Raw genomic sequence first — 57,671 nt, 5'->3', positions numbered from 1 at the left:
TTGCTCATGTTGACGATGCCGATACCTTTCTTGCCGACTATGCAAGGCTCGGCGCGCAGCGGAATGCGAAAATCGTGGGCATCTTCGTGCGCCTCTCGCGTCGTGACGGGAAGGACCGCTATCTCGACCTGATCCCGCGTGTCTGGAAAGCGATGGAGCGTGATCTGGCGCATCCGGCGCTTGGACCCATCGCACGCTGGATGGATGCCAATATTCCCGGCGAACTGCGCGCCGCGCGCGGGCAGACCGGCGCATGAGCGAACGGGCCAGACTGGGGCAGGAACCGCTCGCCTCCGACGTGGCGATGGTCATGGCCGCAGGGCTGGGCAAGCGGATGCGTCCGCTGACCGTCAGCCGCCCTAAACCGATGGTGAAAGTCGCCGGAAAGCCTCTGCTCGACCATGCGCTCGACAGGCTGGCCTCGGCAGGCGTCGGACGCGCTATCGTTAATGTCCACTACCTCGCCGACGCGATCGAGGCGCACATGAAGCTGCGCAGCGAGCCCAAGGTCACGATTTCGGACGAGCGGGAGCAGTTGCTGGAAACCGGCGGCGGTCTGGTGAAGGCGCAGGACCTGCTTGGCGACACGTTCTTCTGCCTCAATTCCGATGCCATGTGGCTTGATGGCCCGCGCGATGTTTTCCGCCAGCTTTCGGTAAGTTGGGACCCGGAAAAGATGGACGCGCTGCTGCTGCTTGTCCCGCATCAGCGCGCGCACAACTATCGTGGGAAGGGCGACTTCCACCTCGACGCGATGGGCCGCGTGACGCGCCGCAAGTCGGGCCGCGTTGCGCCTTTCGTGTTCAGCGGCATCCAGCTGTGTTCGGCCAACCTCCTGCGCGATCCGCCGGAAGAGGCGAAGTTCAGCACCAACTACTTCTGGTCCCGCGCTATCGAGGAAGGCCGCCTTTACGGCACCATTCACATGGGTGAGTGGATCGAGATCGGCCAGCCTGAACACATCGCCCCGGCCGAGAAGCTGTTCACGCGTGTCTGACGGCACGCGGCTCTCTCTCTATTCGATCGCAGCGCACCGCGGTTTTGCCGATGCGCTCGTCGCGGGCCTGATCCCGCGCTATAACGAGGACCGTTTCGGCCTTGCGCGTATGACGCTGCTGCTGCCGAGCCGCCGCGCCATCCGCACCGTGACCGAGGCGTTCGTCAGGCTGTCGGGCGACGGACTGCTGCTGCCGCGCATGGCGGTGATCGGCGATATCGACCTCGACGAAACTCTCGGCCCCTTGCTCGATCCGATCGGGGGAGGGGCGGACATTCCGCCTGCCGCAGACCCGACGCGGCGCTGGCTCACGCTTGCCACGATGTTGCGACAGGCGATGGAGGCCGAAGGGCTGACCGTTCCCGGCAAGGCCGCCCTGCTGCGCCAGGCGCGCGAGATCGCGCGGACGATGGACCGCCTGCTGGTCGAGGACATCGACCCCGACGACCTCATGGGCGAGCGCGTCATCGGCATCGTCGGCGACCTGTCAAAGCACTGGGAGCGCAACCTGCGGCTCTTCATGATCGTCCAGCGGATGTGGCTGGCCGAATTGCAGGCACGCGGCGAGATCGATGCCCCCGCGCGTCGCAATGCCCTGTTCGAACATGTGGCGCGGCGATGGGCCGAAACACCGCCGAACCATCCCGTCGTTGCGGCGGGCATTACCAGTGCCAGTCCCGCCATTGCGCGCCTGCTGCGCACGATCGCGGGGCTTCCGGCAGGGGCGGTGATCCTGCCCGATCTCGACCTGTCGCTGGACGATGCGGTCTGGAACGCGCTGGGCAGTGCGGGGCATTCGGAAAATCCCGACGATCCGCCGCTTTCGCCAGGCGATGCGGTTACGCATCCGCAGTATCACCTGAAGCTCTTGCTCAACCGCATGGGCGTGAACCGCGGCGAAGTGCGTCCGTGGCACAGGCGAGGGCTTGGCGCGGCTGCGCCCGAGCGGAGCAAGGCGATCTCGAACCTGTTCCTGCCGCCGGAGGAAAGCGCATCGTGGGTGGACCTGCCCGCGAACAGGCGCCGCCTTGCCGGTGTGCGGGTCATGGAAACTGCACACCCCGAGGAAGAGGCGCAGGCTATCGCGGTTCTTATCCGAGAAGCTCTGGAAGTGCCGGAGCAGCGTATCGCGCTGGTCACTCCCGATCGCGGACTTGCCGGACGGGTGATCGCGCATCTGGCGCGCTGGAACGTCATTGCCGACGATTCTGCTGGCCGACCCTTGCCGCAGACGGTGGCCGGGCGACTGTTCCTTCATCTGGCCGAGGTCATGGGTACACGCGCTGCGCCGATCCCGCTGCTGTCGGCGCTGTCCCATCCGCTTGCCGGAACGCAAGGGGACGAGCGGAGGAAATGGCTTGCCAACGTGCGCCAGTTTGACCTTGCCCTGCGCGGGCCGAGGCTTGACGCTGGGCTCGGTCCGCTCGGCGATGCGGCCTTGGAACGTGCCCGCAAGCGCAGCGATGATGGTCTGGCGCAGTGGTGGTATGACGTTGCGGAGATGCTCGCGCCACTGGCCGCGATGGGCGATGCCGGTGAGGTCGATCTGGCCGAGGTTCTCGATTGCCTTGCCGCAACCGCCGAAAAGCTTTGCGGCACGCGCATCTGGGGTGAAGCCGACGGGCGTGCACTGGCCTCTTTCGTCGAGGAGCTGCGCGAGGCCGCGAGGGCGGAGCCTGCTGCGCTCGACCCCGCCGAAATCCCTGCCATGCTGCGCGACGCGATGGACCAGCAGTCGGTGCGTCCGCCCTGGGGCGGCCATCCGCGCATCGCGATTTACGGCTTGATCGAGGCGCGCATGAGCCGCGCTGATCTCGTCATCTGCGGCGGACTGACCGAAGGTTCGTGGCCCGCTTCGGCATCGTCCGACCCGCTTGTCGCGCCTGCCGTTCTGCGCGGACTTGGCGTCCCGGGCGGCGATTTCCGCATCGGTCTTGCCGCGCACGACCTTGCCGCCGCACTCGGCGCGCCCGAGGTCGTGCTCAGCTATGCGGTTCGTGACGTCGGCGGGCCGGTGATTGCCAGCCGTTTTGTCCTGCGGGTTAAAGCAATGCTGGGCGACCAGTTCGAAAGCCACCGTGAGACCGAAGCGGTAAAGCTGGCCCGCGCGCTGGACGATACTGATCCCGCGCCTCCCTATCCGCGCCCCGAACCGAGGCCGGATGCGGAGCAGCGCAAGGTCGACATCAGCGCAACCGCGCTCGATCGACTGCGGTCCGATCCCTACCAGTTCTACGCCAGCAAGATCCTCAAGCTGAGTTCGCTCGACGCGATTGATGAGGAACCGACGCCCGCATGGAAAGGCACGGTCGTCCACGACATCCTCGAGCTGTGGGAGAAGCGGCACAAGTGCGCACCGGGGACCTTGCAGCCGCTTGCGCTGGACGAGCTTGGCAAGTTGTCGGGCCATCCCTTCATGCGCGGGCTGTGGCAACCTAGGCTTATGGCCGGGCTCGAATGGATCGAGCAGGAGCAGGCCGGACTGGTCGAGGCGGGGCGCGAAGTCCTGCTTGTCGAGCAATCGGGCGGGATGATGTTCAATGGCGTGAAAGTGACCGCCAAGGCCGATCGCATCGATCGCCTGCCCGACGGGACTTTGGCGATCATTGACTACAAGACCGGCACACCGCCCAGTGCCTCGATGGTCGAACAGGGCTTTGCGCTTCAGCTCGGCACCACGGGGCTGATCGCGGAGAATGACGGGTTCGAAGGGGTGAGCGGCACACCGACGCATTTCGAATACTGGTCACTTTCGCGCGGCAAGGAGGGGTTCGGCTATCGCGTCGAGCCTATCCCCGAGGGTCGCCGGAAATCAGGCATCCCGCGTGAGGATTTCCTGCACGAGAGCGCCCGCTTTCTGGGTGAGGCGATCGATGCGTGGATCACGGGTGAGGAGCCTTTCACCGCGCGTCTCAATCCCGATCTTGGCGGCTACAATGACTTTGACCAGCTGATGCGGCTCGACGAATGGCAGGGCCGCGGCGATCTCGGCGCTAAGGAAGCCGGGGAATGAGCGCGAAGGTCTATCCGCTGCAGGACCGGCAGGCCGATGCCGTCGATCCGCGCGATACCGTCTGGCTTTCGGCCAGTGCGGGCACCGGCAAGACACAGGTCCTGTCCGCGCGCGTGTTGCGTCTTTTGCTCCAGCCAGAGGTCGAGCCTTCGCAGATCCTTTGCCTGACGTTCACCAAAGCTGGCGCGGCGGAGATGGCGACGCGCGTGAACGACGTTCTGGCGAGCTGGGTGCGTGCGGACGATACGGCGCTGGCCTCTGACTTGCGCAACATCGGCGCCAGCTTCGGCCCCGACGACATTGCACGCGCGCGGACGCGGTTTGCCGCAGTGCTCGACTGTCCGGGCGGCGGGCTTCGTATCGAGACGATCCATGCCTTTTCGCAGTGGCTGCTTTCGGCCTTTCCGCTGGAGGCAGGACTTGTCCCCGGAACGCGCCCGATGGAGGACCGCGATCGCGAGCTTCTGTTGCGCGAGACGCTGTCCGATCTCCTTGTCGATGCCGAGGCGAGTGGCGACACGACGCTGACCGATGCGCTGGCGACGCTTGCGCTGCGGACTGACCAGTCGGGCGTCGAGCGGTTCCTGATGGGCTGTGCCGATGCGCGGACCGCGTGGGAAGGGCCGGGCGCATGGCAGCCGCCCCTGCTGCCGCGGGTGCATCGCCTGCTGGGCCTGCCGTCGGATCATGACGCCGGTGCGGTCCTGTCGCTTTGCGAGGATGCCGCCTTCGACGTTGCCTCGCTGCGCCAGTGCCTTGCCGCGCAGCAGGAATGGGGTACCAAGACCGCGAATGAGTTCTGCGACACGGTTGGCGCATGGCTTGCCACCGATCGCGCGGGCAGGCTCGCCATGCTGGACGATCTGCGCAAGGTGGTCTTCACGCAGAAAGGCGATGTGAAGTCGCTGAAATCAGTCGTGAAGTTCCTGCCCGATTACGAGGAATACGCCAACAGGGTCGGCGCCTGCCTTGCCGAAGTCGAGCGTCTGCGAAACCTTGGCGAATTGGCGCAATGGCTCGCGCCCGCGCTGACGCTTGGCCGCGCTTTCGCGCTGCGCTGGGCCGAGGCGAAGTCGCGTGAGGGGCTGGTGGATTTCGATGACCAGATCCACGAGGCCGCACAGCTTCTTAAGCGGTCCGACATGGCCGACTGGATCCGCTACAAGCTCGACCGGCGCTTCGATCACATCCTGATCGACGAGGCGCAGGACACGAACGCGGCGCAGTGGGACGTGATCGACGCGCTGACCGAGGAGTTTTTCGCGGGTGAAGGGGCGAGGGGCGACCGGTCGCGCACGCTGTTCGTCGTGGGCGATTACAAACAGGCCATCTTCCGCTTTCAGGGCACCAGCCCCGAGAATTTCGAGGCCGCGAAGCTGCGCGTCAAAGGCCGCATCGAGGCGGTGCGCGAAAACTTTGCCGAACTGCGCGGGGACGCGGCAGTTCGCCCCTTGCGCGAATACGGCCTTGGGCGAAGCTATCGCACGGCGCAGCCCGTTCTCGATTTCGTCGATGCGGCCATCAATTCGATCGGTCCGGCAAACCTGGGCCTCAAGGACGATCCCGAACCGCATGTCGGTGAAAACAGGCCGGGGCAGGTCGTGCTGTGGCGGGCAGTCGGCGTCGATGCGGGCGAGGACGAGGAGCCGGAGGATGAACATTCTTGGCTCTCGCGCCCCGATCGCAAGGTCGCCGAGAACATCGCCGAGCAGGTCCGCACATGGCTGAGGGCCGGCTATCCGCTTGCGAAGGGCGGAGCGCGCAATGCGCAGGCGGGCGACATCATGATCCTCGTGCGCAAGCGCAAGGAACTGGCGGGCCTCATCGTGGCGCGGCTTCATGCCAAGGGTGTGCCGGTTGCGGGCGTGGACCGTCTGCGGCTCGGCGCGCCGCTGGCCGTGCGTGACCTGATGGCGGCAGTGCGATTTGCCGCGCAGCCCAATGACGACCTCGCGCTTGCCTGTCTGCTGACGTCGCCGCTGATTGGGTGGAGCCAGGACGACCTGTTGGTGCACGGTTATCGCAAGGGTGGCAGGCTCTGGGACCACCTGCGAAGCGCGACCGATGCCGTTCCGCGCAGGGCCGTGGCGATGCTGCTCGAGCTTCTGCAAAAGGCCGACTTTACGCCGCCGCAGGCGCTGCTGCACTGGATGCTCGTCGGGCCTTGGCAGGGGCGCAAGCGGCTTGTCGCGCGGCTTGGCAAGGAAGCGAACGATCCGATCAATGAACTGCTGAACGCGGCGCTCGCATTCTCGGCCAGCAACGTGCCAAGCCTCGCCGGTTTTATCCGCTGGTTCGATGCAGGCGACGGCGAGTTGAAGCGCGAGGCCGAGCAGCAGGGCGGATTGGTCCGCGTGATGACGGTGCATGGCTCGAAGGGTTTGCAGGCCCCCATCGTCATTCTCGCCGATGCGGCGGACGATCCCGACATGTCCCCGCCGCGCACGCTGGAACTGGAAGAACCGGGCGATGCCGCACTGGGCTTTGCGACACGCGCCTTGCCGCTGCCGGGGCTGCGAAAGGAAGAGAAGCTTGGCCGCATTGCCGAGGCGCAGGACGCGGCGAAGCAGGCCGAGGACGAGGAGCACTGGCGCTTGCTCTACGTCGCGATGACGCGCGCGGAGGAGGCGCTGTTTGTGGCGGGCGCGCTGTCGACTCGGCGCAAGGAGATTCCGGAGAAGAGCTGGTATTCCGCGCTCGAGCAACTGTTCGAAGAGGACTGGGTGGAAAACCCGGTCTGGGGCGCGTCGAAGCACTGGGGTGTCGAGGCGAAGGCCCGGCCGGGAATGCCAAAGGGCGCGGCGCAATCGATGCTGCCGCTTGTTCCCGCGTGGTTGACACGCTCTGTAGGCGACGAACCGCGCCCGCTCCGTCCGCTCGCGCCGTCTTCGCTGGGTGAGCACGAGGCACCAGACCCGCCGCTGCCGCCGGGCACCGGGATCGATGCGGCCCGTCGCGGTGTGTTGATCCACCGGTTGCTCGAACGTTTGCCTGAACTGGACGCCACGGCGCGCGAGGCTGCCGCAACCAAGTGGCTCGCACGTCAGGCGAGCGACCTGTCTGATGAGCTTCGCGCCGAGATGGTTGCGGCATCACTTGCTACGCTGGCCGATCCGCAATTTGCCGACGTCTTCGGCCTCGATGCCCTCGCGGAAGTGCCGGTGGCCGCGGTCGTCGGCGGCCAGGTCGTGGCAGGCACGATCGACCGGCTTTGCCTGCCCGAAGGCGACGCGCCGATCCGGATCGTCGATTTCAAGACTGCTCGGCGCCCGCCAGCGACGCTGGACGATGTGCCGGTCGCCTATATCCGCCAGATGGCAGCCTATGCCTGCGCGCTGGATGCTATCCATCCGGGGCGACGGATCGAGGCCGCCTTGCTCTATACCCACGCCCCGCGGCTGTTTGTCCTGCCTGACAGCCTGCTCGATCTCGAAAAGGCACGGTTACGCGGGGCCTAGAAAAGCTTGGCCATTCGCGGATTGCGCTTGGCTGCACGGCTCCTATCTTGGAGCCAAGACATTTTACGGAGAACTACCCCATGCCGACCAAAGCCGTTACCGACGCCAGCTTCCAGAGCGACGTTCTGGATTCCGACAAGCCCGTGCTCGTCGACTTCTGGGCGGACTGGTGCGGTCCGTGCAAGATGATCGCGCCCGCGCTGGAAGAGATAAGCGAAGAACTGGCCGACAAGGTCACGATCGCCAAGGTCGACATCATGGAAAACACCGACATCGCCGCCAAGATGGGCGTGCAGTCGATCCCGCTGATGGTCCTGTTCAAGAACGGCGAGCCGGTGGCGAACAAGCTGGGTGCTGCCCCCAAGGGCGCGCTCAAGGCCTGGCTCGAAGGCGAGCTCTGAGTTTTTAGGCTCTAAGCGTTCAGGCGGGCGGCCAGCTCGTCCCACAGGGCCGGGCTGGCCGCGCCGATCATGCCCTTGCGGTCCCATTCGTCGGTCCGATAGGCCGAACCGTCGGGACGGGCGACCTTGCCCCCCGCCTCGTTCAACCATAGCGCCCCCGGTGCATGGTCCCAGGCAAGGGTCCTTTCGAAAATCGACAGGTCGTTTACGCCCAGAGCCAGCCGCGGGTACTGATCCGCAGCGCAGTACGGTATGTCCGCCAGCTGATAATATGGCGCGATCGACTGCTTCATATGCTCGCGCTGAAGATCGTCCATGAAGAGAAGTGAGATCGCCGCGATCGGCGGATCCTCGCCGGTTGTGCGGGCCATAACTCGCTGACCGTCGATATATGCCCCTTCACCCAGTGTCGCATGACACAGGCGTTGTTCAATCGGGTCGTAGATCCAGCCAGCCTCGGTTTCACCATTTTCAGCCAGTGCGATCATCAGGCCGAAGGGCGGCTTGCCAGCCGCGAAGTTTTTCGTGCCGTCAATCGGGTCGATGATCCAGCACAGGCTATCGCCAAGCCGCTCGATCAGCGTGGGGTCGGCATGGCATGCCTCCTCACCAACGATGGCTGCTTCGGGCATGATGCGGGCGAGGCCCTCGGATAGTCGTTCCTCGCTCTCGCGGTCGGCGATCGTGACAAGATCGCCGGGTTTCTTTTCGATGATTTCGTGGCTGGCAAGGGCCTGATAGCGCGGCATGACGACGCTTTCGGCGACTTCGCGCATCAGGGCGTAAACCTGTTTGGTTAGTCCGTCGGTCATGTCCGGTAGTCCGCATTAATCGAGATGTATCCGTGCGTGAGGTCGCAGGTCCAGACGGTGGCGGTGCCGTCGCCAAGGCCCAGATCCACATCCATGCGGATGTCCTGCCCCTTGAGATGCTCTGCCACCGGAGCTTCGTCATAATCGGCCAGCGGCAGGCCGTTCCTCGCCGCCCATACCCCGCCAAAGCCGATCGACAGCTTGTCGCGATCCGCCGGTTCGCCAGCCTTGCCGACCGCCATGACGACGCGGCCCCAGTTGGCGTCCTCTCCCGCGATGGCGGTCTTCACCAGAGGCGAGTTCGCAATGGCAAGGCCGACGCGGCGCGCGCTTTCGTCAGATACCGCGCCGGAGACGGCGATCTCGATGAACTTCTGCGCACCTTCGCCGTCGCGCACGACAAGGTGTGAGAGCTGGCGGCAAACATCATGGACTGCGGCGGCGAAAGCATCCGCGCCGGGGCTTTCGGGGCCGGTCAATTCCTCGTTACCCGCCTTGCCGGTGGCGAAGGCCAAGACGGTGTCGCTGGTCGAGGTGTCGCTGTCGACCGTGATGCACGAGAAAGTCGCCTCGTTCGCGGCGGACAGGCACTGCTGGAGGAATGCCGGAGAGACTTTCGCATCTGTGAAGAGGTAGCCGAGCATCGTCGCCATGTCGGGTGCGATCATGCCGCTGCCCTTGATGACGGCGCTGATCTCGATGCGGGTTTCGCCGATCATGGCGCTGGCGGTTGCGCCCTTGGCGAAAGTGTCGGTCGTGCCGATGGTCTCGGCTACCGCTTCCCATGCGCAAGGGGCGGCGCTAATCGCATTGGCGACGCCTTCCTGCGCCTTGTCCTTGGGCAGGGGCACGCCGATCACGCCGGTGGATGACACGAAGACATCGCTGGGCTCACAGCCGAGATGGGCCGCGACTTGCGCCATGATCTGCTCCACCGCCTCGCGCCCGCGATAGCCGGTAAAGGCGTTCGAATTGCCCGCGTTGACGACCAGCGCACGGGCGCGGCCAAGCTTTACCTGCTCACGGCCTAGCTCGACCTCGCTCGAACAGCAGACGTTCTTGGTGAAAACGCCCGCGACGCTCGTCCCCTCGGCCAGTTCGACATAAGTCAGGTCGCAGCGGTCCCATGTCTTGTACCGGGCGCGGGCGACGCGCGGCACGGCCCCCTCGATTGGCGGCATGGCGGGGAAGGGGCGGGCGAGCGGCGAGGTGTCCATATCCCGCGCGGGTTAGCGCCGGGCTTTCGCTGCGACAAGCAGGCATCGCACGCAGGCCCGTGCATGTCTTGCGGATTTTACGGCATTGCGGGTGGATTTTGGGGTGCGCCGACCTTATCTTGCAGCCCGCATGAAACGGTTTCTTGCCTATATCGCCCTGATGCTGGGGCTTGCCGCGCTGGTCTCGCCCGCGCACGCACGCCTGCATTTCGAGGCGGGGCGCGCCGAAATTTCGCGGGTCGACCGCCCCAATACGGGGATCGAGGCCATCCGCCGGGATGCGGAGGAAACCGACCCGAGCACGAGCAGGGCAAGGCGCAACCGCGACCTTGGTGCCCCTGCGACCAGCCGTCCGCGTACGGTTCTGGTGCCGGTGATCATGCTGGCCGACCGGCCGCTCGAATAGCATTTTCCAAAGCGGCAGGCGTTCGTCCCTGCGCGCTTTCCCATGCCTTTTCCCGGCGCGACACATCGCTGCGCGCCTATCCCAGCACATTGCACGGCCCGCGTCCGTCGCCGGCCAAGATCCAAGGAAAACCCGAGCCATGTTCGGATCGATTGCCAAAAACCTCTTCGGTTCCTCCAACGACCGCTACGTCAAGTCGATGGGCAAGACCGTCGCCCAGATCAACGCGCTTGAGCCTACGTATGAGGCGATGAGCGACGAGGAACTCCAGAACCAGACCGTCCTGTTCCGTGAACGGCTCGATGCCGGTGAAACGTTGGACAGCATGCTGCCTGAGGCGTTCGCCGTCGTGCGCGAGGCTTCAAAACGCGTGTTCGGCATGCGCCACTTCGACGTGCAGATGATCGGCGGTATCGCGCTTCACCGCGGCGAGATTGCCGAAATGCGTACGGGTGAGGGCAAGACGCTGGTGGCGACGCTGGCGACGTACCTCAATGGCCTGTCGGGCAAGGGCGTCCACGTCGTCACCGTCAACGACTACCTCGCCCGCCGCGACGCAGAGTGGATGGGGCAGCTCTATCGTTGGCTGGGCCTAACCGTCGGCGTCATCGTGCCCAACATGCACGAACAGGACCGCCGCGCGTCCTACGCCTGCGACATCACCTATTCGACCAACAACGAGCTTGGCTTCGACTATCTTCGCGACAACATGAAGCAGTCGCGTGACCAGCAGGTCCACCGGCCGTTCAACTACGCCATCGTCGACGAAGTCGACTCGATCCTGATCGACGAGGCGCGTACCCCGCTGATCATTTCCGGCCCGACCGAGGACAAGTCCGAGCTTTACGTCGCGATCGACAAAGTCGTGAAGCGGCTTGATGAAGAGGACTTCGAGAAGGATGAGAAGACCAAGAACATCACGCTGACCGAGGACGGTACCGAAAAGGTCGAGAAGATCCTCTTCGAAGAAGGCCATCTCGAGACCGAGAACCTCTATGACTACGAGAACACGCAGGTCGTCCACCACATCGACCAGGCCCTGAAGGCCGTGCACATGTTCAAGCGGGATACCGACTACATCGTGAAGGACGACAAGGTCGTCATCATCGATGAGTTCACGGGTCGCATGATGGACGGCCGCCGCTGGTCGAACGGTCTGCACCAGGCCGTCGAGGCCAAGGAAGGCGTGAAGATCGAGCCCGAGAACCAGACGATGGCCTCGATCACGTTCCAGAACTACTTCCGCATGTACCCCAAGCTTTCGGGCATGACCGGTACGGCCGCGACCGAGGCGGCGGAATTCTTCGACATCTACAAGCTGAATGTCGTCGAAATCCCGACCAACCTGCCGATTCAGCGTGTCGATGAGGAAGACCAGTTCTTCAAGAATACGCACGATAAGTTCCGCGCGATCGCAAAGTCGATTCGCGATCATAACGAGAAGGGGCAGCCGGTCCTCGTCGGTACTGTCTCGATCGAGAAGTCGGAACTGCTTTCGAAGTTCCTCGAAGAGGAAGGCGTCAAGCACAACGTCCTCAACGCCCGAATGCACGAGATGGAAGCCCATATCGTCGCGCAGGCCGGCCGCATCGGTGCGGTGACCATTGCCACCAACATGGCGGGTCGCGGTACCGACATCCAGCTGGGCGGTAACGTCGAGTTCCGGGTCGAGGATGAACTGTCCGAAATGCCCGAAGGTCCCGAGCGCGATGCCGCCGTGGCGAAGATCAAGGAAGAAGTCGGAGCCGAACGCCAGCGAGTGCTGGATGCGGGCGGTCTCTTCGTGCTGGGCACCGAGCGCCATGAAAGCCGCCGCATCGACAACCAGCTTCGCGGCCGTGCGGGCCGTCAGGGTGATCCGGGCCTGTCGCGCTTCTATCTCTGCCTCGAGGACGACCTGCTGCGCATCTTTGGCCCCGACACGCTGTTCGCCAAGATGATGAATTCGAACCTCGAGGATGGTGAGGCGATCGGGTCCAAGTGGCTGTCGAAGGCGATCGAGACCGCGCAGAAGAAGGTCGAGGCGCGCAACTACGACATCCGCAAGCAGGTCGTCGAATACGACAACGTGATGAACGACCAGCGCAAGGTCATCTACGAACAGCGCGAAGACATCATGGATTCCGAAACGGTCGACGATGTCGTCGTCGACATGCGCAACGACACGGTCAATGCGCTGGTCGGAACGGCGTGCCCTCCGGGCTCCTACCCCGAGCAGTGGGACGTCGAGGGGCTGAAGGCCAAGATCGAGGAGATCTTCGGCGAACCTGCGCCCATCGACGCGTGGATGGAAGAGGACGGCATCGAGCCTGAAGACATCGAGCAGCGCCTCGCCGCGATTGCCGATGCCAAGATGGACGCAAAGCTTGCCGACACCGATCCTTCGATCTGGCGTCAGGTTGAAAAGTCGGTCCTGCTCGACCGGCTCGACTTCCACTGGAAGGAACACCTCGCCACGCTCGACGCGCTGCGCCAGGTGGTCTTCCTGCGTGCCTATGCACAGAAGACGCCGATCAACGAATACAAGCAGGAAGCCTTCGGCCTGTTCGAGCGTATGCTGGAACAGATCCGCGAGGACGTGACCAAGATCCTGCTGACGAGCCAGTTGCGCATGGCAGAGCCTGAACCTGCGCCGCTGCCCGAACTGCCGGACTTCCTGACCAATCCCGACCTGATGACGGGCCATATCGACCCGCTTACCGGCCGTGACAACACGAACGACGGGGACGGATCGGCTCAGCGTGAGGCGCTGTTCGGTGCGCTCGCTGGCTCCACATTCGCGCAGGCTGGCCCCGGTGGTGCGGAGAGCGAGAACCCGTGGAAGGACATGGACATTTCGCGCAATGCACCGTGCCCCTGCGGATCGGGCAACAAGTACAAGCACTGCCACGGCGCAGTCGCCTGACAGGCCATACGAAACCAAACAAAAAAGCCGGGTCGGAACGCCACCGATCCGGCTTTTTTCATGAAAATCGACCTTGCGTGACACGGATCGGGCCATAGTCACGATTGCGTCATAGAAGCGCGGCATTTGCCCTTGGAATTGACAGTTTCCGAAGGGCCTTGCGTGGACGTCGTCAACATCTTCCTGAGCGATCCGATCGGCGAGATAATCGAGCCGTTCGACCACGACGGCATGCGCTTCACGTTCGACCGGCTCGACTGCAACGGCCCGCGCCGTCTGGTCGACGGGCAGATGTGGGCATTCGTGGACTGGGTCATGGACGAGTGTTCGGGGCTGGAACTGTGCCGGCGCCTTCGGGCCGATCCGCGTACCGAGAATTCTCACATTACGATGGTGCTTGAGGAGGACGATGCCGAGGACCGGCGCCGTGCCCTTCGTGCAGGGGCTGACGATTACCTCGTCGGACCGCTCGACCGCACGGTAGTGCTCGACCGCGTGTTCGCCCTGCAGGATCGCGGACGACCGCGCCATGTGACGCAGCAGATCAGGCTCGGCGAACTCGTCATCGACCTGATGGCGCTTCAGGCGCGTTGGAAGGACAAGGCGATTGCCTTGCGTCCGAACGAGTTTCGCCTCCTGCGCTTCTTCGTCGAGAACCCAGACCGCGTGCTGACGCGCCTCGAACTGATCGAGGGGCTGGGCAAGCTCGACCCGCCGATCGACGAGCGTACTGTCGACGTGTGGATCGGCCGCCTGCGCCGCGCGCTCAAGAACGTGGGCGCAGGGGAACTGCTGCGCACCGTGCGCGCCATGGGTTACGTGCTGGACAGCCCCTCGGGCGCCTGATCGGTCAGATCGGCGGGGCGGCGAACTGGCCGTAGTAGTCGAAGACCTTTGCCAGCTTTACGTCCGGCGTCGCGCCTCCGAACTCTTCCAGTTCGTTCGCGTCGTAATGCGGTGCATCCTCCAGCTCCTGCCTGCTGAGCGGTACGATGAAGCCCTTCTGGCCCGCATCGTAGCGCAGGATCGACCAGGGTAGCGGGTGGAGGCGGTTTCCCACGCCCAGAAAGCCTCCGAACGACATGATTGCATGTTCGACCTGTCCGGTTTCCCGATCGATCGACAGGTCCTTGATATGCCCGACCAGCCAGCCGTCTTCGTTGAAGACGGGCGTATGCTCAACCCGGCTGGCCAGGATCAGCTTGTGATCGCTTGCCATGTGCCATTCCTCTCTCAAAGGACGGTATCATACGCCTTTTCGCGGCTTTGCGCCAATTAGGCCAAGCCCATGAGGAGTGGGCATAAAAAGACCCGGGCTCCCGCAGGGTAACGGAGAGCCCGGGTTCAGTCATATCCTGCAAAGGGGCAGGGTGGATCGTCAGAATTCCATCGAAACGCCCAGCGAGAAGCTGGTGCCGACCGCGTAAGTATTGTTCTCGATCCGGTACTGGTCGTTCGCCTGGTATTCGAAGTTGTCGCGCCCGAAAATGTTGCGTGCCTCGAATTCAAGCTCGACCGGAACGCCGAGGAAGTCGGCACCCTGGCGGGCGACGAAGTCAACGGTCAGGCCGGGGTTCTCGATGATGTCGGGGCGCTGGAAGTCGCGGCGGGTCACGCGCTTGCTGGCATAGCTCAGCAGGAACGTGAACTGCGACAGTTCCTCGGTATCCTCAAGGCCGAGCTGCAGGTTCGCGATGTGGTCGGACTGACCCGTCATCGGATCGCCCGGATCGACGAAGTTCGACACCAGCGTCTCGCTGCCCGGGATCGTCGTGGTGTCACCGTCCGAGTAGCTGAGTTCCGACTTGGTGTAGGTGTAGTTCGCGATTCCGACGATCTGCTTGTTCATGAACCAGCCGCCCATGTCGAACAGGTCGACGCTGTACTGGACTTCGAGTTCGGCACCGTAAAGTTCGGCCTGCGGAACGTTGGCAAAAGTCGTGTAGCGTCCGCCGCCCGGAAGCGAGAGCACGATGGCCTCGATCGGGTTGTCGATCTTCTTGTAGAAGCCGGCGAGGCTGATGTGGTCCTGACCCGCGATGTAGTATTCGGCGCGCGCTTCCAGGTTCAGCAGTTCGCTGTCCGACAGGAAGGGGTTGCCGCGATATTGGCGGTTGTTGTCCGGATCGAAGTAGGTCTGTTCGACCAGCTCGCGGAACTGCGGGCGTGCGATGGTCTTCGAACCCGACACGCGGAACTGGAGCTGATCGGTCGCTTCCCACGTCACCGTGCCGGCGGGCAGGAGATAGTCGTTCGCGATATAAGTCTCGTTCGCGCCGACGATTGGCGTGTTGAAGACCGACTGATCAAGAGCGACCGTCTGCGTCGCATCTTCATAGCGCGCGCCCAGATCAATGGTGACGGTGTCGACCGGCAGGAAGCTGACCTTGCCGTAGCCCGCGTGAATTTCCAGACCTGCGTCGAATGCAGGGAAGTTGGTGGTTTCCGCAAGGCCGACGGCAAAACCTGCAAGGCTGGCGCCGTTGATAAGGTCCCCGGGACGGCGCAGCGCGACTGCATTCAGCACTTCCTGCGTCAGACCGAGACCGACGGTGTTGGGATCGGTTGCCATCTGTAGCTGGAATTCGCGGCGGGTCGAATAGCGGCTCGTGTCCGAATAGGCATAGCCGACCGTCGCAGTCAGGTTGTCGAGCAATTCGTAGCTGGCATCGATGCCGCCGAACCAGAGCTTTTCCGTCAGGTCGTCGAATGCCGAGGTGATCGGATCGACGTTGTTGATCTGGTTCGTGACGTTGGCGACGTAATAATCACCGGTCGGCGTATCGAGGTTCGTCTTCACGTAATTGAACGTGAGGTTGTACGGTGCCTCGCGGTCCGTCTGAGCGTAACCGCCACGGACGTCGAGCGAGAAACGGCCAAACTCGAACTCGCCCACGAACTGGCTGTCGATCAGCTGGCGTTCGTACCAGGCGGTGTTTTGCTCGATGAGGTCGTATTCGTCCTCGTAGGCGTAACCCACGCCCAGCGACGCCTGCTTCAGGGTGTCGCGGATGTAGAGGTTGGTCCAGCGCAGCGTGTGATCGCCGATGTCCAGACCGACGCCCAGAAGGGCATTCACCAGAACGCGGTTGTCGGTGACGAACGTGGTCCAATCGTCCGAAAGCTGCGAGAGATCGGTATTGGCGCGCTGCGAACGGATCGAGCGGTTGCGCCAGCTGTTCTTGATGCCAGCGGTCGCGACAACGCCAAGAATACCGTCGCTGCCGACGTCCAGCGAAGTGCCGGCGGTGACAGAGCCGGAGAAGTTGGGCGGGAGATCGCCGTCACGCGTGACCGTCGAAAGGTTCAGCGGCCAAAGCTGCGAGGCAATGCCTTCCTGAACATCGGTCGTCACGTTCTGCAGACGCTCACCGCTGTCGATGAAGTTCTGCAGGTTTGACGGGATGTCGCGGTTGCCGTTGTCGAACCCGACCCAGTCGAAGTCCGAACCGTAATAGGTCAGTCCGTCGCGGCCCAGCGTACGGGTGTCGCCGCCGGCAGATGCGGAAATCTTGACGAAGGATTCGTCGGGAATGGCGCGGGTCGTCAGGTTGATGACGCCGCCGCCGAATTCGCCGGGGAAGTTGGCCGAGTAGGTCTTCTGCACCAGCGAGGATGCGATGACGTTCGTCGGGAAAATGTCGAGCGGAACGACGCGGCTGAGCGGTTCCGGGCTGGGCAAGGGAAGGCCGTTCAGCATGGCGAGCGAGTAACGGTCGCCAAGGCCGCGGACATAGACACGGCCCGAACCGACCACGGTCAAACCGGTCACGCGGCTAAGCGCGCCTGCAATGTCGCCTTCGCCGGTGCGCGCGATGTCTTCGGCCGAGAGGACTGAGACGACCTGCGTCGAGGCGCGGACGGGATCGCGATTGCGGCGACCGGTTACGATGATCGCGCCGCCCGGGATGGAGACGTCGGGACCTTCGTCGTAGGTCTCTTCACCCAGCTCGTCCTGAGCGGGGTCCACCTGATCGAGCATTTCCTGTTCGGCGGCTTCGGTGCTCGGGTCGTCGCCCGGCGGAACGCCGATGGCTTGCGCGAACCCGGAAACCGGGAACGAGAGCGCGGTGGTCAGCATGAGCAGCCCCGCAAGGCGCTGGCCGGTGGACATGGTGTGGAACCCCCTCAATGGTCCGAAAATCTGGTGCCGGTCGCCCGGCCGTAAAATGCAGGGAAGGGGAGAAAGCCGGTGCCGCATGGGCCCCGGTTTCCTCCCCGGAAGTCCCATGGGTCTTAGTAGACCGGCAGCGTGGTGCAGGCGCCGGTGCCGTCGCCGAAGGTCAGGACTGCGGAGTCGCAGGTCCAGCCGGCGTACCAGTCGTCCGATGCGTCACGAACCGCGCCGATGTAGCCGGCGTCATCGAAGAACGACGAGATCTGGGTCGGGTCGTAGTAGAAGCCCGAGTTGTTGATCGCGTCCGAGTTGATGAAGCCGCTCACGAGTTCGATCGTGAAGTTGCTGTCGGTCTGCGAGCTGTTGTTGAACAGGTCGGCGACCTGCTGAGCCGTCACGCCCGAGCTGCCCTGGAAGGCATCGCTCTGGTCGCAGTCAGCAACCACGGCGGCGAAGAAGGGCGCACCATCGCCAACCGAGGCGTTGATGGTCGGATCTTCGTCGATGCGCATGCACGCTTCGGTATCGGTGTCGATGACCGAATTGACGAGGCTGAAGTCCGCACCACCGCGCAGACGCAGCGCGCGCGAGTTGGCCGTGCTGCGCTCGATGAAGGTGGCGTTCGAGATGCGCAGGTTGGTGCGGGGCAGGGCGTCGAAGTCGTAGTCGTCATCTGGCGAGTCGAGTTCGATGATGTGGTCGCCGCCGGCCGAACGCTGGGCAACGATGACATACTGCATGTCGGCCTGTGCGCCGGTGTCGACGTCGATCGAGTCGTCGTCTGCGCCGACGGCCACGACGTACTTCATGTTCACGGTGCCACCGAAGAACTCCATGCCGTCGTCCGAGCTGTTGAAGCTCTGCCAGTGGTCGATGGTGGTGCCGCCACCGATACCGCCAGTGGTCAGCGACTGAAGCTCGCTACCGCCCGTAAGCGTGAAGCCCGAGTAGCGGATCTGGAAGTACTGCATCGTGCCCGAGCTGTCGTCGGCATCATCGCCGCCGAACAGCGTGGTCAGAGCCGCGCCTTCGAGTTCCTGTTCGCAGGAAGTCTGGTCGAACGTGCCCGAACCGTCGTTGAAAACGCCGCTGCGGCAATCCGAAACCGGCGCACGGCCCAGAAGGACGACGCCGCCCCACTGACCGATCGAAGCTTCGGTCGCGATGCCGAGAACGTTGTCACGGCTGGTGAAGATGATCGGCATGTCGGCACTGCCGACTGCGTTGATCTGGTTGCCGCGGTTGACGACAAGGTAGCTCTCGCCGTTCGGCGTGGTCGCGTTGCCAGCGAACAGGACGACGCCCGGTTCGATGCTGAGCGTGACGTCGGTGTCGGCCGACGAAGCGACTGCGCCGCCGTCAGTGCCGACGTCGACGCGGCCGTCCATCGCGTAAAGAAGGCCCGAGATGTAGGGCAGGTTGGTGTCAGCGTCGATCGTCGCGGGCAGGACGCAGACGCGGTACGTGCCGGTGTCACCGGTGATCGTGCCGTCGTCGGTCAGGCCACCCGTGGCGCTGATCGTGGGGCAACCGCCAGCCGGAGTGACCGAGCCCGAAGTCGGGGTCGGCGTCGGCGTGCTGGTCGGCGTCGGAGTGGGATTGTTGATGATGATGTCGCCGCCCGTGCCGGGCGAAACGATTTCGTCGCCACCGCAGCCGGCAAGTGCCAGCATGCTGCAGCCAATAACGAGATTGCGGTGAAGTTTTGTCACGGCGAGCGGTCCCCTCAAGTACCGAGAATCGAGTTTGCGCGAATGCGTTTCGCAGGGCCTCGCCTAGGCGTCGCAAATGACAGTTTGTTTGCCCGGGTGTGACAGTTCGATTGCAGACCAAAAGTTTTTCGCAGCTGCGAATATGACCGGCTTGTGTCCGGGCCGTGTCAAAAACCCCGGAATCCTGCGGGTCTGCAAATGTTACAGTTCAGTGACAATGTGACATTTTAATTGCAGGTCGTGGCATCTCACCGCATCCTCGGGGCAAGATAACCATTCTTGGGAGTAGAAAATGGCTGCCACTTTCGTTCTCGCGACGCTTCTTGCCGCCGGCGCACCTGCCGCCGCCGATACTGTCGATGTCGCCTATGACGCCATGATGCAGGGCCAGCACGAAGCTGCGATCGAACAGCTTGAAGGCACCGACGATGCCGCGCGCCTGATCAATCTTGGTGCTGCTTACGCTGCAGAAGGCCGCGTCCTTGATGCTCGTGCTGCCTATGAAAAGGCCGCTTTCGCAGAACGGTACGAACTCGAAACTGCCGATGGTCAGTGGGTTGATTCCCGCGTGCTGGCAAGGCAAGCTCTAGCGTCGCTTGATCGTCCGTATATGGACACACGGATGGCCAAGGCAGACTAAAGGAAACGGGTAGAGCGATAGAGGCCGGCATCCGAAGCCACCCCCACGGTTTCGGTTACCGGCCCCATATGGACACTAACCGTTCCTCGTTTCCGGGGCCGGACTGGGCGACCAGTTCGGCCCCTTTGCTCTATATAAAGGGGCCAACATAGCCTTTTGGATGATGCCCGCGTGCCATCTCGCACTTGCGGGATCGCGGCATGGCGATCATGATACTTGTTGAATGGCAAAGGGAACCGGGTGACGTCGGGTCGGCCGGCATCAGGATTGCGCGTAACACGTTTGTAACCTGCCGCCGTCATCGACCCGCCGATACCGCAGACCTAGCCGAAGGCTTCCATGCCGCAGACAGGGCCGATGAACGACCGAACTTCTCCTCCCCGGGATAATGCCGCTTCGCTGGCCTCCATGCCGGCAGAGGCGCTGTACACCAATCGAGAGTTGAGCTGGCTTTCGTTCAACCGCCGCGTTCTCGCCGAGGCGAGGCGCGAAACCTACCCGCTGCTCGAACGTCTGCGGTTCCTGTCGATCTCGGGCAGCAATCTGGATGAGTTCGTGATGATCCGCGTTGCGGGCCTTGCCGGCCAGATGCAGCGCGGCATCACCAAGATGAGCATCGACGGGCGCACGCCGTCACAACAGCTTGCCTCTATCCGCAGCGCGATCCGCGAACTGGAAACCAGGCAACAGTCGATCTGGCGCGAGCTGCGCGGGCTTCTGTCCGATGCGGGCCTGCACGTCTGCGATGAAAGTCGGCTAGGCGCTGCATCACGCGCCTGGCTGAAGGATTATTTCGAAAAACACGTCCTTCCGGTCCTCACGCCGCAGGCGATCGACCCCGCGCACCCTTTCCCATTCGTCGCCAATCAGGGCATGGGGCTGCTGTTCAACCTGACCCGGCTTCAGGACGGGCAAGGCGTGGTCGAGATGATTCTCGTGCCCGCAGCCGTCCCGCGGTTCATCCGCGTACCCGGTGACGAGGCGACTTATATCCCGGTCGAGCGGCTGATCTGCCGTTACGCCGACCTCATCTTCCCCGGCTTCCGTGTGAACGGCGACGGCGCCTTCCGCGTCATCCGCGATTCCGACATCGAGATCGAGGAAGAGGCCGAAGACCTCGTCCGCTACTTCCGCAGCGCGATCCAGCGCCGCCGCCGCGGGCAGGTCATCATGCTCGAGCTGGAATCGGACTTCGACCACGATGCCGAGCAGCTTTTGCGCGAACAGCTTGGGCTTGAAAACGCGATCGTCATCAAAACCGATGGCATCGTTGGCGTAGAAGGGCTTGCCAGTATCGTCGACGAGGACCGGCCCGACCTGAAGTTCGAGCCGTACAGTCCGCGCTATCCCGAACGCATAATGGAGCATGACGGAGACTGCTTCGCCGCGATCGGCGAGAAGGACATCGTCATTCACCACCCTTATGAAAGTTTCGAGGTGGTGGTCGATTTCGTGAGGCAGGCCGCAAAGGACCCCGACGTCGTCGCGATCAAGCAGACGCTGTACCGCGCGGGCAAGCAGTCCTCGATCATCAACGCGCTGATCGCCGCAGCAGAAGCGGGCAAATCGGTCACGGCGGTCGTCGAGCTGAAGGCCCGTTTCGACGAGGAACAAAACATCCTCTGGGCAAGCCAACTCGAACGCGCCGGTGTCCAGGTCATCTACGGCTTCGTCGACTGGAAGACCCACGCGAAGGTCTCGATGGTCGTGCGGCGCGAGGGCGACGGGTATCGCACTTACTGCCACTTCGGGACCGGCAACTATCACCCGGTTACCGCGCGTATCTACACCGATCTGTCCTATTTTACCGCTGACCCGCGCCTATGCCGCGATGCCGCGCGCCTGTTCAATTTCGTCACTGGCTATGTCGAGCCGCGCCGCATGGAGGGTTTGGTGATGAGCCCGATCCATATGCGTGAGACGATTTACGAGAACATTGATCGGGAAATCGCCAACCAGCAAAACGGCAGGCCGTCGGGCATCTGGGCCAAGGTCAATTCACTCACCGACAAGGGCGTGATCGACAAGCTTTATGAGGCGAGCATGGCAGGCGTTCCGATCCGGCTTGTCGTGCGCGGGATCTGCTGCCTCAAGCCCGGAATTCCCGGCATTTCGGAAACGATCGAGGTCAAGTCGATCATCGGCCGTTTCCTCGAACACAGCCGCATCTGGGCTTTCGCGAACGGCTATCGCATGCCCAGCCCGCGCAACCGGCTTTTCATAACTTCGGCCGACGCGATGAGCCGCAATCTCGACCGCCGCGTCGAGGCCATGGTCCCGATCAGGAACCGAACCGTCCATGATCAGGTTCTTGGTCAGGTAATGGTAGCAAATCTTCTCGATACCGAGCGCAGCTGGGTGCTGCAGGACGATGGACAATATGTCCGTGCAGATACCGAAGAGAGGTCTTTTAATCTGCATCGATACTTCATGACCAATCCGTCACTGTCAGGGCGCGGGCAGGCGATTGCCGATGACCAGATTCCGCGGCTCGCTCTTCGCCGGGGCGCGACTGCGTGAAGGGATCGAAAAGCTCTTACCGTCGCCGGATCGAAAATTCCTGGACGACCGACGACAGCAAGCGCGCGATCATCGATATTGGTTCGAATACGGTCCGTCTGGTCGTTTACGGCGGATCGCCTCGCGCACCCCAGATCCTGGCGAACGAGAAAGTAACGGCCCGCCTAGGCCGCGAACTGTCCGAAACCGGGCGGATGGCTGACGAGGCCGTAGATCTCGCTCTGGAAGGTTTGGGCCGTTTCGCGCTCATCCTGAAAGATCTGCGGATCGATGACGTTGAAACCGTCGCCACCGCAGCGGTGCGTGAGGCAAAGAACGGCCCGCAATTCATCGCGAAGCTGGAAGAGATGGGCTTCGCCGTTCGCGTCATCAGCGGCGAAGAAGAAGCCCGGATGAGCGCGCTTGGCGTTCTTGGCGCTTTTCCCGGGACAAGCGGCGTCGTTGCCGACCTTGGCGGTGGTAGCCTTGAATTGATCTCCATCTCGCCAGACGGCCCGGGCGAGGGCGGTACCGCACCGCTCGGTACGCTGCGGCTCGCGGCCCTTCGCGATAACGGTGACGACAAGTTCCAGTCGCGTGTGGGCAAGGCGCTCAAGAAGATCGGCTGGCAGGGCGAGGTCGGTGGCAACCTGTACCTTGTCGGCGGTACCTGGCGAACGATGGCGATCCTTGCGATGCGATTGCAGGGGCATCCCTTGTCGGACCCGCACGGCCTGCAGATCGACGCCGGGACGGCGCTGAAACTGGCCAAACGCACGGCCAAGACCGCACCCGAAGAGTTGAAGGCGATCCCGCGTGTCTCAACGATGCGTTCGCAAATCCTCCCCGATGCGGCGGCGCTGCTGGTCTGCCTGCTGAAAACGCTGAAGCCGGATAACCTGATCTTTTCGGCATGGGGGCTGCGCGAAGGCCTGCTCTATCAGCGACTGACCGATGCAGAGCGGGGGCGCGATCCGCTGCTTGCCGGCATTTCGCTCTTCGCCGGTCAGCATGGCACGCCGCCAACTTTGGCGACACGCATTGCGGCATGGACCATCGATGCGATCGCACCGACGCGCAATTCAAGCGAACGATTGCGGCTTGCCGCCACGATGCTGGCGCTGGCCTCGCTACAGGTGGAACCCAACCTCAGGTTGCAGCAAGCCGTTGACTGGGCGCTTTACAAGCGTTGGCTCGATATCGATGACACGGGCCGCGCGATGATGGCGATGACCGTGCTTGCTAATGCTGGTGAGTTCGAGTGGCCACCGATGCTGGCGGAACTCGCCACAGACGAGAAGCTGGCAGAGGCACGCGTTTGGGGCCTTGCGATACGGCTCTGCCGCAGATTGGGTCTGCAATCGCGCGCCTCGCTTCAGGCAACCCGCTTGCGGATCGTCGACAAGACGCTCGTGCTGGCCTTCAACGAAAGCCACGCCGCACTGGCCGTTAGCCAGGCACGCAAAGACCTCAAGAACCTTGCCGAGTGCCTCGAACTCGATCACGAAGTGCGCATTCTCAATGAGGCTGATTTTGCGGCTTTTCGCGATGAGACGGTGATTTCCGGGCAGAGCTACCGGGAAGTCTCCAGCGCTAAATAGCCTGTCGGCACGCACGCACGAAAAAGGCCCCGGGAGATCGAACCTTCCGGGGCCTTTTTCATGTTTCGCAGCAAGCGATCAGATATCGTTGCCGAGCTTACCTTCGACTTCACCCTTGAACTGCTGAGCTTCGCCCTTGGCTTCCTGCTCGCGACCTTCGGCCCGCGTTTCAGGGTTGTTGCTTTCCTGCTTCACGTTGCCGATGGCTTCGTTGACGTTGCCCTTAACCTTCTCTGTAAGTTCACCCATGGTGGTTCTCCAATTCGTTGATAACTGGCGACTTTCGCCGGTCTTTGACTAATCAACGTATTGAGGTGGCGGGTGTATCCGGAGAAGCGCGCGGCTTGTCGGACGTAAGATGCCGCTGACCGCAGCAATGCGGCCAAAGCATGGCAAGACGGACTTTACAGCCTGCTGCTTCTGGCGATGAAGAAGAAAATGGCTCCCCGAGTTGGATTCGAACCAACGACCAAGTGATTAACAGTCACCTACTCTACCGCTGAGCTATCGGGGAGCAGCCCTTTAAAAGGGCGCTGCTTGCTGGGCAGGGGTGCGCCTATATGGGGCGCAAAAGAGTTTGGCAACCCCGTTCAGGCAGCAAATTTCACCTTTTTTCAAACCGCGAACTGTTCGCCCACGATCCGCTCGTCCAGGCTGTGCCCGCGGTCGAAAAGAAGCGTCAGATCACGCTCATGCGCGACCTCGACGTGAATGCTGGCGACGTCGCGGATTTCGCGTTGGTCCGCAACGGCGGAGACGGGACGCTTTTCCCATTCCAGAATACGAATCTCGATCGGAAGATGGTCCGGCAGGATTGCACCGCGCCAGCGCCGCGGACGGAAGGCTGAAATCGGGGTCAGGGCCAGCAGGCCGCAGCCCAGCGGCAGGATCGGGCCGTTCGCGCTGAAATTGTAAGCCGTTGAACCGGCCGGCGTCGCCACCAGAACGCCATCACACATCAGCTCGGGAATGCGGACTTTCTTGCCGACCTTGATCTCAAGCTTTGCGGTCTGGCGCGTTTCACGCAGCAGGGAGACTTCGTTGATCGCGCAGATCCGGTGCGTTTCACCCGACTGGGTCACCGCCGTCATCGCGAGCGGCGACACGTCGAAAGACCGCGCGCGGTTCACGCGGTCAAGGATCGGCAAGCGACTTGCCTCACGCTTGTTCATCAGGAAGCCGACAGTGCCGAGGTTCATGCCATAGGCAGGCAGGATACGCCCATCGTCGATCATCTGGTGAAGCGTCTGGAGCATGTAGCCATCGCCGCCCAGCACGACGACCGCGTCGGCTTCGTCCATGCTGACGAAGTCGAACCAGTTGCGCAGGCTTTTCGCCGCACTCTGCGCCTTTTCGGTCGGCGATGCGGACAACGCCAGCTTCTCGTACTTCGCCACTTGCGACTCCCCCGTCAAAGGCTTGGCACCACGACTATGGGCCGGCCCCCTCCAATGCAACGATTCTGGGCAACGCCTCAGGCCGGTTCCTTCGCCTTGGAGGAGCGGCGTACGATGCCGGACAGGCCCTTGGTCAGTTGGAACAGGCCATTGAGGCGCGACTTGGGATCGCCCCAGTTCCGTTCGATCACCAGCTTGTTGTCGGGCCGCAGGCGCGCAGTGCCCTTCAGACGCTCGACATAGGCGATGAGGCCGACCGGATCGGGGAACTCGTCCTTGTAGAACGTGACGAGCGCACCGCGCGCGCCAAGGTCGATCTTGGCGATGTTCGCCTCGCAGGCCTGCTGCTTGATCTCGATAAGCTTGACGAGGTTCTCGGTCGGATCGGGCAAGGGGCCGAATCGGTCGATCATCTCGGCGGCCAGCGCCTCGATCTCGTCCTTGTCCTTCGCCTCGTTCAGTCGGCGATAGAGCGCCATGCGCACGGCGAGGTCGGGGACATAGTCCTCGGGGATCATGATCGGCGCATCGACGGTGATCTGCGGGCTCAGGCCGCTGCGGTCTTCCTCAAGGCCCATCTCGCCCGCCTTGGCCGCGATAATCGCGTCTTCCAGCATCGACTGGTAAAGTTCGAACCCGACTTCGCGGATATGGCCCGACTGCTCGTCGCCGAGCAGATTGCCCGCGCCGCGAATATCAAGATCGTGGCTGGCAAGCTGGAAGCCCGCGCCCAAGGTATCGAGATCGCCGAGCACCTTGAGCCGCTTTTCCGCGACTTCGGAAAGCTGGTTGTCCGCCGCCGTCGTCAGATAGGCATAGGCGCGCAGCTTCGAACGCCCGACGCGCCCGCGCAGCTGGTAGAGTTGGGCAAGGCCGAAGCGGTCGGCGCGGTGGATTATGATCGTGTTCGCGCTGGGGATATCGAGGCCGGATTCGACGATCGTGGTCGAGAGCAGGACATCGTACTTCTTCTCGTAGAATGCGCTCATCCGCTCTTCCACTTCGCCCGGCGACATCTGGCCGTGGGCGGAGACGTATTTCACCTCGGGCACCGTCTCGCGCAGCCAGTCCTCGATCTGCGCCATGTCGGCGATGCGCGGCACGACAATGAAGCTCTGCCCGCCGCGATGATGTTCGCGCAGCAATGCCTCGCGGATCACCATGTCGTCCCACTCCATGACATAGGTGCGGACGGCAAGGCGGTCGACCGGCGGGGTCTGGATGACCGAAAGTTCGCGCAGGCCTGACATCGCCATCTGCAAGGTGCGCGGGATTGGCGTCGCGGTCAGCGTCAGGACGTGGACATTGGCGCGCAGGGCCTTGAGTTTTTCCTTGTGATTGACGCCAAAGCGCTGCTCCTCGTCCACGATGACGAGGCCGAGGCGCTTGAATTTAACGCTCTTCGAAAGGATCGCGTGGGTGCCGACGACGATGTCGATCGTGCCGTTCTCAAGCCCTTCGCGCGTGTCGGTGGCTTCCTTTGCGGGCACGAGCCGCGAGAGGCGACCGATGTTGAGCGGGAAGCCGCCGAAGCGTTCGAGGAAGTTGGCATAATGCTGACGCGCGAGCAGCGTCGTTGGCGCGATCATCACGACTTGACGCCCGCTCATCGCCGCGACGAATGCGGCGCGCAGGGCCACCTCGGTCTTGCCGAACCCGACGTCGCCGCAAACCAGCCGGTCCATCGCCTTGCCGTCGGCAAGATCGCCCATGACATCCTCGATCGCGCGTTCCTGGTCGTCGGTTTCGTTCCAAGGAAAACGGTCGACAAAGGGATCGTAGCTTTGCGGATCGGCTTCGATGATCGGCGCTTTCTGCAACGCGCGCTTGGCCGCCGTGGCGAGCAATTCGTGCGCGATCTCGCGGATGCGTTCTTTCAGCCGCGACTTGCGCTTCTGCCATGCCTCGCCGCCCAGCCGGTCGAGCGGCACCGTTTCCTCGCCGCTGCCATAGCGGGAGAGGACGTCGAGGTTCTCGACCGGGACGTAAAGCTTGTCGCCGCCGTGATATTCCAGCGCGACGCAATCATGAGGGCTCTTGCCGACGGGGATCGATTCGAGGCCGAGATAACGGCCCACGCCGTGATCGATGTGAACGATGTGGTCGCCGGGTTGCAGAGCCTGAAGCTCTGCCATGAAGGCGTCGGCGTCCTTCTTGCGCTTCTTGCGGCGGACCAGCCTGTCGCCAAGGAAGTCGCGCTCGGTAATCAGTTCCAGATCGTCGTTTGCGAACCCCGATTCGAGCGGCAGAACGACTGCGACCGGCTTCTTCTTTGCCGCGAGGCCGAGTGCCTCCTGCCAGCTGTCCGCCGTTACGGGCACGACTTTGCCTGCTTCGCCAAGCTGGCTGACGATACGCTTGCGCGCGCCTTCGGAATAACAGGCGAGGATCGCCCTGCGGCCTGCCTTTGCCTGAGCCTCGAGATGCTTGGCGGCGACTTCATAGACATTGTCGCCGCGCGTGCGTTCGGGTGTGAAATCGCGGGCGGAGGTGAAGCCGAAATCGACGGTGCGCTCGGCCTCGGGCTCTGCAAAGATCGAGGTGCGGTGGACGGGCCAGCTTTCCAGCTGCTGCTCGAATTCCTCACGCGTGAGATAAAGCGCCTCTGCCGCCAGCGGGCGATAGGCGCCGGGGCTGGTGCGTGCGCTTTCGGTGCGAGCGCGGTGGTAGTCGACGATCTCATCCAGCCGCTGGTCCGCCGCGCGCAAGGTGCTGCCGTCGATGACGGTGACGTCGTCCTTGCCGAGGTGATCGAACAGCGTGCTGAGCTTCTCCTCGAACAGCGGCAGCCAGTGTTCCATCCCCGCAAGGCGGCGGCCGTCGCTAACCGCCTGATAGAGCGGATCGCCCGTCGCCGTCGCGCCCCAACGCTCGCGATAGCGGCTGCGGAACCGCTTGATCGATTCCTCGTCCAGCAGCGCCTCGCTTGCGGGCAGAAGCAGGTGCTGCTCGACAACGCCGGTCGTGCGCTGGGTGTTGGGATCGTAGAGGCGCATCGATTCCAGCTCGTCGCCGAAGAAATCGAGACGCAGGCCTGCCTGAACCTGCTCGCCCTTGTCGTTGGCGTACTTGAGGCCCGCCGGCACGATGTCGAAGATAGAGCCGCGCACCGCGAACTCGCCCGAATCGATGGCCGTGTCGGAGCGCGAGTATCCCTGACGCTGAAGCAGCGCGATCAGGCCTTCGTGCCCGATTTCGACACCGGGTTCGAGCATCCGCGTCGCTTCGCGGATACGGAACGGGGTCAGCACGCGCTGCAACAGGGCGTTGATCGTGGTGACCAGAAGCTGCGGCCCGCGGCCCTTGCGCTGCAAGGCCTGAAGCGCGGCCAGCCGCCGGGCGCTGACCGACAGGGCAGGGCTGGCGCGGTCGTAGGGCAGGCAGTCCCAGGCCGGAAACTCGATCACTTCGAGGTCGGGCGCAAAGAACGGTGCAGCGTCGGCAATCGCGGTCATCGCTTGCTCGTCCGGCGCGATGAAGACGGCGCGGGCAGGGGCCTTGCCGTGGGCCGCTGCCCGCGCAAGATCGGCCATGACCAGCGGCAAGGCACCGCGGGCAAGCGAAGACAGCACCAGCGGTTTTTCCGCGGCGATAATTCTGGAAAGATCAGCCATGTCTAGGGGTGACTATCTGGCTATCGGGCGGTTCCCGCGCAAGGCATAAAACAAGGGGTGTTGACGCCTTCAAAACCTGCGCCTAAGAGGCGCGCCTGCCGAGCGCCAAGGCGCGCTCGATGCCTTACGGGGCGGAGTAGCTCAGCTGGTTAGAGCAGCGGAATCATAATCCGCGTGTCGGGGGTTCAAGTCCCTCCTCCGCTACCATTCTCGAATCCGCATGGGTTCGCTTGGGGCCGCATGCATCCGCAAAATTCAATTAAAACAGAATGATGTGAGCGATTCGCGTCCGCTTGCGTGCGCTTGCATTCGCTTGAAGCCGGATTTGGTGTGGGGGTATTTTGGGGGTATTTTCCGGGGGTAGCGAAAAGGAGCGATACCCCCAATGGCCTTGAGTGAGATTCAGATCAAAAAAGCGAAGGCGGCAGAGCGCCCATACAAGCTTGCGGATGGGGAGGGTCTATTCCTCCTTGTTCAAAAGAACGGCTCGAAGCTCTGGCGGCTGAAATACCGTTACCACGGTAAGGAGAAGCTGCTTTCTTTCGGCGCCTATCCCGAAGTAGGAATAGCGGCAGCAAGAGAACTCAAGAAAGTTGCCAAAGGTGTGCTGGCTGAGGGCAGGGACCCGATGGTCCACAAACCGGGTCGGGACTTCGAAGAGGCCAAGACCTTCAGGGCGATCGCCACCATGTGGCATCAGAACAGAGCAAGTAGTCTCGATCCCGCGCATGCGAAGCGTGTCTGGTCACGCATGGACCAGGATGTGTTTCCTGACTTGGGCGAGCTCATGATGCATGAGATCACTCCACCAGAAGTGCTAAAGGTCATTCGGAAAATCGAAGAGCGCGGCGCGCTCGACATCAGTCGGCGGGCAAAGCAATGTATTGGACAGGTGTTCCAGTTCGCTATTGCCAGCGGCCTTTGTGATTCCGACCCTACTGCGCATCTTCGCGGGGCACTGAAGCCACGGCCTCGGGTCAAGCATATGGCGAAGCTACCTCTCGCGCAGCTACCCGAGCTGATGATTAAGATCGGGCAATATCAAGAAGAGGGTGAGAGACGCTCCGAGATTACCCGGGCAGCATTGAATTTCGCTCTTCTTACATGGGTGCGGACGAAGGAGCTTCGATTCGCCAAGAAGCACGAGTTCGAAGATATGGGTGGACCTTCACCAGTATGGCGCATTGGCGCTGACCGGATGAAAATGGGCCGCGAGCATATCGTGCCACTGTCGCGACAAGCCGCTTCTCTTGCTCAGGATTTGATCAGCAAGTCCGAAGGTAAATACGTCTTTCCAGGCCAGAAGCCCAAGATGCCGCTCTCAGAGAATACGATGATCTATGGCCTCTATCGGCTCGGTTACCACGGGCGGCAAACTGTTCACGGCTTCAGGGGTCTGGCGAGCACCTGGGCGAATGAGCAGCTTGTCGAGGTCGGCGATCCCCCGATGTGGATCCGTCGATATCATGAAGACTGGGTCGAACTGCAATTGGCACACAGCGAAGAAAACGAAGTTCGCGGAGCATACAATGCTGCCGAATATCTCGCTCCTCGGCGTGCAATGTTGCAGGATTGGGCAGACTTCCTCGACTCCATCGGCGGCAAGCCGCAAAACATTGCGGTCTTGAGGGCCGCTTGACCTGCTCCTAAGCGGACACCTGACCAAGCCATTCGACGCGAAGCCGGTCGAACCCGACGACAATACCCTCTGCGGTAACTTCAAATCCGAAGTCATCGTTTGAGGGTTCATAGTCTTCAAGAACCCAGTGATCACCGGCATCGGTTACAATTGCAGCTCCCCGAGGAAGATGCTCGAGCCGTCCGCTGATCCTTTTCCGATTCGTAGTCATATCGAGCTGTATGCCATCCATCGGTCGATAACGCTCTTCACATATCCAGGCGTTTCCCGATTTTTCGGTATCCCGCCGGCTCGCGACACGGCGCCGGGTCCAGCGTTGTAGGCGGCCAGCGCGAGATGGATCGCACCAAAGCGCTCTAGCATCTGCTTCAGATACCGCGCGCCACCGTCGATGTTCTGAGCCGGATCGTGGCGATTGCTGACACCGAGTTCTCTTGCCGTTCCCGGCATCAGTTGAGCGAGACCAGCGGCGCCAGCCGGACTGATCGCCATCGGGTTGAACCGCGATTCCTGCCAAATCAGGGCCTGAAGCAGTCGAGGCGGTAATTGGTATCGCGCTTCAGCTTGCCGGATGAGTGGCTCGTACAAAGCTTCCTTGAAGCTTCTATCGATATAAGCCTTGCCGCCTTCTGGTTTGGCCAAGTCGATTGCAGTCGGGTTAAAGCCAAGACCTTTGTCGGTTGTAACCTCAACTTTGCTGAGGTCATGGTCGAAGACTTGAAACTCCCGCGCCCGCGCAGACCCCGAAATCGCTATCGCTATCGCAATCGCTAGCGCACGACAACCGCAGGCCACCAGATACATTCGCATCGCATAACCTTTCACCTTGCCTCGATCTGCAAGAGAACATAAATAGAACAAATAGGTGTAGGAAAACGCTTTTTTGCGTGCTTATCCGAGAGGAGAGAGGGTCGGTTGGAGGGGCAATTGTGAGGCGATGGAGCCGGTATGCCCGTTTCGAATTCAACCCTGTCACGTACCTCGCTTGAGGACACCGCCCGCAAGATCTGCGAAAGCCGGGGCGGCAAGTGGTCCGGCACCAAGGGCATGGCCTGCTGCCCTGCGCATGATGATCGCACGCCGTCACTCGGTGTGTCGCTCGGCCGACAGGCCATCCTCTTCCATTGCTTTGCGGGATGCGATCAGCAGAGCGTGTTGTCTGCATTGGCGCGTGAAGGATTCGAGGCACCGGCGCTTTTTTCAGCTTCTGCGACCACCAACGGCCCCGAACCGACCAGCACCCGCAAACCCTCGGCGGCAGCGCTGAGGATCTGGCGCGATGCACAGCCACTGCGTGCCAGTCCGGCAAAGGAATATCTTGAGAGCCGCGGCATCCTCGCCGCATCTCCAGCGCTCCGCTTCCATCCACGAACGCCGCTTGGTCCAAAAGGACGGACCCGCTTTTTGCCCGCCCTGATCGCGGCAGTCAGCCTCGACGAGGGGCCGGTCGCCGTCCATCGCACGTTCCTTTCGGGCAATACCAAGGCCGCTTTCGACAAGCCGAAACGCGCGCTTGGCGCGCTCGGTGAATCTGCTGTCCGCCTCTTCGCTCCGGCCTCTGGCAAGCTCGGCCTTGCTGAAGGCATTGAAAGCGCAATGTCGGCTTATGCTCTCACCGGTGTCCCCGTCTGGGCGACCCTCGGGAATGAGCGCTTCGGCCTCGTCAGTGTGCCCGAGAGCGTGACCGAGCTTCATCTCTTCGTCGATCACGACGCTGGCGGCGAGCTGGCTGCGTCGCGTGGCCTGTCCGCCTATGCTTGCGATGGACGCACGGTACATGTCCGCAAACCGTCATCACGCGACACCGATTGGAACGACGAACTCACGGCATGGCTGCGCCGCAAGGCGGCGCCGTAGAGGAGAGAGGGCTTCTCGAATTCCTGATCCGGCAGAGGGCGTGTCCCGATGCCTTCATCAGGAGGACGAATTGCCATGTTTCAATCAGACCTGTTTCCCACCGGCGAGCAGTTGCCGTCAATGCCTTTGGCCTACGCTATCGGCACCCGAGTTGCCGAACTACTCGCTTCGGGACGGCATCTTACCCGTGCCGACATTTCCGGGCTGTTCGCCGAAGAGACCGGCACCCCGGACTGGGGAAGCGCCTGGGCCATCGATGACTACAACAACGCGGTCGAGATCGGCGCACTGCTCTGGCTTAGGGAGTCCTCATGCATCGATCTGGCAACAAGCGTGCACGAAGCCGACGCGCGGCTCGACTGGCTCGAAGCAGCCTTGCCGCCGCGGCATGTGCGCAGCGAAACACAGGTCGAGCTCCAGCAGTTCTCGACCCCGCCGATGCTGGCTTGGCTGATGGCGAAGGCTGCAGCTTTATGCGCGCAAGACACACTCCTCGAACCATCCGCCGGCAATGGCGCCCTCGCTCTCTGGAGCTCCCTCCAGAATGCTTCGCTGCTCCTCAACGAGATCGATCCGGCAAGACGAGATGGTCTGGCCCACATCTTCCCTTCGGCCACGATCACTGCGCATGACGGGGAACTGATCGCCGACCTGCATCGCGGCCCCATTCCGTCGGTCGTCCTGATGAATCCGCCGTTCGCGCGTAGCCAAGAACGCGGCAAGGATGGCGAGACGGCGCAGCGCCACCTTCGTAGTGCAATCCGGGCCGCGGCCAGTGGCGCAAGGATAGTCGCCATCATGCCCGAAGGCTTCGATGCTTCCACTTTCGCCAAGTCACAGCAAGAAGCGTCGCTGCTCCTCCATGTTCGCTTGCAGCAGATGTTTCGCCGGACAGGGACGGGGATTGCCGTTCGCCTGGTCGTCATCGACAAGACGCCGACTGCGTCTTCGCCCGCAATCAACGGGGATACCTGCGACCTGATCGCGCTCCACGCGCTTGTCACGAAGCTTTCGCCAAGGGCGAATATATCCGCCAACCTCCATCGCCTGCCAGTCGGAAAACCATTGCGCCTCGTTGGCAAGACTTCGAACCAACGCACGCCGGTCCGGCCGTTGGCGCCTTTCGCAGCGACATCAAAAGCCGCAGCGAATGCGATCGACCTCACCTATTCGGTCCTCGCCGAACCCGCGCCGGTGCCCGAACAGACAGGCATCTACCTACCTTACCGGCCAAGCCGAATCGCTTTCGAAGGCGCGCCGGTTCATCCCACCCCACTCGTGGAATCGGTCGCCATGGGGTCGGTTGCGGCTCCGCAGCCGAACGTTAGCCCGCGTCTCCCCGCAAATTGGCAGGCCAATGGCCTCTTGTCCGAAGCGCAATGCGAGACACTGGTCTATGCTGCCCAGGCATTCGCACGCGATCTCCCGGGGCGCTTCAAGGTCAGCCAGGAAGGCACCTCGCTCGAATTGTCGGGGAATGGGCACGCCTACCGACAGGGCTTCTTCCTCGGCGACGGAACCGGAGCGGGCAAGGGACGACAGATCGCCGCAGTCATCATGGATCGCTGGCTCGCAGGCGAGCGCCGCCATGTCTGGATCACCAAGAACGAGGCGCTGCTCGAAGATGCACGCCGCGACTGGGAAGCGCTTGGCGGGCTGCCGCTCGATCTCCAGCCGCTCTCGCGCTGGAAACTCGGCCAGCCCGTCACGATGTCCGAAGGCATTCTCTTCGTCACCTACCCGACGCTGCGCTCGGGGCGCGCCGACGATACGCGGCTCGACCAGATCCTTGCCTGGGCGGGCGAGGATTTCGATGGCGTGATCGCTTTCGACGAAGCCCACGCCATGGCCAATGCGCTCGGGGGCTCTTCAATCCGCGGCAAGGCCAAGGGCTCCGAACAAGGGATGGCGGGCCTCAGGCTGCAGAACCATCTCCCGCGCGCCCGCGTGCTCTATGCTTCTGCCACTGGCGCTTCGGATATTGCCAACCTCGGTTACACTTCCCGCCTCGGCCTTTGGGGACCCGAGACCGCTTTTCCGACCCACGAGGCATTCATGACCGAGATCCGCGCTGGCGGCGTCGCGGCGATGGAGCTCGTCGCCCGTGATCTCAAGGCCCAGGGCCTCTATCTTGCCCGTGCGCTGTCCTTCGCCGGGGTCGAGTACGACATCCTCGAACATAGCCTGACCGAAGCACAGGTACGGATCTACGATGCCTATGCTGATGCCTGGGCGATCATCCACCGCAACCTCGAAGCGGCGCTCGAAGCAACCCGCGTGGTCGACGAGGACAGCGGCGACACGCTCAACCGCAATGCCAAGACTGCGGCGCTATCGATCTTCGAAGGCACCAAGCAGCGCTTCTTTGCCCAGCTCCTGCTTTCGATGAAATTGCCGAGCCTGATCCCCGCGATGGAAGTAGCGCTTGGCGAAGAGCATTCGGTTGTCGTGCAGCTGGTCTCGACCGCCGAGGCCATGCTCGACCGGCGCCTTGCCGACCTTACCGTGGAAGAACGCGAAGCTCTCGATATCGATCTGTCCCCGCGTGAATACGTCATCGACTACCTTACGAAGAGCTTCCCGATACGATTGATGCAGGTCTTCGCCGACGAGGACGGCAATCTTCGCTCCGAGGCGATGAGCGACGGAGAGGGCAATCCCGTTTTCTGCCCGCGCGCAATTGCTGCGCGCGATGCGCTGATCGAACAGCTTTGCGCACTGCCGCCCATCGCCACTGCGCTCGATGCGATTATCGAACATTTCGGAACCGACGCCGTGGCCGAAGTCACGGGCCGGACCCGCAGGCTTGTCCTGGGCCGCGATGGTGAGCAGCGCCTCGAACGGCGTAGCCCCAGCGCCAATGTCGCCGAAGCCCAAAGCTTCATGGAAGGGACCAAGCGCATCCTGGTCTTCTCGGATGCGGGCGGTACGGGGCGTTCCTACCATGCCGACCTCGGCTGCCGGAACCAGCAACGCCGGGTCCATTTCCTGCTCGAGCCGGGCTGGCGCGCCGACAACGCTATCCAGGGTCTCGGTCGTACCAACCGCACCAACCAGGCCTCGGCTCCGCTGTTCCGGCCGGTAACCACCGACGTGAAGGGCGAGCGCCGGTTCATATCGACCATTGCGCGAAGGCTCGACGCATTAGGCGCGCTGACGCGCGGCCAGCGCCAGACCGGCGGACAAAACCTGTTCGACCCGGCAGACAATCTCGAAAGCGACTATGCGCGCGACGCGCTCACCCGATGGTTCCAGCTGCTTTATGACGGCAGGCTCGAAGCCACCACATTCGGCAACTTCGTCGAGCGAACGGGCCTCCGGCTCGAAAGTCCAGATGGTGGACTGACCGACAATCTCCCCACGATCCAACGCTGGCTCAACCGCATTCTTGCGCTGCCGATCGCGCTCCAGAACGCGATCTTCGAGGAGTATCTCGGACTTGTCGAAGCGCGGATCGAAGCTGCGCGCGAGGCCGGAACGCTCGACCAGGGACTGGAAACCGTGAGGGTCGATCATTTTACGGTCCTGGCAGATGAACTCCTGCGCACCGATCCCGTGACCCGAGCCGAGACCCGCCTCGTCTCGCTCGAAGTGACGAGGCACCTTCGGCCTCTGCAATTGCAGCGCCTGGTGCGGATGCACGAGATCGGCAGTCGGCACGCGATCCCGATGCGCAATATGCGGTCAGGCAAGGTCGCGCTGTCGGTTCCAGCCCGTCGCCTCATCGCCGACGACGGGGCCGTGATTGAACGCAGGCGCCTGCTGCGCCCGCTCAAGTCCGCGAACTGGACCCTTGAGGCACTCGCTGAGAGCCACTGGGAGGAAATTGGCGTCTCTGCGTTCACCAGCGCCTGGCGGGCCGAGGAAGAAGAGGCGGCCAAATCACCGGTCACTGAGCGAGTCCATTTCGCTACCGGACTTCTGCTTCCGGTCTGGAAGCGCCTCCCAGGCGATCATGTTCGGGTCACCCGGCTCGTTGCCGAAGATGGTCAGTCGATCATCGGTCGCGAAGTGCTCGATATCGATCTCGCTGCGATCGCCGATACCTTTGGTCTATCCGGGGTTACCGGACCATCGGCAGAACAGATCGGCGCGCTTGTGATTGCCAGCGGCAAACCGCTGGGCCTTGCTAGCCATGATCCACTCACCGTGAAACGCTCGCTGGTCGGCGGCGAACAGCGCCTTGAACTGATCGGCTTCTCCCCCGATCGGCTCGACTGGTACAAGAACAAGGGCTGCTTCACCGAGATCATCCGCTACCGCACGCGGCTGTTCGTCCCGGTGTCGAGAGCCTCGTCGGTCCTCCCCGCGCTTGCCGCCTGATCCTTAGGGCAGACCTCAATCTCAGAATGAGAGTGGAGGGAGCCCTTTGGGCTTGTGGGCCTCGTGATCCTCACCTGCGCCTTCATTCCATCAGGAGAACACCCATGATCCATTCGATTCCCTTGAAGAAGCTCGTCCCGAGCCCGCGCAACGTTCGCAAGTCGAGCGACGTGCTGGCCGACCTCCAGCTGCGGGCAGACATTGCTGCGCGCGGCCTGCTGCAGAACCTCGTCGTGCGCAAAGGAAAGCGCGGCAAATTCGAAGTCGAGGCCGGCGGTCGCCGTCTCGCCGCACTGCAGGCGCTGGCCGAAGAGGGCACCTTGCCTGACACGCACGAAGTCACCTGCCTCGTGATCGAAGGCGAGGAAAGCGAAGTGCGCGAAGCCAGCCTCGCCGAGAACTTCCAGCGACTCGCGATGAACCCGGCCGACGAGGCGCAGGCCTTCACCTCCATCATCGAAGCAGGAGCTACGACGGAAGACGTAGCGCGACGCTTCGGCCTCACCGTCCGGTTCGTCGAAGGGCGCCTGCGTTTGGCAAGTCTGGCACCCTGCGTCTTCGAAGCGCTCGCCGAAGGCACGATCACGCTCGACATGGCCAAGGCCTACGGCGCGATCTCCGACGTCGAGCGCCAGGCGCATGTCTATGCCGAGCTGCAGGATGCCTGGTACCAGATCACGCCTGACACGATCCGCCGCATGGTGCTTGATGCCACGGTGCGTGGTTCCGATCCGCGGGCCGTGCTTGTCGGACGCGATGCCTATCTCGCCGCAGGCGGCCGGATTGAGCGCGAACTGTTCGACGATGACGCCAGCGAGAGCTGGATCGATGTCGCGCTGCTCGAAGACCTCGCGCACAAGGCCATGGACGAAGCCGCAGAAAAGACCGCGCTCGAATTTGGCCTTGCCTGGGTCCGGCCGACGCTTGGCAACTACGTCAGCCACGACCTTGTTGAAGGTCTCGGTCGCTTGCCCTGCGAGCCTGCGCCAATGACCGAGCAGGAAGCGCAGGAGCTCGGTGAGCTCGAGGCCGACTACGACCGCGTCGCCGCCGTGCTCGAAGACGAAGACAGCGACGAGGACGAGGTCGCCAAGGCCGAACAGGAACTCGTCGTCATCGACCGCGCCATGCGCGCGCTCAATGACCGGCCGCCGGTCCTCGCTGACGAACTGAAATCCGAGGCTGGTGCCTTCCTAGTCCTCTCGCGCAATGGCGAGCCGACCTTGGTCCCGCAGTTCTACACCGAGACCGAAGTCATCGCTGACGAAGGCGTGATCGAGGCCATTGAAGAGAGCGGTGCGGCGAAGCCCAAGGGCAGCTCGCTGTCCCAGCGCCTGCTCGACGAACTGGCCATGCAGCGCCGCGACATCCTTGCGATCCATCTCGCCAACGATCCGGCACTGGCGCTCGACTTCATGGTCTTCACGCTTGCCGATGTCGATGGACATGACTGGCGCGCCAAGAAAGCGTCGACGCTGGTCGGCTCTGTCGCTTCCGGCCCGGTCACCGGGTTTGAGGCCAAGGATGCGCCGGCGAGCGCTGCCCTGGCCGAGTTTGCCGGGTCGCTCGATGAAAGCTGGCGTGCTGGTGAATGCGACGTGAAGCGGTTTGCGAGGTTCCGGGCGCTTTCCGATGAGGCGCGTTCGGCCTGGCTCGGCCATGTCGTCTCGCGCACTCTAGTTGCAAGCCTTGCGTGCGAAGGCGAACGTTCGGTGCCGCTGCACGAGGCGCTTGGCTCGTTACTTGAAATCGAGACCGCGCATTGGTGGCGTCCCACGGCGGCCAACTACTTCGACCGCGTGGCCAAGGCTCGCACGCTCGAAGCGCTCGATGGCGCCGGCGGTCCCGAACTCGTCAGTCGCTATGCCGCATCGAAGAAGGCCGAACTGGCGAGCGCTGCCGAGCGCATCTTCTCCGGCAACTTCATTGGCGAGCCCGAGGTCAAGGAACGGGCGCAGGCCTGGGTTCCACCTATAATGCGTTTCGCCGGTTCTGAAGAAGCCGAACTGGCGGACCACGGAGGCGACGAGGCGGCCAACGTGGAAGCAACTGACGAAATTGCCGAGCAGGCTGCCTGACCCCTCCTGACAGGTCCAGGTCACTCGGCGGGCGGTCCGTCCCAATCGGGACGGGCCGCCTTTTCCATGTCAAATTTTGGGCCGGTTGCTAACAGTCCGCTCCCAGGCGACTGCGCAGCAGAAGCAGACGGCAGTCTGCTTGATCGAGACCACCCGCTCGTGTTCGCTTTGAAAAGGTTCTTGGTGGAGAGGGTCTCGTTTCTATTTCGCTGTGAACAGAAACCTGAGCTTACGCCGGTCTTCGCCAATACTTCCCTGCTATCCGTTCGGCGATAAAGCTGCCAGCAACTACCCCAAACGTGACCCAGATGATGACGCTTGGACCGTGTTTCCCGAAATCAGCCAAGCCGAATGCCACCATGGCAAAAAGCGCAGCACCAATCAGAAATGCTGGCCCTGCGATCATGCAGTGAAGCCGACGGCAACGCAAAGCGTTTAACGAGCACGCCGCCCCCATCCATAGGAACAGCACCGCCGCGATTTCCACCCTCTCGTTCGGTTGCAGAAGTTCTGCGGTAAAGTTTAGGCCGATTAGCGCCGCAAACGGCACGCCCCAGATTAGGATACGGTGCAGACGGTTGGCGGCCAAGTCACGCTTGTTGGTGGCTTCCGCGTTGCTCATCCCAACATATACCCTGCATCGGAGGCCGCCGTCGGATAAGCGAACATGGTAGATTTGATGTCGTCCGCGTTTAGCCCATGGCGCATGGCCAAGCCGAAGATATTGACGAGCTCGTCGGCGTCAGGGCCGACCAAGTGGGCTCCAAGGATGCGTCCCGTTCCGTTCTCGACCAGCAGCTTGTGGCCGTAGATCTCTTCGTTCAGCCGCCTCGCCGAGAACCAACCAGGGTGCGAGCCAGCATGCACCGTGAAATCCAGCCCTGCCTCACGCGCCTCGCTTTCCAGCATTCCGACCCTGGCCGCCGGCGGCTCCGTGAAAAGTGCACTTGGCACCCCTCGATAGTTCGGAGTTCGACCGGTATCATCGAGTATGTTTTCTACCACGACCTTGGCATCGTTACTGGAGACTGGAGTCAGTGGCGGGCCATTTGCAGCAGCGTCACCTGCCGCGAAGACCTTGGGGTTACTTTGGCTCCGTAGCTGGGCGGTAAGTGCCAAGCGACCCGCGTCACAGGCGACGTCTCCCGCCTCCAGATCGAGCGAGCCGATCGCAGGGATTCTTCCGGCAGCGTGCACCACCAGGCTCCCTTCGATCCTGCGGTCGCCAGCATGGACGGTCAGCACGCTGCCTTTCTTCGTTACGCGGTCCACTTCAGCGTCCACAATTTCGATGCCGAGATCATCGAAACTTGGCATGAGCCAATCGACCGTGTCAGGGTCGAAGGCTTTCAGAATGCGGCCTCGTTGGAAGATTGTGACCTTTGCACCGGCGCGCGCGGCGAGGTGGGCAAATTCTGCGGCAATGTATCCGCCGCCGACGAATACGATCCGATCTGGAAGGGTTTTGAGTTCTAGGAATGCATCGCTGTGAATCAGCAATTCCTCACCTTCGATCCCAAGCGGTCGAGGCTCTGCTCCCGTTGCGATAAGAGCGTGCGAGAAACTCAGTTCCCGGTCGCCTATCACGATCCTGTCGGGGCCAGCAAAGCGTGCCGCGCCGTGAAAAGTCGCGACGCCCTTACGCTCGTAGCGAGCTTCCTGCTTTTCAGGGACGGGGTCGGTAAAGCTGCGCTTGAATGCCTGGAGGTCGGCCCAATCAATTGAAACCGAGCCCTTGATGCCCTTCCCCTTCATTCGCCTGTATGCCGCGAGCGCTTCCTCTCCGCTCACCATCATCTTTTTCGGGTCGCACCCTCGAAGCGCACATGTGCCACCGTAAGGCCGATAATCGATAACCGCGCAGCGCTTCCCGGCGTTGGCCATCTGGTGGACCGCGACCTGCGCAGCAGTTCCCGATCCGATGGCGACGAAATCGAAAGCCTCAGCCATGGCAGCAATCCCCTTCCTGTATTGGGGGGCAGGGAACGGTGCCGTACGAGCAAAACACGCAGCAATCGCCTTGGAGCGGCTGAAGGCGAACGCCGCAACCCGCGCAGTTATGGAAGAACAGGCAAGCGTTGGTCGGCATTTCCATGTCCTCCTCATGACCGCATTCGGGACAGCGCAAGCGCGAGATCAGGATCGGATCAGCCATAGAGGAAGGCACCTGTCAGCAGCGCCGCACCGATGGCAATTCCTATGGCGGTCAGCGCTCGATAAGTCGATGATCCGCATGCACTGTCCGCCGGGCATGTTCGTGCCTGCCGAAACTGCCAGAGCAAACGGAGGGTCGCAGCGAGAAGAAGAGCCGACGCCAGGGTCAGCAACGGGACGCGATAGGGGGCCAGGACCGGCGAGATGCTGCCAAGCCACGCCGAGCCCACACCCACCGACGCGAGCATCAAGGGCAGTGCACAGCATGCAGCTGCCCCGAAGGCTGCAAAGATACCTCCGCCCGTCGCCAATCCGTTCCACCATGTGCTGATGCCGCGCATCGATCGTCCTTTTGCAAACCTCGATTCGCACACCTATTTACAGTCTGTAGCAACTACAGACTCAAGAGGTTGGCTTTGAAAATTGGCGAAGTGGCGAAGCGGACCGGGTGTAACATCGAGACAATCCGGTATTACGAACGGATAGGCGTTATCGATGCTCCGCCGAGAAGGGGCGCCTACCGCGACTATGGTCCTCACGACACGGAGCGCCTCCGCTTCATTCGGCGCGCGCGCGAACTCGGATTTTCCCTCGAAGAGGTGCGGGCATTGCTTGACTTAACGCCAGGTCAGGAAGTGCGTTGCGATGAGGTGCAATCGATCGCCGAACAGCACCTCGCAAACATCCGTGCGAAGCGGGCCGACCTTGAGCGTATGGAGAACGCTCTCGCTAAACTGATCGAGCAATGTGGCACCACGAGCAATGATCGGTGCCCGGTATTGGAAAGCCTCGCGGGCGAAGGCTAGCCCAGCGAATTCAAGCTACAGACCAACGGGTTTCCACCCAGCACTCAAAATTGGCGCAGCCTGCCGGATCAGAAAAGCAAGCGGTCCGCTTTCGGGCACCTTGCAATGTGCGGCCTACGACCAGAATTGGGGCGCATAACGGTCATCATTGAAGGAGAGAGGAGGCAGCTTTGCTCATCCTGAGCCGGGATATGTCCGTCCCGGCCATCAGGAGAACTCCCATGACCAAGTATCGCCGCAGTGCTTCGACTTCGCCAGCCCAGCGCATTACCGCTGCCATCATCGAAAAGCTCGAGCAAGGCACAAAGCCCTGGGTCAAGCCGTGGCGTGGCGTACCGGTTTCGCGGCCCTTACGCTCCTGCGGGACCCCCTATCGCGGGATGAACACCTTCTGGTTGTGGACGGTGGCCGATGGCTGTGGCTACGCCTCGCCCTACTGGATGACCTACCGCCAGTGCCAGCAGCTCGGCGGACAGGTCCGCAAGGGCGAAAAGTCGACCATCGCAATCTTTTACAAGAGCTACACCAAGGAGGTCGAGAGCGCCGAAGGCGAAGCTGACACCGAGAACCGGCGCGTGCTCAAGGCCTATGCCGTGTTCAATGCCGACCAGTGCGACGGCCTCCCCGACTTCTACCATCCAGAGCCACTGGTTGCCGCGCTGGAGCCCTATGGACGAGAAGATCGCCTTGATACCTTCTTTGCTCATGTCGGCGCACACCTGCGCCACCATGGCGCGCAGGCTTACTATGAGCCGTTGCGCGACCGGGTCACCATGCCGCCAGCCGAACTCTTCGAAGCCTACGACCAATACTATGCGACGCTCGCACACGAGCTTTCGCACTGGACGGGTCACTCTTCGCGGCTCGACCGCGATCTCAAGAACCGCTTCGGCAGCGACGCCTATGCCGCCGAGGAACTGATCGCCGAACTTTCCTCGGCCATTCTCGGGGCAGAACTGGGTCTTCCTGTTACCCATCTCGACCATCACGCCAGCTACATCGCGTCTTGGCTCAAGATCCTCAAATCGGACGAGCGCGCGATCTTGACCGCTGCGGCCAAGGCCGAGGAAGCGGCAAGCCTGTTGCTCGAGCTTGGGGGTCACCAATCCTGCGATAGCGAGGCCGACATCGATCTCTCTGATGCAGCCTGAGGAGCAGTGAGATGGGACGTTCCGTCAGCTATCCAACTGGCTCCGTGGTGGCCTTTCGCCTGCTTGATGAGGGCGAAGGCGGCGATGTCGACTGGGTCTACGAGTGCCTGGTCGACGAGGTCATCGATATCACGAAGGCGACCTTTCCTTCCTTTGAACGCTTCGATGGATGGCGCGGCCGCGAGGACCGCATCCTCCTGCGAAACGCCTTCGCCGATTGCGGCATATCGACCTATTGCGGGCTCGCCGCGATCTGGCTCGCCGAACGCGATGATGCCCGGTACTGGGAGGCGGATTTCTACATCCCAAGAACGGCAAGGGCACGGCACTGGCTCGCCCAGGTGTCAGGAAAGTTCATCGACCTGTTTGGTGAGCTGCGCCTGGTTGGGCGGTTCTCGAATGGTGAAGCGATCTTCGAGCGCTCCCGATCCACCTGCGACAGCGGGTCCTGATCCTGCCTCATCCCAGTCCGCCGGGAGAGGCCCTTGGGCCGGTCGTGGCGAGCCGCAACCTGCGGCCCGTCGGCCCGTGTTGCCCGCGCCAGCCTAGGGCCGCAGGTTTCCCGCTGCGCGGTGCGTCTCGCCCCTTCTCCCGGCTCTGATCGGGCTCCGGCGGACAGGGCCGAGGCAATGGTGCCTCCTCTCCTTGTCCCCGCGATCAGGAGACACCCCATGTACGACAGCTTCATCGACCAGTTGAGCGGCCTTGACCTTTCAAGCCTCAGCATCAGGCCCGCCCCATTCAATGCAACCGACTTTCCCTGCGAGGACGCGATCGACCAGACACTTGGCGCCGTATGGTCCGACCTTTTCGCGATGTTTTCCGACACTGCTTTGGAGGCTGATGCCGAGGATATTGCCTGGGGCATGGTCAATCTCTTTCACCGCGCAGCCAGCCGTAAGTCGGCTCAATTGGATCGGGCCAGCGACGAGATCCGGACTCTGCTGGCATCCGCTGATGGATCCGAAGTGCATTCGAGCAATCTGGAAGAGCAGGTCGAGCGCGCGCAGGCTGCCGAAGCCAGCATGCTGGCCTTCGAGCAAATGCGCGAGGCGACGGCAGCACTTTATCGCGACGAGACCGGTTCCTCGTGGAAGCCCGTTTCCGGCTCGCGCACGAACCATTCGCGAAATCTCACATCGGCCGTGATCGATGCCCGCGATTTCCTCCGCGCACGCGCGGAGAACCGGCGTCATGCCCTGATTCCGGAGGGCACTCCGGTAGTCTTTGCCGGTGGTCGCCAAAGCTTCGAGAGCGCCGAGGATGCGAAGCGTTATGCCGAAAATGTTTGGGCGACGCTGGACAAGGTTCGCGATGTGGTTCCTGATCTCTTCCTGGTTCATGGTGGCGACGGCAAGGGTGCCGATCGCCTGGCCGCGAGCTGGGCCGAGCGCCGCGAAGTACAGCAACTGACCTACTCACTTGATCGTCGGCTTGGTGCCCGCGCCGGATTCAAGCGCAACGAGCAGATGCTCTCGCTCAATCCGCGCTACGTTGTCGCCTTTCCGGGCAATGGCGTGACCGAACGGCTCGTCATCGATGCCAAGGCGCGCCGGATCACCGTGGTCGATCGTCGTGGCCACTTGGGCACCTCTCCCGGGTCCTGAGGGGCCCTTCATCATCTGCATGAGAATTGCCTGGATGTGCATTCGGCGCCGACCCGACTATGCATGAGGTCATGCAACTTGACGATCTGCTGCAGCGCTACTTTGCTACCACCGACCTCTCCGCGGTTGCTCCCGACACATTTGCAGCCGGCATCGAGCATTGCCGGGTCGATTTCGGCCTTGAGGAGGACCGGGGCAAGCGCTTTGCACTGTGGTCGTTCCTGCACATGTTCGGGTCCGCCCCCGACCTCGATGTGGCGTTCGAGAACGAGGAAGACCGGGAAGCTGCGCGCAACTTTATGGATCTCCTAGCGGCATCGGAAGACGATGGGGCAAGCTGATTGCATCGGGAACACGCGAGCCTTCAGACCCGCACCCGATACCCATCCGGCTTTTGTCGCGAACAGTCCTGAACCAGGCCAGCTGAGGACAGCAACCCGTTCCTTTGACGGCCGTGTTGTCGCGCTTCGCGCGCCTGCCCGCACCACCCGTCATGAACAGGTTTCCCTTGGAGCTTCGCTCCTGCGGTGCAGTCCTCCCATGCCCTGCTTCTTCTGGATGTTCGCAAGCCGGAGATGGTCTCCGGTTTGAGGAACTGAAGGACTTACACCATGACCAATATCGCAATCCTCACCGGTCGCATCGCCCGCGAGCCCGACACCCGCGAGACCAAGGGCGGCACCAACGTCACCGGGATCACCGTCGTCACCGATCGCCCAGCACGGGACAAGGACGGCAAGACATACAAGGACGAGAACGGCTACACCGCCAAGGAAAGCGAGTTCCACCGAGTGACCTGCTTCAACGGCCTTGCCAAGACCGTCGGCCAGTACTGCTCCAAGGGCCAGCTGGTCAGCGTCCAGGGCCGCATCCACTACACCCAGTGGGAGGACAAGGACGGGGTCACCCGCTACGGCACCGAAATCCTCGCCGACAAGGTCGACTTCCTCTCCCGCGGCAACGGCTCCGGCGAGAACGACGACAACAAAGATGCTCCCGAGATCGACTGAACTCTCCCGTCGATCTCCCTCCCGAAGGGGTCCTGTCCAACCGGACAGGGCCCCTTCTTGCTGTTCCTACTCTCCGGATGGCTGTTCGGTGCGAGGAGACGAGCGAGCCGGTGGAAGCAGCTTCTGCAGAGACGCCTCTTCACCGAGCTTTCCGAGCTCTCCGGCAACTCTTGCGAGCGCCTTCTTCGAGAAGGTCTCAAGCCCCGTTCCCAGGATGATGCGTCCCAGTTCTAGGGCGGCTTGAGCTTCAAGTAGCTTCTGGCGCTCGGCAAGTGCCAGCCGGTCGGCCTCGAGTTTCCGGAGTGCTGCGACAGCGCTTCGTTTGGTTGGCATCGGGGTTCCTTTCCTGCACCCCTCGGTGGTTCCTCCCTTCGATCAACATGCACCCGGGCACAGCCTGTAGGAAAGTCCAATCGCGCTGGTCGTCCCTTGCACTACGTAACGGAGCGGGGGAGGGGGCTGGCTCACCGAATTCCAAGGGTGATGGGCATGGGGCCGGCGCGTCAAGGACGGCGGGGCCCCACCATTTTGCCTCCCCTGCGCTTTGCTCCGGTCCGACAAAATCGTTGCCCCCACCGCCGCTTCGCGGTCGCCCTCGGGGCGATCCCTGACCCGCCGGCCCCATGCCCCTCCGCCTGTTTCCTGTCGTCTCAGCGACAGGTTTCAGGAGGATATCATGACTACACTCAGCACCTTGGACATGAACGCGCACAGCTATTTCGAAGCGCTTGCAGTTGCCGAAAGGCGCGCCCAGCACAGTTTCTTCGACCAGCACGTGGTGGAAGATGAAGACCTGGGCTACTTCGCCCTGGACGAGGGTGACTACAACGCACTGCCTGCGCATCTCGCCAGCCGCGTGGTGCACACGGTCCATGGAGCCATGCTGGACGAATACTGACGACCATACGAGGGCAGGAGCCGGTGACGGTTCCTGCCTTTTTTCGTGTTCGCTGGCACTGGAGCGGGACGAAAAGCGGAGCGGGGCTGGGGTCGCGCTCGGTCCCGCCCCGCCTTCGGCGGTGCTCCTGCGGGCGCGGCCTTCTTGTTCTGGGCCCCGCACGCACTCCCGAACGACAGCGGGTCGGACCGGCGCGGTGCCGCGGGAACCGACAGGCCCCGGTCCCGGGCACCGCACGCGCTCCTTTGCCGCCGCCTTTGCGGTGGGTGCGGTCCTTGTGCGTATTATTCGTTCAGTTGCAGATCAGGCTCGTTTACCGCCCCGAACTGGATGCTCGCGCCGCCAAGGGCATTGCTGGAAAATGCCTTCGAGAACGGAACGACTAGGGTCACCGGATTTCGCCGCGCAATGGGGAACAGAATTGGCACACCGTACGCAGCCTAAGCTGCATGAATGGAAGAAAAGCACGATAAAACAGTAAGTTCGATTTCGGCAACACGTGAGCGATCGCATAGTAGCCAAGGCTCAGTCATAGCCCCTCGCAGGCCATCGTTCAGGCTGAAATTGACTGGTCATGTCGCTCGTCGAAAGTCGCTTCCCATCGGTGTTACGTGGGACACAGAACTTCCCGGCTTCGGGCTTCGCAAACGGAAGTCGGGTCACCTTACATGGATAGTCAAGCATAGTCCGCGAGGCGTGCAGCGCATGGTGACACTTGGTTGCGCGGGGATGGCGGCAGGTGCGCTGCGCGCGCCCGCCGCGCGCGCTGCCGCGCGCAGTTTGCTCATCAAGGCAACGCTTGCCGACCTCCCTACCGCGCCCGAGAAGAGGCGAGTGCCGTTGTTCGCTGATTATGCCGAAGAGTTCTGGCAGGATTATTCGCCGCATTGGAAGCCAGCGACACAGCGATCATCGCGTTCGCGCATCGATCAACTGCTCGTGCCAAGGTTCGGTGACCTGCCGGTCGATATGATCGAACGCGGAGACATCAACCGCTGGCGAGACAGCATGGCTGAGCGGGGAGGGACCTTCAACCGCGCCATCCCTATCATGTCGGTGATGATGCAGTATGCCGAGAAGCTCGGCTACCGGGTGAAGAATTCCAACCCGTGCCGCGGCGTCTCCCGCTTCAAACGCGATCTGCCCGAGCGCTACCTCTCTGCCTCTGAATACCGAAGACTGGGGCGCGTTCTGGCCAAACATGATGGGGTCAATCCATTTGTCATTCCGGCGCTGCTCATGCTCATCTACACTGGAGCTCGGGTCTCGGAAATCGCGACCTTACGCTGGCGTTATGTCCAGCCACCACGTCTGCAATTGCCTGACAGCAAGACCGGCCCAAAGACGATTTATCTCAACCCGCAAGCTATCGCAGTGCTCGAGGGACTGGAACGTCGTGCCGACGAGCTGCTGGTCTTTCCTGCCATGCGTCGCGAAGCTCCGATCAATCTCGGTCAGTACTGGGATCGCATCAGGCGCAAGGCTGCGCTGCCCGACGTGCGGCTTCATGATCTGCGTCATAGCTTCGCCTCGGTTGCCATTGCGCAGCACATTCCATTGGCGACAATCGGCAAGCTACTCGGCCACGCGCTTCCGGAAACAACGGCGCGGTACGCACATCTGGCTGACGAGGTGATCGCGGAAAGCGCCGATCGCATCTGCTCCAATCTCGCAAGTGCGATGGGAATGTCAGCATGACCCAGTACGACCTCAGGCAGATCATTGCAGAGGAGCTTGCGCGCGTTATACCTGGCGAGGCTGGCAAGCGTCGCTCGAGATTTGACTACGTGCTCCCCGGCTTTGGCGAGCGTATCCATCCATCGGGCCGCAAGAGCTATGTTCTGCAGCGCACGATGGGTGGTAAGCAACGGCTCATCACTATTGGTGACGCTGCCATCCTAACAGAGCGTATTGCCAAGGATGTCGCACGACGCCTTATCCTGCGCATTGAGCTTGGTGAAAACCCTGCCGACAAGAAGCAGCGTGGGCGCAAGACGCCGACCTACGCGGCATTTCTCCAATCCTACTGGGAGGTAGCAGCGCCGACCTGGAAACCGTCAACGCGCGAAATTCAGAATATCTACCGGCGGACCCATCTGGAGCAAGCGTTTCCGGGCAAGTTCATTGACGAAATTAGCCACGCTGATGCGGTGCGCTGGCATGCCGAGCTCACGCGATCAGCAGGTCCTGGTGCAGCCAATCGCGCCATGGAAATCCTTAAAGCCATGTTCGCCAAGGCCGAAGCATGGGGCTACCTGCCAGAGCATTCAAATCCTTTTCGCGGTGTGAAACGCAACCGGGGACGCAAGATCGAGCGCTTTTTTAGTCACGACGAGATGGCCCGGCTTGGTCGCGCGTTGGCGGACAATCGTGCTGAAAACCCCGTCGAGGTCGCCGTGATCTCGCTTCTCGCGCTGACAGGCTGTCGTCGCGGCGAGATACTCAATCTCACTTGGGGCGAGGTGCAGGGCCGGAAGCTGAAACTTAATGACTCAAAGACCGGCCCGCGCATTGTCTGGCTTGGTCAGGAGGCGAGGGCGGTGCTCGACGCATTCACGCGCGGAAGGAAGGGCCAGCGCGTTTTCACCTTCGACGTACTGCCAAGATCGGCTTTAGATTGGTTATGGCGGAGATTGCGGACCGAAGCGGGGCTGGACGATGTTCGGTTGCACGACCTGAGGCACAACTATGCCAGCCTGGCGGCGCGTTCTTCAGAAACGCTGCCAATGATCGGCAGTCTTCTCGGACATAGACATGTCTCTACGACGGCACGCTATGCTCACTTGGATGACGGCGTTTTGCTCGAGGCTGCTACTTTGGTCGGCGAGAGCATTGCGCAGCAACTGGCGTTGGAATGATGAGGCAACTCGGAGTGGTCCGACATGGCTAATTCGGCGAGCTCTTGCATGATCCGTCAATTGAGGTCTTACGGCGGCCACCCGTCGTAAATTCGGACGGTCGGCGGTTCGGCATGCATACCCGAAATCTGAAGATCGTTCATAAGAGAGTGATCAACGGGATTTCTGGAGGACGCGCTGCCCAATCCCCCCCGAAAGGTAAGATCGCCAAAGGCGGCCGGTCATTCATGTGCATGACATTGGAAGCCTCGTGCATTAATTGCTGCCATTCGAACACTTTGCGAGATGATTGCTGCGATTGAGATCGGGCGTCTAACATGCAACAAACAACTTTGACGGTGATCACGGTCGGGGAGGAAATGACGACCTTAGTTTATCAATGGGAACCAGACGATTGGGAGGAGTTCTCCCTCAGCCTTTTGCAAAGCCGTCATGGTGTGTTGAACGTACACAAGGTCCCCGCGAACCATAGCGGCGATCTCGGTATCGACTATTACTGTCTATCCGAACTCGTTATCTATCAGTGCTACGCACCTGAAGAGCCTCTTGATATTTCGGTGCGCGCTGATCGTCAGAAAAGCAAGATGACGACCGATCTCACTAAGCTTGTCAAAGGTGCTGCTGAGGTTTCCAAGCTCTTGCTCGGCCAAAAATTAAGGTCCTGGGTGCTGCTGGTTCCCAATCATGACAGTAAGGATTTGAACCTTCATTGCGCGAAGAAAACCACCGACCTACGGAAGCAAGGGCTGTCACTGCTCGACGATGATTTCGAGGTCTGTATTCAAGATCAGACCCATTTCCCCGGGAAAGCGCTGCAGGACGCGATTGCTGGTCTTACCAATCTCTCGCTGAGCGTCGCGTCACCTAGCAAGGAGGAGCTCAAGAATTGGGAGGCTGGTTCCGCCGATCTCGTGGCGAACGCCACTGTCAAGTTAGGAAAGCGAGCGACGGGCACCGGATTGAACGAGGCAGTGGAGCACGGAATAGAGGCCTTCCTAAGATGCAACAGCCTCCTTGATGCTCTGCGCAACAATGCGCCCGACATGCATGAGAAGGTTGCCGCCGCAATCCAAGTCCGTGCGCGCACTCTCACATTCGCTGGACCAAAAGGAGGTAGCTTACCCAGCAGTATCCTGAACACCGAGATTATCTCGCTCACTCAAGCAATCAAATCCGCTGCCCCGACGTTGTCCGACGATAACGCGCATGAAATTGCGCTTGGCACCATCTCCGAATGGATCATGCGCTGCCCACTCGATTTCCCCGATGCCGCCTGATAGCCCGTTCCTTCAAGCGCTGCAGGGCGCCAACTTCTCCTTCACATCGCGACCAGAGCCGGTCGCAGGTGACCTTCGCATGTCGTGGGGAATTGCGGTCGTCCTCCTAAGCCTGCTCCATAGCCGTGGTAAAAGAGCGAGCTTCCTGAAGCTGCAATTTCTGGCGCACTCGATCCGCACCGAAGAAAGTCGGGAGCAGGTCCACGCCGTGCTGCGCGGCGAACGAAAGACCGGTGAACTTCAGGTCCGTGTGGAGCCTTGGCTGAACCGGGCAGTCGCCTTCGCGCACGGCCTCAAATACTTGGACGTGACCAAAGGTAAGACAATCACGCTGACGTTGCTCGGCCAAAACGTTGCAGCAGCAATCGACGCTAATTCTGATGTTCTTCAGCATGAGCGAGTGTTTCTGACCAACGTCGCGAAACGAGCGACTGAAAAGATCGTAACCCGCATCTGGCGTATGGAGACGCTGCTTTGACTCTTCGGCTTAGGCACTTGCGGTTGCGCGCTTTCACACAAGACGGTCCCTACGGCGCCGATCTTCCGTTTGAGGATGGCCTCAACGTGATTTGGGCTGACAACACGAAGGGTAAGTCAACCAGCATGCAGGCTTTGCTCTACGTGCTTGGCATGGAAAAGATGCTTAGCCCAAGCCGCGAGGTGCCAGTGCCTCACGCACTGACGACTTACCTGATGAAGGATGACGAGAGCAAACTTGAAGTCATAAATTCCTTCGTCGAACTTGAAATTGAGAACGGGGCAGGGACTATCGTAACGGTGCGCAGACCGATCAAGCAGCCTGGCATCGACACACGCCTTGTTACGGTGTGGTTCGGTCCAATGCTGACAGAACCGTCCGCGACGGCGCCTTCACGACAGTTCTTCGTTCGCGATCCAGGTGCCTTCCAACGCGAGGATGGCTTTCTGCACTTTCTCGAAGCTTTCATCGGCTGGGATATGCCGGTTGTACGAAAATATGAAGGTCCTGAGGGGAAACTCCCGCTGGAAACAGTATTCCCGCTTTTCTGGGTGGAACAAAAGCGCGGTTGGTCCATAATTCCGGCCGCTATCCCGACATATATGCGTGTTCGCGATGTCCAGAAACGCGCGGTTGAGTTCATCTTAGATCTCGATGTCCATAGGCTCGAATTGCAGCGCCAACGATTGAAAGAGAGGATCGAAGAGAATGCGCGTAGCTGGACAGGTGTCATTGACGAGATGATGCGGGTTGCGCGGCGCGCAGGCGGTACATTGAGCGGTCTTCCCCCTCGACCGACCGCAGACATTGACAGTCTCGAGCGTTGGACAATCTCACTTGTTCAGGATGACGAGACCGTCGTGGTCGAAACGATACTGACTGAACTACGGGTTCGGGCCGCTGCTCTCGCCAAAACAGAGATACCTCAGGTCGGCGACAAAGCTGACGCCCTCACCGCAGAGCTTGAATCGCTTGGTAGGGAAATTGACGCGCGGAATCAGAAGCGCGTCGAAGTGCACAAGGCGCTGCAGTTGAAGGGCGCCGATATCGCATCTCTTGAGCGCCGTATCGCCCAGCTTAGAGAGGATCTACAGAAGAACCAAGATGTTCAGAGGCTTCAGCGCTACGCCGGGACGGCTGGAAATTTGACGCCAGAGCAATGCCCAACCTGCGAGCAGAGTCTCGTCGATGCCTTAATTTCTCAAGAAGTCCTTGAAGCGGTAATGCCGATTGAGGACAACATCGAGTACGTTCGGTCGCAGCTGAAAATGTTCGAAGATATCTTACAGCGGGAGCAGGCCGAGCAACAGCGTCTCCAGGATCTTGGGGCGGTCGCCTCGGCCGAAATCAACAAGCTGTACTCTCGCGTTCGAACGATTCGAAGCGACCTCCTAGGTCCATCGAGTGCGCCCTCAGCGGCGGTCGTCGAGGAGCGAGTGCGCATCGAGGCTCGAATTCGCGATATAGAAGCTCTGATCGCGTCGTTGGAGGATACGGCGAGCCGCCTCCACACATTGTCGGCAGAGTTCGAAGAATTGTGGAAAGCGGGTCGGCTCATTCCATCGGACAAAATGACCCAGGACGACAAGCTTAAGCTCGACGCCCTCACCAAATCTTTGCGCGAGTTGGCTCAGGCTTTTGGGTTCACGACCTTCGCACCTAAAGATCTGACGATCGACGAAGATAGCTATCGCCCGCAGAAAGAGGGCTATGAGATTGGTTTTGAAACTTCAGCGAGCGACGCCATTCGCCTTAAATGGGCTTACCAACTCGGACTCTTGGAGCTCGCCCGGAAGTTCGCCACCAATCATCCAGGTCTGCTACTGCTAGATGAGCCGCGCCAACAATCGTCGTCAAAGGTGAGCTTCGGGCAATTGCTTGAGCACGCGGCAAATCATCGGGGATCACAGCAGCAAGTCATTGTCTCCACCAGCGAAGACTTCGACACTTTGAGTCCAATTCTTGCTCGCTTAGAGTGCAAAAAGATCATTTTTGACGGGTATGTGCTCCAGCCCGTGCAGCCTTAAACAATCCTTTAGTCTAGCACTCTTGATGAGACTCGATTCTGCCGAGCAGTCGTATGGCTCAATGACCGGCAGTTCGAGCGATTTACGGAGGACTGGCTCCCGCATCTGAAATCAATGATGGACGATGGATTAAGCTCAGGAAGTCGAATTTCCCAGACTTAATGAAGGATCGTCCTCGAACTCTTTGGCGAGCGCTGGACCAGTTTCACGCAATGCCGAGCTTTTCGAGCCAATAAGTCAGCGTCTGCGCACTCTTAAGACCTAGAAGCTTGGCGGCTTGAGCCTTATTGCCGCCAGTCTTCTCAAGGGCTCGCTCCAGGTAATGGCGCTTCACTTGGTCAATCCTATCTTCGATCGCGAACCCTTCATAAATCTCGTGGTTTAGGACTCCATCTGGCGGCCCGTCCCTGTTGGGTACGGCACGAATAGCCCGAGCCATGTCTTCGCTGCTGATCTCCTCGCCATCTGCGAACAACGTCGCCCGCTTGACCGTGTTGAGAAGCTCTCGGACGTTCCCTGGCCACGAGTGCTTGAGAACTAGTTTTTTCGCGGAAGCGGAGAATGTCTTCTGCTTATAGCCAGGCTCTTCCCTGGCTGATCGGTTAACTTGTTCAAGCAAGCGTTCCGCCAACAGCCACACATCGCCCTCGCGCTCTCTCAGAGGCGGAAGGTCCAGTGTCGCAATGGCCAGTCTGTAATAGAGGTCTTCGCGAAAGTTCCCCTCGACAACTTCCGCCATAAGATTGCGATTGGTCGCCGCAATGATGCGCACATCGACCTTCCGCGACTTATCCCCGCCGACAGGCGTTATCTCCCCCTCGTGTAATGCCCGCAGGAGCTTGACCTGCGCAGCAAGGGGCAGCTCACCGATCTCGTCGAGAAAGAGCGTTCCGCCATTTGCAGCTTCAAATGCGCCTTTGCGATCCTTGAGCGCGCCTGTGAATGCACCTTTAGTGTGACCGAAGAACTCTGACTCGACCAGTTCTGCAGGGATGGCGCCGCAATTGACCACATGGAAAGTTTCAGAGCGCCGCTGACTACTATTGTGAATTGCGCGCGCGAAGAGCTCTTTGCCCGTCCCCGTCTCGCCTTCGATTAAAACTGGTAAGTTCCGCAATGCCGCCTTCTTCGCATCGCGAACCCTACGCTCCATCTCCTTGCTTCGGTAGTTGATGTCATAAAAGCTTGCAGCCTCAGGCGGCTTCTCCCCACTCTCTTCCAGCCTGCGCTTGTCATGTGCAGAGAAGAGATCGGGAATAAACTCCGCGGCTATATCGAAGGGAATATCAGCCTCTTTGACGCCCTCTTCTGGCGATGATTGGATCAGGCGTGCTGTGGTCCTGGTCCTCGCCAATATGATCCAGACAGCTGCCATGGCCGGCGTGCCAGGACTGAGGTGGATCGTTAATTGGTCGGTGCTGCCATATTCGGCGGCGAAATCGTCCAGCACGCGTTTTGCGACCTGGTAGATCTCGCGGAAATTTGTTGGGCTCGAGAGCGTTGCTTTTTTAATATTTGGCTGAGGCGCCCCATTGCGAACAAGCCAGTCCGAATAGGCTTTGACATCCTCGTTCTTGTAGTTGGCTAGAAGGATCACCTGCTCATAGTCGCCAACAACAAGGGCCCCGCCGATCGGCCCGCCAATTCCCTCGTCTGACCTGGAGGCGGCGAGGTCAGCGTATCCGATCCATGCCATGAGAGTGCGCATACGGACTGGATAACAACTATTTTTTGTAAAGCACAAGAAATCTTACGATTTGGTTCTTGTCAAATCCTCAAGCGTCTTTGGGCTGCATTGAATATGTAAAATTTAAAAGCCATAAAACCAATAGTTTATTGAGACTATCACCTCGAAATTAGGTGCTGAATCAAGTTTGGCACGGCCCCTGCAATGTGGGGGGCATGACGCAAAAAACCTCATTCGAACCGCTCAGCGACGTCATCGCCAGGTTTGTAAAGCAACTGCTGGCTGCCGACTACAACGCCGCTGAAATTAGCTTCACCCTCTCCCAGGAAGCAATTGTCCTGGGCCTGCACGCCGCGCCCAATCCCGAGCTCGCGATCGTCGTGGTGATGGATGGGGGGAAGTCCGGATGCGCAAGCAAGCTTGCCGCAGACGAAGACCAATCAAGCGAAAATCAGCAACCCGACACGGTGCCGACCGCGGCGACGGTACACTAGGAGAACGCTCATGAACCGTCCCAGCCGAATTAAGCAGCTCTATCATGATATCCGCGAGTCTTTGGGCTCGGAGATCTCCTCGAAGGAAGCTCTGCAACTCGCGGCGCATCTTGTTGATGTTGCCGACGGCCGGGACGTCATGCCCCTCGGTTCATTCCGCGACCAGCGGGCAACTTTCGAGGAGTTGCCAGTCGACCAGGCAATGGCCTCTGGCGAAGGCTGGCAAGTGTTTTACGGAGAGCGTGACATCGTCCGCTCCCTCTTCGGTGGCGATGAGGCATCATATCGGCGCAAGCCGCCATACCAATCAATCGAGATGGAGCTAGCAGCATGAAGAACCAACGATACGGAATAGCGATGGCGGTGAAGGAGCACCTTCACGGTGGGAATCCTATCACACGCTTAGAAGCCCTTGTCCTTTTCGGCGTTTCGAACCTCACCGATGTCATCAGCGAGATGCGCAAAGAAGGATGGACCATTGAGTCTAGGCCTGTCCCGTTCGCTGCCGCGGTGAAGCGCGTGAATGAATACGCCGTTCTCGAACCACCCAAAAACCTACCGGTGCGCGAGATCCAGCTGACCGAATATTGGATGAATAAGTGAGGCGATGTTTCAGCAAACGACAGCGAAAAATCCTCGCGCTCATATCTGGCGGTCGATGCGAAGCCTGTGGCTGCAAGCTGCGGCGCGGCTTTCACGCCGACCACATTTTCCCCTTCTCGAAGGGGGGCAAGACCATCACCAAGAACGGGCAAGCTTTGTGCCCGACCTGCAATCTCAAGAAGGGCAATAAGTCGATGACCATCAAACTCCGCCATTGGCAGGCCGAGGCCCTTAATAAGGCTCTCACTTGGTTGCTCTCGAGCGAAGGTGACCGCCACTTTATCATCAATGCCGCTCCTGGTGCGGGTAAGACCATCGCTGCCTGTACCATCGCGCAGGAGCTGATCACCCGCGGCGAGATTGACCGTGTGGTAGTGATCGCACCGCGTGCTGAGGTTGTGAATCAATGGTCGGCTGATTTTCAGCGAGTCACCGGGCGCTTCATGAGCAAGGTCACCGGTTCTGACGGGGATATCGATGCCCTTGGTATCGATGTCTGCTCGACTTGGGCAGCTGTGCAGGGGCTGCAAGATGGCTTCCAAGCAATCTGCAATTCCGCTCGGACGCTTGTTATCTGTGACGAGCACCACCACGCCGCCGTTGAGGCTGCCTGGGGCAGTAGCGCCGACAGTGCTTTTGCTAAGGCAAAGCACGTCCTTGTTCTTACTGGTACGCCGATCCGGTCCGACGGAGAACGCTCTGTCTGGCTCGCATACGACGATGCCGGGGCGATCGATCATCCTGAGGGCGGCACTTACACCCTTACGTATGGCGAGGCCGTTGACCTCGAGTACTGTCGCCCTGTTACCTTTCACAAGCACGAGGGGCATTTCACGGTCGATCTTGATGGCGGTGAGAGCGTGGAAGTCGCCAGCCACAAACCAGCTGAACTGACCAAGGAGCTCAAGCGTATCCCTGGCCTTCAGAGCGCGTTGGACTTCTATCGGCTTGCCTGCACGCCGCAGTACGAGGCGGATGGGTCAACGCCCTTGATGACAGGCTACCAGGCTACGATGCTCGAGTGGGGTAGCCGCAAGCTTGATGACCTTCGCCTTCGCATGCCCGATGCCGGTGGCCTGGTCATCGCGCCTAACATTGAGATGGCTGAATACATGGCCCAGCTCATCGAAGCGATAGAGGGCGAGGCGCCGATGATTGTTCACAGCCAGATGAACAATCCTGATGCGCGCATCAAAGCGTTTCGTAACACGAATAAGCGTTGGATTGTCTCGGTCGCGATGATTTCGGAAGGCGTCGATATCAAGCGTCTTCGGGTTCTGGTCCACCTGCCGAACGCGCTGACCGAGTTGGCTTTCCGCCAAGCAATCGGACGTGTTGTGCGCACGCAAGGACACGACGACGATACCCGCGCTTATGTGGTCATGCCGTGTACAGAGACCTTTGAGGCGTACGCGCGCCGCATCGAGCTGGAAATGTCGCCCGGCAAGCGCAAAGACCCGGGCACGCCGAAGACGAAAAAGTGCCCAGCCTGTCACACCGAGTGCGACATCAAGGCGGTTGAGTGTGATTGCTGCGGCCATGTGTTTCCGAGCCATGGCGGACCTCAGTTTAAGGCATGCAGCGATTGCGGAGCCTTGAACCCAGTCGCAGCAACGAACTGCCATGCTTGTGGCACGTCGTTCGGCACCTCGTTCTCGCTCAGCCTGGATGAGGCACTGCGGACCGGTGCCATTGTGCGCGGCATGGAGCTGGATGAGGCCGAAGTTTCGGCAGGCGAAACTATAGCCGGCCCTGTCCGCCGTGATGTGCTCAAATCGGGGGATAGCACGCTAATTCGCATTTACCGTCAGCTGCCTGATGAAAGTCTCGCTCGGTTCTTGAAGATTGCAGAGCATGCTAGGCTCAGGACTCGTTGATCACAGCCAGAAGAGCACTGTTGCGGCCAGAGTGAGTGCGGAAAAGAAGACGGTTGGG

Annotated in this window: 47 protein-coding genes, 2 tRNA genes and 1 pseudogene (1 of these 50 running past the window's edge); 33 read left to right on the top strand and 17 right to left on the bottom strand. The window is 61.4% G+C overall.

The window, feature by feature from the left end; translation table 11 throughout:
- The 5 genes from KIH45_RS16205 to trxA all read left to right on the top strand — a co-directional run.
- Positions 1-257, top strand: the 3' portion of a protein-coding gene (locus KIH45_RS16205) for an aminoglycoside phosphotransferase family protein (RefSeq protein WP_213177037.1). Its footprint begins 766 nt before the window's first position; only the last 257 of its 1,023 coding nucleotides appear in the window; the start codon falls outside the window, past its left edge; it ends in the stop codon at positions 255-257.
- Positions 254-997 (top strand): nucleotidyltransferase family protein, encoded by a 744-nt coding sequence (locus tag KIH45_RS16200; RefSeq protein WP_213177036.1) that lies wholly within the window; start codon positions 254-256, stop codon positions 995-997. Before KIH45_RS16205 ends, KIH45_RS16200 begins: the two co-directional genes overlap by 4 nt.
- Positions 990-4,010: a double-strand break repair protein AddB gene (gene addB, locus KIH45_RS16195; RefSeq protein WP_213177035.1), complete on the top strand. Its 3,021-nt coding sequence runs from the start codon at positions 990-992 to the stop codon at positions 4,008-4,010. The genes KIH45_RS16200 and addB overlap by 8 nt, the downstream gene beginning before the upstream one ends.
- Positions 4,007-7,468, top strand: a complete 3,462-nt coding sequence (gene addA, locus KIH45_RS16190; protein ID WP_213177034.1) for a double-strand break repair helicase AddA — start codon at positions 4,007-4,009, stop codon at positions 7,466-7,468. Before addB ends, addA begins: the two co-directional genes overlap by 4 nt.
- Positions 7,469-7,548: 80 nt before the next feature.
- Positions 7,549-7,869, top strand: coding sequence for a thioredoxin (gene trxA, locus KIH45_RS16185; RefSeq protein WP_213177033.1), 321 nt, complete (start codon positions 7,549-7,551; stop codon positions 7,867-7,869).
- An 11-nt stretch (positions 7,870-7,880) separates the two neighbouring features.
- Here trxA and KIH45_RS16180 read toward each other — a convergent pair whose 3' ends face one another.
- Together KIH45_RS16180 and argJ are read right to left on the bottom strand one after the other, a co-directional pair.
- A complete protein-coding gene (locus KIH45_RS16180) occupies positions 7,881-8,681 on the bottom strand; it encodes an inositol monophosphatase family protein (RefSeq protein ID WP_213177032.1) in 801 nt (266 codons plus the stop codon).
- Positions 8,678-9,898, bottom strand: coding sequence for a bifunctional glutamate N-acetyltransferase/amino-acid acetyltransferase ArgJ (gene argJ / locus KIH45_RS16175; RefSeq protein WP_213177031.1), 1,221 nt, complete (start codon positions 9,896-9,898; stop codon positions 8,678-8,680). The genes KIH45_RS16180 and argJ overlap by 4 nt, the downstream gene beginning before the upstream one ends.
- A 130-nt stretch (positions 9,899-10,028) precedes the next feature.
- Here argJ and KIH45_RS16170 point away from each other — a divergent pair, with 130 nt between their 5' ends.
- The 3 genes from KIH45_RS16170 to KIH45_RS16160 all read left to right on the top strand — a co-directional run bounded on the left by KIH45_RS16170 (position 10,029) and on the right by KIH45_RS16160 (position 14,055).
- Positions 10,029-10,304 (top strand): hypothetical protein, encoded by a 276-nt coding sequence (locus KIH45_RS16170; RefSeq protein ID WP_213177030.1) that lies wholly within the window; start codon positions 10,029-10,031, stop codon positions 10,302-10,304.
- 139 nt (positions 10,305-10,443) lie between these two features.
- Positions 10,444-13,209, top strand: coding sequence for a preprotein translocase subunit SecA (gene secA / locus KIH45_RS16165; protein ID WP_213177029.1), 2,766 nt, complete (start codon positions 10,444-10,446; stop codon positions 13,207-13,209).
- 162 nt (positions 13,210-13,371) lie between these two features.
- Complete coding sequence (locus KIH45_RS16160; protein ID WP_337925501.1) at positions 13,372-14,055, top strand: response regulator transcription factor; 684 nt, start codon at positions 13,372-13,374, stop codon at positions 14,053-14,055.
- Between the two features lie 4 nt (positions 14,056-14,059).
- Here KIH45_RS16160 and KIH45_RS16155 read toward each other — a convergent pair whose 3' ends face one another.
- The 3 genes from KIH45_RS16155 to KIH45_RS16145 all read right to left on the bottom strand — a co-directional run bounded on the left by KIH45_RS16155 (position 14,060) and on the right by KIH45_RS16145 (position 19,038).
- The gene (locus KIH45_RS16155; RefSeq protein WP_213177028.1) at positions 14,060-14,428 is read right to left on the bottom strand and encodes a PRC-barrel domain-containing protein; all 369 of its coding nucleotides are present in this window, start codon (positions 14,426-14,428) and stop codon (positions 14,060-14,062) included.
- Between the two features lie 159 nt (positions 14,429-14,587).
- A complete protein-coding gene (locus KIH45_RS16150) occupies positions 14,588-17,323 on the bottom strand; it encodes a TonB-dependent receptor domain-containing protein (RefSeq protein WP_213177027.1) in 2,736 nt (911 codons plus the stop codon).
- A 122-nt stretch (positions 17,324-17,445) separates the two neighbouring features.
- Positions 17,446-19,038: a hypothetical protein gene (locus KIH45_RS16145; RefSeq protein WP_213177026.1), complete on the bottom strand. Its 1,593-nt coding sequence runs from the start codon at positions 19,036-19,038 to the stop codon at positions 17,446-17,448.
- A gap of 292 nt (positions 19,039-19,330) precedes the next feature.
- Here KIH45_RS16145 and KIH45_RS16140 point away from each other — a divergent pair, with 292 nt between their 5' ends.
- The 3 genes from KIH45_RS16140 to KIH45_RS16130 all read left to right on the top strand — a co-directional run bounded on the left by KIH45_RS16140 (position 19,331) and on the right by KIH45_RS16130 (position 23,778).
- Positions 19,331-19,678, top strand: a complete 348-nt coding sequence (locus tag KIH45_RS16140; protein ID WP_213177025.1) for a hypothetical protein — start codon at positions 19,331-19,333, stop codon at positions 19,676-19,678.
- 357 nt (positions 19,679-20,035) lie between these two features.
- A complete protein-coding gene (locus KIH45_RS16135; RefSeq protein ID WP_213177024.1) occupies positions 20,036-22,198 on the top strand; it encodes an RNA degradosome polyphosphate kinase in 2,163 nt (720 codons plus the stop codon).
- Positions 22,195-23,778, top strand: coding sequence for a Ppx/GppA family phosphatase (locus tag KIH45_RS16130; protein WP_337925500.1), 1,584 nt, complete (start codon positions 22,195-22,197; stop codon positions 23,776-23,778). Before KIH45_RS16135 ends, KIH45_RS16130 begins: the two co-directional genes overlap by 4 nt.
- 78 nt (positions 23,779-23,856) lie before the next feature.
- Here KIH45_RS16130 and KIH45_RS16125 read toward each other — a convergent pair whose 3' ends face one another.
- The 4 genes from KIH45_RS16125 to mfd form a co-directional block, all read right to left on the bottom strand.
- Positions 23,857-24,027, bottom strand: coding sequence for a CsbD family protein (locus tag KIH45_RS16125; protein ID WP_213177023.1), 171 nt, complete (start codon positions 24,025-24,027; stop codon positions 23,857-23,859).
- Positions 24,028-24,217: 190 nt separating this feature from the next.
- Positions 24,218-24,292, bottom strand: a tRNA-Asn gene (locus tag KIH45_RS16120).
- 100 nt (positions 24,293-24,392) lie between these two features.
- Positions 24,393-25,175, bottom strand: coding sequence for an NAD kinase (locus tag KIH45_RS16115; RefSeq protein WP_213177022.1), 783 nt, complete (start codon positions 25,173-25,175; stop codon positions 24,393-24,395).
- Positions 25,176-25,252: 77 nt separating this feature from the next.
- Positions 25,253-28,789 carry a transcription-repair coupling factor gene (gene mfd, locus KIH45_RS16110; protein WP_213177021.1) on the bottom strand — a complete coding sequence of 1,179 codons (3,537 nt, stop codon included), beginning with the start codon at positions 28,787-28,789 and terminating at the stop codon, positions 25,253-25,255.
- 130 nt (positions 28,790-28,919) lie between these two features.
- On the opposite strand from mfd, the gene KIH45_RS16105 reads away from it, so the two are divergent.
- Positions 28,920-28,996, top strand: a tRNA-Met gene (locus KIH45_RS16105).
- A gap of 178 nt (positions 28,997-29,174) precedes the next feature.
- Complete coding sequence (locus tag KIH45_RS16100) at positions 29,175-30,428, top strand: tyrosine-type recombinase/integrase (protein WP_011413769.1); 1,254 nt, start codon at positions 29,175-29,177, stop codon at positions 30,426-30,428.
- 7 nt (positions 30,429-30,435) lie between these two features.
- Here KIH45_RS16100 and KIH45_RS19205 read toward each other — a convergent pair whose 3' ends face one another.
- Both KIH45_RS19205 and KIH45_RS16095 read right to left on the bottom strand, forming a co-directional pair.
- Positions 30,436-30,639, bottom strand: coding sequence for a DUF5818 domain-containing protein (locus KIH45_RS19205; RefSeq protein ID WP_081432275.1), 204 nt, complete (start codon positions 30,637-30,639; stop codon positions 30,436-30,438).
- Entirely contained in the window at positions 30,636-31,232 is a 597-nt protein-coding gene (locus KIH45_RS16095; protein WP_213177020.1) for a lytic transglycosylase domain-containing protein, read from the bottom strand. The genes KIH45_RS19205 and KIH45_RS16095 overlap by 4 nt, the downstream gene beginning before the upstream one ends.
- Before the next feature lie 144 nt (positions 31,233-31,376).
- Between KIH45_RS16095 and KIH45_RS16090 the strand changes: the two genes are divergently transcribed.
- The 3 genes from KIH45_RS16090 (at position 31,377) to KIH45_RS16080 (ending at position 38,686) form a co-directional block, all read left to right on the top strand.
- Positions 31,377-32,285, top strand: a complete 909-nt coding sequence (locus KIH45_RS16090; RefSeq protein WP_011413771.1) for a DUF7146 domain-containing protein — start codon at positions 31,377-31,379, stop codon at positions 32,283-32,285.
- Positions 32,286-32,360: 75 nt separating this feature from the next.
- Positions 32,361-36,608: a strawberry notch-like NTP hydrolase domain-containing protein gene (locus KIH45_RS16085; RefSeq protein WP_213177019.1), complete on the top strand. Its 4,248-nt coding sequence runs from the start codon at positions 32,361-32,363 to the stop codon at positions 36,606-36,608.
- A 104-nt stretch (positions 36,609-36,712) separates the two neighbouring features.
- Positions 36,713-38,686 (top strand): ParB/RepB/Spo0J family partition protein, encoded by a 1,974-nt coding sequence (locus KIH45_RS16080; RefSeq protein ID WP_170002884.1) that lies wholly within the window; start codon positions 36,713-36,715, stop codon positions 38,684-38,686.
- A gap of 229 nt (positions 38,687-38,915) precedes the next feature.
- Here KIH45_RS16080 and KIH45_RS16075 read toward each other — a convergent pair whose 3' ends face one another.
- Genes KIH45_RS16075 through KIH45_RS16065 form a run of 4 tightly spaced genes read right to left on the bottom strand, consistent with a single transcriptional unit; the run spans position 38,916 to position 41,181 of the window.
- Positions 38,916-39,308 carry a hypothetical protein gene (locus tag KIH45_RS16075; protein WP_011414916.1) on the bottom strand — a complete coding sequence of 131 codons (393 nt, stop codon included), beginning with the start codon at positions 39,306-39,308 and terminating at the stop codon, positions 38,916-38,918.
- Positions 39,305-40,636: a dihydrolipoyl dehydrogenase family protein gene (locus KIH45_RS16070; protein WP_011414915.1), complete on the bottom strand. Its 1,332-nt coding sequence runs from the start codon at positions 40,634-40,636 to the stop codon at positions 39,305-39,307. The genes KIH45_RS16075 and KIH45_RS16070 overlap by 4 nt, the downstream gene beginning before the upstream one ends.
- On the bottom strand, positions 40,629-40,841 hold the full coding sequence (locus KIH45_RS19380; protein ID WP_081432306.1) for a GDCCVxC domain-containing (seleno)protein: 213 nt from the start codon (positions 40,839-40,841) through the stop codon (positions 40,629-40,631). The genes KIH45_RS16070 and KIH45_RS19380 overlap by 8 nt, the downstream gene beginning before the upstream one ends.
- Positions 40,834-41,181: a mercuric transporter MerT family protein gene (locus tag KIH45_RS16065; RefSeq protein WP_007163747.1), complete on the bottom strand. Its 348-nt coding sequence runs from the start codon at positions 41,179-41,181 to the stop codon at positions 40,834-40,836. Before KIH45_RS16065 ends, KIH45_RS19380 begins: the two co-directional genes overlap by 8 nt.
- A 75-nt stretch (positions 41,182-41,256) precedes the next feature.
- On the opposite strand from KIH45_RS16065, the gene KIH45_RS16060 reads away from it, so the two are divergent.
- The 6 genes from KIH45_RS16060 (at position 41,257) to KIH45_RS16035 (ending at position 45,414) form a co-directional block, all read left to right on the top strand.
- Positions 41,257-41,646 (top strand): MerR family transcriptional regulator, encoded by a 390-nt coding sequence (locus KIH45_RS16060; protein ID WP_007163748.1) that lies wholly within the window; start codon positions 41,257-41,259, stop codon positions 41,644-41,646.
- A 221-nt stretch (positions 41,647-41,867) separates the two neighbouring features.
- Positions 41,868-42,797 carry an ArdC family protein gene (locus KIH45_RS16055; protein WP_090481500.1) on the top strand — a complete coding sequence of 310 codons (930 nt, stop codon included), beginning with the start codon at positions 41,868-41,870 and terminating at the stop codon, positions 42,795-42,797.
- Positions 42,798-42,808: 11 nt separating this feature from the next.
- Positions 42,809-43,249 (top strand): hypothetical protein, encoded by a 441-nt coding sequence (locus KIH45_RS16050; protein WP_090481503.1) that lies wholly within the window; start codon positions 42,809-42,811, stop codon positions 43,247-43,249.
- A 219-nt stretch (positions 43,250-43,468) separates the two neighbouring features.
- Complete coding sequence (locus KIH45_RS16045) at positions 43,469-44,404, top strand: DUF2493 domain-containing protein (protein WP_090481505.1); 936 nt, start codon at positions 43,469-43,471, stop codon at positions 44,402-44,404.
- 71 nt (positions 44,405-44,475) lie between these two features.
- The gene (locus KIH45_RS16040) at positions 44,476-44,745 is read left to right on the top strand and encodes a hypothetical protein (RefSeq protein WP_090481660.1); all 270 of its coding nucleotides are present in this window, start codon (positions 44,476-44,478) and stop codon (positions 44,743-44,745) included.
- Positions 44,746-45,015: 270 nt separating this feature from the next.
- Positions 45,016-45,414, top strand: coding sequence for a single-stranded DNA-binding protein (locus KIH45_RS16035; protein ID WP_011413783.1), 399 nt, complete (start codon positions 45,016-45,018; stop codon positions 45,412-45,414).
- A gap of 66 nt (positions 45,415-45,480) precedes the next feature.
- Here KIH45_RS16035 and KIH45_RS16030 read toward each other — a convergent pair whose 3' ends face one another.
- Positions 45,481-45,747, bottom strand: coding sequence for a DUF6437 family protein (locus KIH45_RS16030; RefSeq protein ID WP_083825588.1), 267 nt, complete (start codon positions 45,745-45,747; stop codon positions 45,481-45,483).
- A 343-nt stretch (positions 45,748-46,090) separates the two neighbouring features.
- Here KIH45_RS16030 and KIH45_RS16025 point away from each other — a divergent pair, with 343 nt between their 5' ends.
- From KIH45_RS16025 to KIH45_RS16000, 6 genes are all read left to right on the top strand, one after another.
- A complete protein-coding gene (locus KIH45_RS16025; protein WP_029140018.1) occupies positions 46,091-46,312 on the top strand; it encodes a hypothetical protein in 222 nt (73 codons plus the stop codon).
- 705 nt (positions 46,313-47,017) lie between these two features.
- A complete protein-coding gene (locus KIH45_RS16020; protein ID WP_213177018.1) occupies positions 47,018-48,010 on the top strand; it encodes a tyrosine-type recombinase/integrase in 993 nt (330 codons plus the stop codon).
- The gene (locus KIH45_RS16015; RefSeq protein ID WP_213177017.1) at positions 48,007-49,170 is read left to right on the top strand and encodes a site-specific integrase; all 1,164 of its coding nucleotides are present in this window, start codon (positions 48,007-48,009) and stop codon (positions 49,168-49,170) included. Before KIH45_RS16020 ends, KIH45_RS16015 begins: the two co-directional genes overlap by 4 nt.
- A 317-nt stretch (positions 49,171-49,487) precedes the next feature.
- Positions 49,488-50,447, top strand: a complete 960-nt coding sequence (locus KIH45_RS16010; protein WP_213177016.1) for a hypothetical protein — start codon at positions 49,488-49,490, stop codon at positions 50,445-50,447.
- 79 nt (positions 50,448-50,526) lie between these two features.
- Positions 50,527-50,925 carry a hypothetical protein gene (locus KIH45_RS16005; protein WP_213177015.1) on the top strand — a complete coding sequence of 133 codons (399 nt, stop codon included), beginning with the start codon at positions 50,527-50,529 and terminating at the stop codon, positions 50,923-50,925.
- Positions 50,922-52,952, top strand: coding sequence for a coiled-coil domain-containing protein (locus KIH45_RS16000; RefSeq protein WP_213177014.1), 2,031 nt, complete (start codon positions 50,922-50,924; stop codon positions 52,950-52,952). The genes KIH45_RS16005 and KIH45_RS16000 overlap by 4 nt, the downstream gene beginning before the upstream one ends.
- 205 nt (positions 52,953-53,157) lie before the next feature.
- On the opposite strand, the gene KIH45_RS15995 is transcribed toward KIH45_RS16000, so the two are convergent.
- Complete coding sequence (locus KIH45_RS15995; RefSeq protein WP_213177013.1) at positions 53,158-54,648, bottom strand: sigma-54 interaction domain-containing protein; 1,491 nt, start codon at positions 54,646-54,648, stop codon at positions 53,158-53,160.
- Between the two features lie 206 nt (positions 54,649-54,854).
- On the opposite strand from KIH45_RS15995, the gene KIH45_RS15990 reads away from it, so the two are divergent.
- The 5 genes and pseudogenes from KIH45_RS15990 to KIH45_RS15975 all read left to right on the top strand — a co-directional run bounded on the left by KIH45_RS15990 (position 54,855) and on the right by KIH45_RS15975 (position 57,613).
- Positions 54,855-55,133, top strand: a complete 279-nt coding sequence (locus tag KIH45_RS15990) for a hypothetical protein (protein WP_213177012.1) — start codon at positions 54,855-54,857, stop codon at positions 55,131-55,133.
- A gap of 10 nt (positions 55,134-55,143) precedes the next feature.
- Complete coding sequence (locus tag KIH45_RS15985; RefSeq protein ID WP_213177011.1) at positions 55,144-55,467, top strand: hypothetical protein; 324 nt, start codon at positions 55,144-55,146, stop codon at positions 55,465-55,467.
- Entirely contained in the window at positions 55,464-55,736 is a 273-nt protein-coding gene (locus KIH45_RS15980; RefSeq protein ID WP_213177010.1) for a helix-turn-helix domain-containing protein, read from the top strand. Before KIH45_RS15985 ends, KIH45_RS15980 begins: the two co-directional genes overlap by 4 nt.
- Positions 55,733-55,915, top strand: a pseudogene (locus KIH45_RS19550) (HNH endonuclease); the annotation flags it as partial. The gene KIH45_RS15980 and the pseudogene KIH45_RS19550, both read left to right, overlap by 4 nt.
- Positions 55,916-55,930: 15 nt before the next feature.
- Positions 55,931-57,613 carry a DEAD/DEAH box helicase gene (locus tag KIH45_RS15975; RefSeq protein ID WP_225899996.1) on the top strand — a complete coding sequence of 561 codons (1,683 nt, stop codon included), beginning with the start codon at positions 55,931-55,933 and terminating at the stop codon, positions 57,611-57,613.
- Positions 57,614-57,671: the final 58 nt, after the last annotated feature.

Source organism: Croceicoccus gelatinilyticus, from assembly GCF_018398395.1.
Classification (GTDB): Bacteria; Pseudomonadota; Alphaproteobacteria; order Sphingomonadales; family Sphingomonadaceae; genus Croceicoccus; species Croceicoccus gelatinilyticus.
The sequence above is the reverse complement of the archived record's forward strand: the minus strand, read 5'-3'. Positions and strand labels throughout refer to the sequence as shown.

Excerpts from the sequence above, each read along its gene's own strand:
- KIH45_RS16200 (WP_213177036.1), top strand. The coding sequence starts at position 254 with ATGAGCGAACGGGCCAGACTGGGGCAGGAACCGCTCGCCTCCGACGTG.
- addA (WP_213177034.1), top strand. The coding sequence starts at position 4,007 with ATGAGCGCGAAGGTCTATCCGCTGCAGGACCGGCAGGCCGATGCCGTC.
- trxA (WP_213177033.1), top strand. The coding sequence starts at position 7,549 with ATGCCGACCAAAGCCGTTACCGACGCCAGCTTCCAGAGCGACGTTCTG.
- KIH45_RS16180 (WP_213177032.1), bottom strand. The coding sequence starts at position 8,681 with ATGACCGACGGACTAACCAAACAGGTTTACGCCCTGATGCGCGAAGTC.
- argJ (WP_213177031.1), bottom strand. The coding sequence starts at position 9,898 with ATGGACACCTCGCCGCTCGCCCGCCCCTTCCCCGCCATGCCGCCAATC.
- KIH45_RS16170 (WP_213177030.1), top strand. The coding sequence starts at position 10,029 with ATGAAACGGTTTCTTGCCTATATCGCCCTGATGCTGGGGCTTGCCGCG.
- secA (WP_213177029.1), top strand. The coding sequence starts at position 10,444 with ATGTTCGGATCGATTGCCAAAAACCTCTTCGGTTCCTCCAACGACCGC.
- KIH45_RS16155 (WP_213177028.1), bottom strand. The coding sequence starts at position 14,428 with ATGGCAAGCGATCACAAGCTGATCCTGGCCAGCCGGGTTGAGCATACG.
- KIH45_RS16150 (WP_213177027.1), bottom strand. The coding sequence starts at position 17,323 with ATGTCCACCGGCCAGCGCCTTGCGGGGCTGCTCATGCTGACCACCGCG.
- KIH45_RS16140 (WP_213177025.1), top strand. The coding sequence starts at position 19,331 with ATGGCTGCCACTTTCGTTCTCGCGACGCTTCTTGCCGCCGGCGCACCT.
- KIH45_RS16135 (WP_213177024.1), top strand. The coding sequence starts at position 20,036 with ATGAACGACCGAACTTCTCCTCCCCGGGATAATGCCGCTTCGCTGGCC.
- KIH45_RS16125 (WP_213177023.1), bottom strand. The coding sequence starts at position 24,027 with ATGGGTGAACTTACAGAGAAGGTTAAGGGCAACGTCAACGAAGCCATC.
- mfd (WP_213177021.1), bottom strand. The coding sequence starts at position 28,789 with ATGGCTGATCTTTCCAGAATTATCGCCGCGGAAAAACCGCTGGTGCTG.
- KIH45_RS16100 (WP_011413769.1), top strand. The coding sequence starts at position 29,175 with ATGGCCTTGAGTGAGATTCAGATCAAAAAAGCGAAGGCGGCAGAGCGC.
- KIH45_RS19205 (WP_081432275.1), bottom strand. The coding sequence starts at position 30,639 with ATGACTACGAATCGGAAAAGGATCAGCGGACGGCTCGAGCATCTTCCT.
- KIH45_RS16095 (WP_213177020.1), bottom strand. The coding sequence starts at position 31,232 with ATGTATCTGGTGGCCTGCGGTTGTCGTGCGCTAGCGATTGCGATAGCG.
- KIH45_RS16090 (WP_011413771.1), top strand. The coding sequence starts at position 31,377 with ATGCCCGTTTCGAATTCAACCCTGTCACGTACCTCGCTTGAGGACACC.
- KIH45_RS16085 (WP_213177019.1), top strand. The coding sequence starts at position 32,361 with ATGTTTCAATCAGACCTGTTTCCCACCGGCGAGCAGTTGCCGTCAATG.
- KIH45_RS16080 (WP_170002884.1), top strand. The coding sequence starts at position 36,713 with ATGATCCATTCGATTCCCTTGAAGAAGCTCGTCCCGAGCCCGCGCAAC.
- KIH45_RS16075 (WP_011414916.1), bottom strand. The coding sequence starts at position 39,308 with ATGAGCAACGCGGAAGCCACCAACAAGCGTGACTTGGCCGCCAACCGT.
- KIH45_RS16070 (WP_011414915.1), bottom strand. The coding sequence starts at position 40,636 with ATGGCTGAGGCTTTCGATTTCGTCGCCATCGGATCGGGAACTGCTGCG.
- KIH45_RS19380 (WP_081432306.1), bottom strand. The coding sequence starts at position 40,841 with ATGGCTGATCCGATCCTGATCTCGCGCTTGCGCTGTCCCGAATGCGGT.
- KIH45_RS16065 (WP_007163747.1), bottom strand. The coding sequence starts at position 41,181 with ATGCGCGGCATCAGCACATGGTGGAACGGATTGGCGACGGGCGGAGGT.
- KIH45_RS16055 (WP_090481500.1), top strand. The coding sequence starts at position 41,868 with ATGACCAAGTATCGCCGCAGTGCTTCGACTTCGCCAGCCCAGCGCATT.
- KIH45_RS16050 (WP_090481503.1), top strand. The coding sequence starts at position 42,809 with ATGGGACGTTCCGTCAGCTATCCAACTGGCTCCGTGGTGGCCTTTCGC.
- KIH45_RS16045 (WP_090481505.1), top strand. The coding sequence starts at position 43,469 with ATGTACGACAGCTTCATCGACCAGTTGAGCGGCCTTGACCTTTCAAGC.
- KIH45_RS16040 (WP_090481660.1), top strand. The coding sequence starts at position 44,476 with ATGCAACTTGACGATCTGCTGCAGCGCTACTTTGCTACCACCGACCTC.
- KIH45_RS16035 (WP_011413783.1), top strand. The coding sequence starts at position 45,016 with ATGACCAATATCGCAATCCTCACCGGTCGCATCGCCCGCGAGCCCGAC.
- KIH45_RS16030 (WP_083825588.1), bottom strand. The coding sequence starts at position 45,747 with ATGCCAACCAAACGAAGCGCTGTCGCAGCACTCCGGAAACTCGAGGCC.
- KIH45_RS16025 (WP_029140018.1), top strand. The coding sequence starts at position 46,091 with ATGACTACACTCAGCACCTTGGACATGAACGCGCACAGCTATTTCGAA.
- KIH45_RS16020 (WP_213177018.1), top strand. The coding sequence starts at position 47,018 with ATGGTGACACTTGGTTGCGCGGGGATGGCGGCAGGTGCGCTGCGCGCG.
- KIH45_RS16015 (WP_213177017.1), top strand. The coding sequence starts at position 48,007 with ATGACCCAGTACGACCTCAGGCAGATCATTGCAGAGGAGCTTGCGCGC.
- KIH45_RS16010 (WP_213177016.1), top strand. The coding sequence starts at position 49,488 with ATGCAACAAACAACTTTGACGGTGATCACGGTCGGGGAGGAAATGACG.
- KIH45_RS16005 (WP_213177015.1), top strand. The coding sequence starts at position 50,527 with ATGTCGTGGGGAATTGCGGTCGTCCTCCTAAGCCTGCTCCATAGCCGT.
- KIH45_RS15995 (WP_213177013.1), bottom strand. The coding sequence starts at position 54,648 with ATGGCATGGATCGGATACGCTGACCTCGCCGCCTCCAGGTCAGACGAG.
- KIH45_RS15990 (WP_213177012.1), top strand. The coding sequence starts at position 54,855 with ATGACGCAAAAAACCTCATTCGAACCGCTCAGCGACGTCATCGCCAGG.
- KIH45_RS15985 (WP_213177011.1), top strand. The coding sequence starts at position 55,144 with ATGAACCGTCCCAGCCGAATTAAGCAGCTCTATCATGATATCCGCGAG.
- KIH45_RS15980 (WP_213177010.1), top strand. The coding sequence starts at position 55,464 with ATGAAGAACCAACGATACGGAATAGCGATGGCGGTGAAGGAGCACCTT.
- KIH45_RS15975 (WP_225899996.1), top strand. The coding sequence starts at position 55,931 with ATGACCATCAAACTCCGCCATTGGCAGGCCGAGGCCCTTAATAAGGCT.